The 57,671-nt window shown below is 68.7% G+C and carries 50 protein-coding genes and 1 pseudogene (1 of these 51 running past the window's edge); 31 read left to right on the top strand and 20 right to left on the bottom strand.

Annotated elements, in window-relative coordinates; translation table 11 throughout:
* Positions 1-47: the 3' portion of a heparin lyase I family protein gene (locus ACWCO2_RS18820; RefSeq protein ID WP_450129017.1), read on the top strand. The gene continues 703 nt to the left of window position 1, outside the view; 47 of the gene's 750 nt are visible here — the last part of the coding sequence; its start codon lies beyond the left edge, outside the window; the stop codon is at positions 45-47.
* Positions 48-799: 752 nt separating this feature from the next.
* On the opposite strand, the gene ACWCO2_RS18815 is transcribed toward ACWCO2_RS18820, so the two are convergent.
* Positions 800-1,264, bottom strand: a complete 465-nt coding sequence (locus ACWCO2_RS18815; protein WP_450129016.1) for a MarR family winged helix-turn-helix transcriptional regulator — start codon at positions 1,262-1,264, stop codon at positions 800-802.
* 103 nt (positions 1,265-1,367) lie between these two features.
* Here ACWCO2_RS18815 and ACWCO2_RS18810 point away from each other — a divergent pair, with 103 nt between their 5' ends.
* Complete coding sequence (locus ACWCO2_RS18810) at positions 1,368-1,760, top strand: transcriptional regulator (protein ID WP_450129015.1); 393 nt, start codon at positions 1,368-1,370, stop codon at positions 1,758-1,760.
* A gap of 97 nt (positions 1,761-1,857) precedes the next feature.
* On the opposite strand, the gene ACWCO2_RS18805 is transcribed toward ACWCO2_RS18810, so the two are convergent.
* Positions 1,858-2,514 (bottom strand): 4'-phosphopantetheinyl transferase family protein, encoded by a 657-nt coding sequence (locus ACWCO2_RS18805; protein ID WP_450129014.1) that lies wholly within the window; start codon positions 2,512-2,514, stop codon positions 1,858-1,860.
* Between the two features lie 191 nt (positions 2,515-2,705).
* Between ACWCO2_RS18805 and ACWCO2_RS18800 the strand changes: the two genes are divergently transcribed.
* Positions 2,706-3,185, top strand: coding sequence for a cupin domain-containing protein (locus ACWCO2_RS18800; protein ID WP_450129013.1), 480 nt, complete (start codon positions 2,706-2,708; stop codon positions 3,183-3,185).
* Positions 3,186-3,435: 250 nt separating this feature from the next.
* Positions 3,436-3,867 (top strand): nitroreductase family deazaflavin-dependent oxidoreductase, encoded by a 432-nt coding sequence (locus tag ACWCO2_RS18795; RefSeq protein ID WP_450129012.1) that lies wholly within the window; start codon positions 3,436-3,438, stop codon positions 3,865-3,867.
* A gap of 51 nt (positions 3,868-3,918) precedes the next feature.
* On the opposite strand, the gene ACWCO2_RS18790 is transcribed toward ACWCO2_RS18795, so the two are convergent.
* The gene (locus tag ACWCO2_RS18790) at positions 3,919-5,139 is read right to left on the bottom strand and encodes a phospholipase D-like domain-containing protein (RefSeq protein WP_450129011.1); all 1,221 of its coding nucleotides are present in this window, start codon (positions 5,137-5,139) and stop codon (positions 3,919-3,921) included.
* Positions 5,140-5,200: 61 nt separating this feature from the next.
* Positions 5,201-6,496: an MFS transporter gene (locus ACWCO2_RS18785; protein WP_450129010.1), complete on the bottom strand. Its 1,296-nt coding sequence runs from the start codon at positions 6,494-6,496 to the stop codon at positions 5,201-5,203.
* Between the two features lie 15 nt (positions 6,497-6,511).
* Here ACWCO2_RS18785 and ACWCO2_RS18780 point away from each other — a divergent pair, with 15 nt between their 5' ends.
* From ACWCO2_RS18780 to ACWCO2_RS18770, 3 genes are read left to right on the top strand one after another with little or no spacing between them, the layout of a single operon-like run.
* On the top strand, positions 6,512-7,423 hold the full coding sequence (locus ACWCO2_RS18780) for a DUF6772 family protein (RefSeq protein WP_450129009.1): 912 nt from the start codon (positions 6,512-6,514) through the stop codon (positions 7,421-7,423).
* Between the two features lie 10 nt (positions 7,424-7,433).
* Positions 7,434-7,769, top strand: a complete 336-nt coding sequence (locus ACWCO2_RS18775; RefSeq protein ID WP_450129008.1) for a hypothetical protein — start codon at positions 7,434-7,436, stop codon at positions 7,767-7,769.
* Between the two features lie 31 nt (positions 7,770-7,800).
* Entirely contained in the window at positions 7,801-8,841 is a 1,041-nt protein-coding gene (locus ACWCO2_RS18770; protein WP_450129007.1) for a LacI family DNA-binding transcriptional regulator, read from the top strand.
* Positions 8,842-8,936: 95 nt separating this feature from the next.
* Here ACWCO2_RS18770 and ACWCO2_RS18765 read toward each other — a convergent pair whose 3' ends face one another.
* Positions 8,937-9,062 carry a hypothetical protein gene (locus ACWCO2_RS18765; RefSeq protein WP_450129006.1) on the bottom strand — a complete coding sequence of 42 codons (126 nt, stop codon included), beginning with the start codon at positions 9,060-9,062 and terminating at the stop codon, positions 8,937-8,939.
* Positions 9,063-9,107: 45 nt separating this feature from the next.
* Positions 9,108-10,700 carry an FUSC family protein gene (locus ACWCO2_RS18760; RefSeq protein ID WP_450129005.1) on the bottom strand — a complete coding sequence of 531 codons (1,593 nt, stop codon included), beginning with the start codon at positions 10,698-10,700 and terminating at the stop codon, positions 9,108-9,110.
* Positions 10,701-10,742: 42 nt separating this feature from the next.
* Between ACWCO2_RS18760 and ACWCO2_RS18755 the strand changes: the two genes are divergently transcribed.
* The 4 genes from ACWCO2_RS18755 (at position 10,743) to ACWCO2_RS18740 (ending at position 19,150) form a co-directional block, all read left to right on the top strand.
* Complete coding sequence (locus ACWCO2_RS18755) at positions 10,743-11,234, top strand: MarR family winged helix-turn-helix transcriptional regulator (RefSeq protein ID WP_450129004.1); 492 nt, start codon at positions 10,743-10,745, stop codon at positions 11,232-11,234.
* Positions 11,235-11,401: 167 nt separating this feature from the next.
* A complete protein-coding gene (locus ACWCO2_RS18750) occupies positions 11,402-12,685 on the top strand; it encodes a glycosyltransferase family 87 protein (protein ID WP_450129058.1) in 1,284 nt (427 codons plus the stop codon).
* Between the two features lie 455 nt (positions 12,686-13,140).
* The gene (gltB, locus tag ACWCO2_RS18745) at positions 13,141-17,706 is read left to right on the top strand and encodes a glutamate synthase large subunit (RefSeq protein WP_450129003.1); all 4,566 of its coding nucleotides are present in this window, start codon (positions 13,141-13,143) and stop codon (positions 17,704-17,706) included.
* Entirely contained in the window at positions 17,699-19,150 is a 1,452-nt protein-coding gene (locus tag ACWCO2_RS18740) for a glutamate synthase subunit beta (RefSeq protein WP_450129002.1), read from the top strand. Before gltB ends, ACWCO2_RS18740 begins: the two co-directional genes overlap by 8 nt.
* A gap of 506 nt (positions 19,151-19,656) precedes the next feature.
* On the opposite strand, the gene ACWCO2_RS18735 is transcribed toward ACWCO2_RS18740, so the two are convergent.
* Positions 19,657-20,817, bottom strand: a complete 1,161-nt coding sequence (locus tag ACWCO2_RS18735; RefSeq protein WP_450129001.1) for a lytic transglycosylase domain-containing protein — start codon at positions 20,815-20,817, stop codon at positions 19,657-19,659.
* Between the two features lie 452 nt (positions 20,818-21,269).
* Between ACWCO2_RS18735 and ACWCO2_RS18730 the strand changes: the two genes are divergently transcribed.
* The 6 genes from ACWCO2_RS18730 (at position 21,270) to ACWCO2_RS18705 (ending at position 29,119) form a co-directional block, all read left to right on the top strand.
* A complete protein-coding gene (locus ACWCO2_RS18730) occupies positions 21,270-22,568 on the top strand; it encodes an MFS transporter (protein WP_450129000.1) in 1,299 nt (432 codons plus the stop codon).
* Positions 22,569-22,753: 185 nt separating this feature from the next.
* Positions 22,754-24,070 carry an MFS transporter gene (locus tag ACWCO2_RS18725; protein ID WP_450128999.1) on the top strand — a complete coding sequence of 439 codons (1,317 nt, stop codon included), beginning with the start codon at positions 22,754-22,756 and terminating at the stop codon, positions 24,068-24,070.
* 133 nt (positions 24,071-24,203) lie between these two features.
* Positions 24,204-25,337, top strand: a complete 1,134-nt coding sequence (locus ACWCO2_RS18720) for a thiolase family protein (protein ID WP_450128998.1) — start codon at positions 24,204-24,206, stop codon at positions 25,335-25,337.
* Between the two features lie 115 nt (positions 25,338-25,452).
* On the top strand, positions 25,453-26,598 hold the full coding sequence (locus tag ACWCO2_RS18715) for an acyl-CoA dehydrogenase family protein (protein WP_450128997.1): 1,146 nt from the start codon (positions 25,453-25,455) through the stop codon (positions 26,596-26,598).
* Positions 26,599-26,978: 380 nt separating this feature from the next.
* Positions 26,979-28,172, top strand: a complete 1,194-nt coding sequence (locus ACWCO2_RS18710) for a M14 family zinc carboxypeptidase (protein WP_450128996.1) — start codon at positions 26,979-26,981, stop codon at positions 28,170-28,172.
* 74 nt (positions 28,173-28,246) lie between these two features.
* Complete coding sequence (locus tag ACWCO2_RS18705; protein WP_450128995.1) at positions 28,247-29,119, top strand: LysR family transcriptional regulator; 873 nt, start codon at positions 28,247-28,249, stop codon at positions 29,117-29,119.
* On the opposite strand, the gene ACWCO2_RS18700 is transcribed toward ACWCO2_RS18705, so the two are convergent.
* Positions 29,031-29,984, bottom strand: a complete 954-nt coding sequence (locus ACWCO2_RS18700; protein WP_450128994.1) for a LysR family transcriptional regulator — start codon at positions 29,982-29,984, stop codon at positions 29,031-29,033. The genes ACWCO2_RS18705 and ACWCO2_RS18700 overlap by 89 nt on opposite strands.
* Before the next feature lie 234 nt (positions 29,985-30,218).
* Here ACWCO2_RS18700 and ACWCO2_RS18695 point away from each other — a divergent pair, with 234 nt between their 5' ends.
* From ACWCO2_RS18695 to ACWCO2_RS18680, 4 genes are read left to right on the top strand one after another with little or no spacing between them, the layout of a single operon-like run.
* On the top strand, positions 30,219-30,983 hold the full coding sequence (locus ACWCO2_RS18695; protein ID WP_450128993.1) for a crotonase/enoyl-CoA hydratase family protein: 765 nt from the start codon (positions 30,219-30,221) through the stop codon (positions 30,981-30,983).
* Between the two features lie 4 nt (positions 30,984-30,987).
* Positions 30,988-31,635: a PaaI family thioesterase gene (locus ACWCO2_RS18690; RefSeq protein WP_450128992.1), complete on the top strand. Its 648-nt coding sequence runs from the start codon at positions 30,988-30,990 to the stop codon at positions 31,633-31,635.
* A 33-nt stretch (positions 31,636-31,668) separates the two neighbouring features.
* Positions 31,669-33,204 (top strand): acyl-CoA synthetase, encoded by a 1,536-nt coding sequence (locus ACWCO2_RS18685; protein WP_450128991.1) that lies wholly within the window; start codon positions 31,669-31,671, stop codon positions 33,202-33,204.
* Positions 33,205-33,219: 15 nt separating this feature from the next.
* The gene (locus ACWCO2_RS18680) at positions 33,220-34,176 is read left to right on the top strand and encodes an LLM class F420-dependent oxidoreductase (protein WP_450128990.1); all 957 of its coding nucleotides are present in this window, start codon (positions 33,220-33,222) and stop codon (positions 34,174-34,176) included.
* A gap of 99 nt (positions 34,177-34,275) precedes the next feature.
* Here ACWCO2_RS18680 and ACWCO2_RS18675 read toward each other — a convergent pair whose 3' ends face one another.
* The gene (locus ACWCO2_RS18675; protein WP_450128989.1) at positions 34,276-34,968 is read right to left on the bottom strand and encodes a histidine phosphatase family protein; all 693 of its coding nucleotides are present in this window, start codon (positions 34,966-34,968) and stop codon (positions 34,276-34,278) included.
* Between the two features lie 103 nt (positions 34,969-35,071).
* On the opposite strand from ACWCO2_RS18675, the gene ACWCO2_RS18670 reads away from it, so the two are divergent.
* The 3 genes from ACWCO2_RS18670 (at position 35,072) to ACWCO2_RS18660 (ending at position 36,237) form a co-directional block, all read left to right on the top strand.
* A complete protein-coding gene (locus tag ACWCO2_RS18670) occupies positions 35,072-35,866 on the top strand; it encodes an enoyl-CoA hydratase/isomerase family protein (protein ID WP_450128988.1) in 795 nt (264 codons plus the stop codon).
* 90 nt (positions 35,867-35,956) lie between these two features.
* On the top strand, positions 35,957-36,124 hold the full coding sequence (locus tag ACWCO2_RS18665) for a hypothetical protein (RefSeq protein ID WP_450128987.1): 168 nt from the start codon (positions 35,957-35,959) through the stop codon (positions 36,122-36,124).
* Positions 36,115-36,237 (top strand): hypothetical protein, encoded by a 123-nt coding sequence (locus ACWCO2_RS18660; RefSeq protein WP_450128986.1) that lies wholly within the window; start codon positions 36,115-36,117, stop codon positions 36,235-36,237. The genes ACWCO2_RS18665 and ACWCO2_RS18660 overlap by 10 nt, the downstream gene beginning before the upstream one ends.
* Positions 36,238-36,372: 135 nt before the next feature.
* Here ACWCO2_RS18660 and ACWCO2_RS18655 read toward each other — a convergent pair whose 3' ends face one another.
* Positions 36,373-37,194, bottom strand: a complete 822-nt coding sequence (locus ACWCO2_RS18655; protein ID WP_450128985.1) for a crotonase/enoyl-CoA hydratase family protein — start codon at positions 37,192-37,194, stop codon at positions 36,373-36,375.
* Positions 37,195-37,368: 174 nt separating this feature from the next.
* Here ACWCO2_RS18655 and ACWCO2_RS18650 point away from each other — a divergent pair, with 174 nt between their 5' ends.
* The 3 genes from ACWCO2_RS18650 to ACWCO2_RS18640 are packed head-to-tail and all read left to right on the top strand — an operon-like array spanning position 37,369 to position 41,743.
* Entirely contained in the window at positions 37,369-38,298 is a 930-nt protein-coding gene (locus ACWCO2_RS18650) for an SMP-30/gluconolactonase/LRE family protein (protein ID WP_450128984.1), read from the top strand.
* On the top strand, positions 38,298-39,956 hold the full coding sequence (locus ACWCO2_RS18645) for a class I adenylate-forming enzyme family protein (RefSeq protein ID WP_450128983.1): 1,659 nt from the start codon (positions 38,298-38,300) through the stop codon (positions 39,954-39,956). Before ACWCO2_RS18650 ends, ACWCO2_RS18645 begins: the two co-directional genes overlap by 1 nt.
* A 32-nt stretch (positions 39,957-39,988) precedes the next feature.
* Positions 39,989-41,743, top strand: coding sequence for an acyclic terpene utilization AtuA family protein (locus tag ACWCO2_RS18640; protein WP_450128982.1), 1,755 nt, complete (start codon positions 39,989-39,991; stop codon positions 41,741-41,743).
* On the opposite strand, the gene ACWCO2_RS18635 is transcribed toward ACWCO2_RS18640, so the two are convergent.
* From ACWCO2_RS18635 to ACWCO2_RS18605, 7 genes are all read right to left on the bottom strand, one after another.
* A complete protein-coding gene (locus ACWCO2_RS18635) occupies positions 41,740-43,017 on the bottom strand; it encodes an MFS transporter (protein ID WP_450128981.1) in 1,278 nt (425 codons plus the stop codon). The two genes, ACWCO2_RS18640 and ACWCO2_RS18635, sit on opposite strands and share 4 nt — an antisense overlap.
* A 59-nt stretch (positions 43,018-43,076) precedes the next feature.
* A complete protein-coding gene (locus tag ACWCO2_RS18630; protein ID WP_450128980.1) occupies positions 43,077-43,694 on the bottom strand; it encodes a TetR/AcrR family transcriptional regulator in 618 nt (205 codons plus the stop codon).
* 51 nt (positions 43,695-43,745) lie between these two features.
* Entirely contained in the window at positions 43,746-44,672 is a 927-nt protein-coding gene (locus ACWCO2_RS18625) for an acyl-CoA dehydrogenase family protein (RefSeq protein WP_450128979.1), read from the bottom strand.
* The gene (locus ACWCO2_RS18620; RefSeq protein WP_450128978.1) at positions 44,669-45,757 is read right to left on the bottom strand and encodes an acyl-CoA dehydrogenase family protein; all 1,089 of its coding nucleotides are present in this window, start codon (positions 45,755-45,757) and stop codon (positions 44,669-44,671) included. The genes ACWCO2_RS18625 and ACWCO2_RS18620 overlap by 4 nt, the downstream gene beginning before the upstream one ends.
* A complete protein-coding gene (locus ACWCO2_RS18615; protein ID WP_450128977.1) occupies positions 45,754-47,826 on the bottom strand; it encodes an acetate--CoA ligase family protein in 2,073 nt (690 codons plus the stop codon). Before ACWCO2_RS18615 ends, ACWCO2_RS18620 begins: the two co-directional genes overlap by 4 nt.
* The gene (locus tag ACWCO2_RS18610; protein WP_450128976.1) at positions 47,823-48,605 is read right to left on the bottom strand and encodes an enoyl-CoA hydratase/isomerase family protein; all 783 of its coding nucleotides are present in this window, start codon (positions 48,603-48,605) and stop codon (positions 47,823-47,825) included. Before ACWCO2_RS18610 ends, ACWCO2_RS18615 begins: the two co-directional genes overlap by 4 nt.
* Positions 48,606-48,819: 214 nt before the next feature.
* Positions 48,820-49,461: a GntR family transcriptional regulator gene (locus tag ACWCO2_RS18605; protein WP_450128975.1), complete on the bottom strand. Its 642-nt coding sequence runs from the start codon at positions 49,459-49,461 to the stop codon at positions 48,820-48,822.
* 138 nt (positions 49,462-49,599) lie between these two features.
* Here ACWCO2_RS18605 and ACWCO2_RS18600 point away from each other — a divergent pair, with 138 nt between their 5' ends.
* Positions 49,600-50,868 (top strand): alpha/beta fold hydrolase, encoded by a 1,269-nt coding sequence (locus ACWCO2_RS18600; protein WP_450128974.1) that lies wholly within the window; start codon positions 49,600-49,602, stop codon positions 50,866-50,868.
* A 49-nt stretch (positions 50,869-50,917) separates the two neighbouring features.
* A complete protein-coding gene (locus tag ACWCO2_RS18595; RefSeq protein ID WP_450128973.1) occupies positions 50,918-52,153 on the top strand; it encodes a PAS domain S-box protein in 1,236 nt (411 codons plus the stop codon).
* Between the two features lie 34 nt (positions 52,154-52,187).
* On the opposite strand, the gene ACWCO2_RS18590 is transcribed toward ACWCO2_RS18595, so the two are convergent.
* Together ACWCO2_RS18590 and ACWCO2_RS18585 are read right to left on the bottom strand one after the other, a co-directional pair.
* Entirely contained in the window at positions 52,188-53,573 is a 1,386-nt protein-coding gene (locus ACWCO2_RS18590) for a dihydrolipoyl dehydrogenase family protein (protein WP_450128972.1), read from the bottom strand.
* 43 nt (positions 53,574-53,616) lie between these two features.
* Positions 53,617-53,922, bottom strand: a complete 306-nt coding sequence (locus ACWCO2_RS18585; RefSeq protein WP_450128971.1) for a hypothetical protein — start codon at positions 53,920-53,922, stop codon at positions 53,617-53,619.
* A gap of 375 nt (positions 53,923-54,297) precedes the next feature.
* On the opposite strand from ACWCO2_RS18585, the gene ACWCO2_RS18580 reads away from it, so the two are divergent.
* Positions 54,298-56,175 (top strand): 2-oxoacid:acceptor oxidoreductase subunit alpha, encoded by a 1,878-nt coding sequence (locus ACWCO2_RS18580; RefSeq protein WP_450128970.1) that lies wholly within the window; start codon positions 54,298-54,300, stop codon positions 56,173-56,175.
* Positions 56,172-57,233: a 2-oxoacid:ferredoxin oxidoreductase subunit beta gene (locus tag ACWCO2_RS18575; protein WP_450128969.1), complete on the top strand. Its 1,062-nt coding sequence runs from the start codon at positions 56,172-56,174 to the stop codon at positions 57,231-57,233. The genes ACWCO2_RS18580 and ACWCO2_RS18575 overlap by 4 nt, the downstream gene beginning before the upstream one ends.
* 198 nt (positions 57,234-57,431) lie before the next feature.
* Here ACWCO2_RS18575 and ACWCO2_RS18570 read toward each other — a convergent pair.
* Positions 57,432-57,671, bottom strand: a pseudogene (locus ACWCO2_RS18570) (IS1380 family transposase); the annotation flags it as partial.

Here is a 57,671-nt window from a genome sequence, read left to right as displayed (position 1 = left end):
TCACCAGCGCGAAGATCGGCCCCAGCTACGCCGATGTTGCACCCTAAAAAGATTGGTCCAGGGTGAGGACGGTGAACGAGAAACCCAGGTAGTCCTATTGCCGCCGGCCAGAAGGTGGTGACGTCTGTCGATTTTGCCTAAAACTGGTTCGCCACCCAACCGCATGCTTCCGTCGAAAACGCGGCCAGTTTTAGGCGAAATCGACTCGCGCTGCAAGCAGCCGCCTGCCGCATTGAACATAGGAGCAACCCATTTCCAACTGCACTCCTGCGTTGGGTCGTCCACATCTATCGATGCTGTTGGTGTGGCATGGCATCGGTCGACCCAGCGGGTATGGCAGGTGGGAAATTGGCATGGCCAGAAGCTTTTGCGGCGTAACGACTTTAACGCGAAAAGATCGGGTGCACATTGTACTGAGAATCGCCCGGGTGGGGGCCCGCCCCCGCCGCCAGACCTGAGCGGACCCCCGGTTGTTGGACGCGAATTCCGCGTCTCTTCCCGGACTTCGATTCTGAAACTAGGGCAGTCCGAGAACGCTGTCAAGACATGTTTCTTCGGCTCAAGAATGTGAATTCCGGTGAACCCATTGGCAAATCGGCGAGGGAGAACATCCATGTTGGACGATGATCTGATCTGTCATCTGTTCGCCGTTGAATCGAGGCAGCCGACCGATCGAGCGAATTGTCCAATGAGGACACCAGATGCACGCGAGGATGCACGAGTGGGACGCTGAGGCGCAACGGCAAAACCGGGTCCTCGCTGTCAGCGGGGACCCGGTGGGGGACGGTCCGAGGATCGGTCAGCTGTTGGCTTCGCGGAGCGTGCGCATCGCTTCGGCCAGCGCGGCCGAGTCGGCTTCGCCCAGGGGTGCCAGGACGTGTCGGCGCAGGACCTCGGCGGCGGACTTGCGGGAGCGCTGCGCGATGTCCAGGCCGTGGTCGGTGAGGGCCGCGTAGGTGACGCGGCGGTCGTTCGCGCACGGTTCGCGGCGGATCAGGTCGGCCTTGACCATGCGGTCGGCGACCTTGGTGAAGCCGCCGCTGCTGAGCGCGGCCTCGTGCGCGAGCTTGGTCATCGGCATCCGGTGCTCGGGGGAGCGCACCAGTCGCAGCAGGATGTCGAAGGAGGCCGGGGCGAGGTCGAACTCCTCGGTGATCGCAGCGGCCAGCTTGCCCTGGGTGACGTGGTAGCCCTCGATGACGAGACCCCACCAGGTGATGATCTCGTCGTCGTCGGTGCACGGGTCAGGGCGGGTACTGCTCAAGGCATTGCTCCTCGGGAAACGGGTGTAGCTTCGACCATTCTACCCCGAAAAGCTTCGAGCGAAAGTCTCTTGCCTGGAAGAGGCAGCCGGGCGTTGCGGATCAGTGTTCGACGGACCTGGTATCGATGATCCGACCTTCGTCGTCCAGCGGCGCCACGCGGTAGCCAACCCCCGAATACGCGTCGACATCCTCCGCGTCGAAATATGCGGGCACCACGTAATCGGGCGCAACAGCTCGACGCTCAACCTCGGTCCACCCCTCATCGGTGTGGTAGCAGGCCTGGATCGAGAGCATGGCTGGGATCGGCGGGCGCTGTCGCAGCACGTGGCGGCGCTGGAGAAGGCTGGCTACGTGCGGGTCACCAAGGGGCGGGTCGGCCGCCGCGCGAGAACCTGGCTCGCCCTGACCGGCAACGGGAAGCAGGCCTTCGCGCGCCACCTCGCGGTGCTCAACCAGATCGCCGCCGAACCGCCCCGCCCACCGGAGGAGGAATGACGCCCGGCCAGTGAGGAGAAGCAGATCAGGTGGTGCGACAGTGGCATCCACTGTGGACTGTTCTGGCCATGCCTCGGGAATGTGCCGTCTTCTCGGTTCAGCGGGAAGGGAGGGCGATGGCGGTGACGATCAGGTCGTTGTCGACCAGCCAGCCGCCGGTGAACTCCGTCAGCGCGTTGCCGTTGCGGTCCGTTCCCGACTTGAGCAGGTGGGCGGTGAACGTGCCGTCGAGGCGCAGGTCGAGGCGGGCGTCTTCGAAGCCCAGCCACTCGTGGGTGATCGGGTACCAGGTCTTGTAGACGGTTTCCTTGCAGCTGAACAGGATCCGGTCCCAGCGGAGCTCAGGACGTGCAGCGGAAAGCTCAGCCACCTGGGAGCGTTCGGATGGGAGTGACACGACGTCGAGCACACCCTTGGGGAGCGCTTCGTGCGGTTCGGCGTCGACGCCGAGCGAGTGCACCTTCGCCTGGTGCGCGACGACCGCCGCTCGATAGCCCGAGCAGTGCGTGATGCTGCCGATGGTTCCCGCGGGCCACTGCGGCGCTCTGCGCTCGTCGGCCACCAGTGGTTCCGGCGCGACGCCGATGCGGCTCAGCGCCTGGCGCGCGCACCAGCGGCCGGTCGTGAACTCCCGGCGGCGCTTGCCCACCGCGCGCGCGATGATCGCTTCTTCCTCCGGGAAGAGCTCCACGTCGGACGGGTCGGTGAAGGTCTCGACGCAGCTGACCTCGGACGGCAGCAGTCGCTCGATCACGCGCGGTCACCTGCTGCGGAATGCACCTGCCACATCACTGATCCCATTCCGCTTAAGCCCGCTGCGCGATCCGGACGGCGTCCCTGACGACACGAGGTTACGTCGACCTCGTTCGACTGTGGGGGAGAGGTTGTGCGCGGGGGTGGGAGTGGGGTTGTCTCGGGGCACCGGTTGTACGAGGAAGGACGCAGATGACCCAGCACGACGCTTTCCACCCGGACCTGTCGACGTCGGTGCCCGACGAGCAGCGCGCCTCGCTGCGCACCCGGCTGCACCACGTCCGGGCTGCCGACCTGGACAAGAACACCGCGCAGACCGAGGGCATGCGGCGGCTGGCCGCGATCAGCGGTGACCTGGTCGGTTCGGAGCGGATCTGGATGGGTGAGACCCACGTGGCCCCGTCGACGGCCTCGGACAACCACCACCACGGCGAGTCGGAAACGGCGATCCACGTGGTCAGCGGCAACCCGGAGTTCGTGTTCCACGACGGTGCCGAGGAGGTCCGGATCAAGACCGGCCCGGGCGACTACATCTTCGTCCCGCCCTACGTCCCCCACCGCGAGGAGAACCCGGACCCGGACAACCCGGCGGTGGTGGTGATCGCCCGCAGCACCCAGGAAGCGATCGTGGTCAACCTCCCCGAGCTCTACCGCCTCGACCCGGAGGGCTGACCAGCCACGATGTCTTCGACGCCACGATCGGCCTGCTCTCCGGCCGACTCGCAGCGACGCTGCGGCGCAGCCGCAGGGTCGCGCGCGGGCTCAACATCTTCAGCGGCACGGTCTTCGCCGGACTCGCCATCCGCCTCGTCGCTGTCCCGTAGCAACCTGCTGCGCGATGGTCTCGGCCGGAGGTCCGCCGATCGTGGGGACGTGCCGCGGTCCGGGAATGGGGGTTCCGGGTGGCGTGTTGCTCGTGGGCATGTCGAAGGAGAATGTTGAGCTCAGCCCCACGAGTTGGGTGCAGGAGCAGACGAAGAAGGTCCTCGAGACCGGGACCACCGAGGGCATCAAGATCCAAGGGGCGCCGATCGTGCTGATGACGTTGCGCGGCGCGAAGACCGGCAAGCTGCGCTACACCCCGGTGATGCGGGTGGAGCACGACGGCAGGTACGCGGTCGTGGCGTCCAAGGGCGGTGCCCCTGAACACCCGACCTGGTACCACAACATCAAGGCGCACCCCGAGTTCCGGCTGCAGGACGGAATCGTGACGAAGGACTTCGTCGCGCGCGAGGTCGAGGGCGCGGAGCGGGCCGAGTGGTGGGAACGGGCCGTCGCGGCATACCCGGCCTACGCCGAATACCAGGAGAAGACCGACCGGAAGATCCCGGTGTTCGTCCTCGAACTGAAGTGACCGCCAGCCCCGGAGGCCCGGCAATGCGGGTCTCCGGGCAAGCACTCAACCTCACTCGGTCGGTTCAGCCACGCTGAACATTCGGTCGAAGGCGGTCGAGTACGCCTCGACCATGGCGGGCTGGTGCAGGGTGAGGGTGGACTCGTCGTTGCGGCGCAGCGACGTGTGCGTCCAGTTCTGGCTACCGGTGCTCACCCAGCCGGCGGCAGCGCCGTTGCGGCCGTGATCGACCACGACGTACTTGGAGTGGACCTTGCCGGGCAGGGTGGCGTCGCCCTTCAGCGTGCGGACCTCGATGGCGGGCGTGGTATCGAGCAGCGCCTGCCCCTTCGGCTCAACACCGCCGTGGACGATCCGGACCTCGCAACCGTCGTTGGACAGGCGGACGAGCTGTGCCATCGCGGCCAGCCGGCTGTCGTCGATCTCGGACATCCCCACACCGATCCGGGTGGTCGGCGTGCAGTGGACACCTGCCAGCTGCTCTACGACGGGGTCGCCCTCGGGCACCGGTGAGAAGTACACGTCGACCGGGCCGCCGGGCATGCCGGTGTGGATGATTCCCGCCGTGGCGGACGTGCGCTCCTCCGCGGCGAGTTCGGTGAAGTACTGGTCGTACACGCGGTAGAGCTGCGGGTTGCCGTGCAGGACGACGGCGTTGTTCCAGTAGGTCTTCGAGTTGACGTCGGTGAGGTTGGCCGAGGACTGCATCACCACGTTCTGCTGTCCAGCCGTCTCGGAGAACAGCGCGAACTTGTTGTGGTTCCCCTTGGTGCCCAGGCAGGAGGAGGTGTTGCCCTCCGGCGAGACGTTGCTGCACACGTGCAGCCAGGAGGACTGATCCTCATCGGTGCCGAGCTCCTCCCGGATGGCCTGCGCCGGAGGTTTGTCGACCTGCCAGCCGTCGAGCACCATCTGGATCTGGACCCCGCGACGGTGGGCGTCGCCGAGCACCTCGGCGAAGTCGGCTCCCGCCTTGCCGCTCACCACGAAGTGGCCGATCCGGATCCGGGATCCGGCCGGTGCCTGCTTGATGAGCGAGCAGAGCCGGCTCATGATCGCCGTCGGTTCACCGTTCGCGGGTTCGTTGAACACGGCCGCGGTTCGCACGGGTGTTTCCTGGGCGTTCGAGCAAGCCTTCATCGGATCGACGTCCACAGTGGACGAAGGCGCGGTAAGCTCGTCCGGGGTTGCCGCAGCGGCGGAGAAGCCGCCGATTCCAGTGGCTGCGACGGCTAATCCGGTGGACAGACACAACATCTTGATGCGCAACACGCGTACTCCTTGGTGGGTGCGGTTTCGGGGCGGGAAGGGACACCCCTGAATCAATGCGGTCTCATCTGCGAATAGCGACTTCGGAGCGCTGTCCGCGCAAGTGCTCCGGCTCCACGAACAGCAGAGCGCCGAGCGTGGAGAGCAGGCAGAGCGCCACGCACAGCAGGACGATGCTCCAGTACCCGGCGGTCCACTCGCTCAGCTGCGCCCCGACGAGTGGCAGGCAGCCGCCGACCACCGCGCCGACCAGTTCGCGGCTGAAGGTGACTCCGATGTAGCGGTACCGCACGTCGAAGAGCTCGGAGAGCATCGTCGCCTGGGAGGCGAGGGTGAGGTCGTTGCAGAGCGTGAACACGAGGACGAAGGCCGCCCACACCAGCACCGGGGTGCCGGTGTCGAGCATGACGAAGAACGGGTAGAACATCACCGCGCCGGCCACTGAACCGGCGATCATCACCGGACGTCGGCCGAACCGGTCGCACAGCCAGCCCGCGGTGGGCACGGTCACCAGCTTGACCAGATTGGCGATGACGATGCCGCCGAGCCCGATCCACGTCGGTGCGCCGACGTTGTTGGCCAGGTAGGTCAGCGCGTAGACCGACGGCAGGTAGCTGATGACGTTCGGCGCGACGCTGATGAGCATGCCGGTGAGGACCTGGCGGCGGGAGGTCGTCAGCAGGTCGCGCAGCGGAGTGCGGGAGACGCGGTCGTCTTGCTTGGCTTCGTCGAATTCGGGGCTGTCGGAGATCTTCAGGCGGATGAGCAGGCCGGCGACCCCGATGAGGCAGCTGATCAGGAAGGGAATCCGCCAGCCGAAGGCGAGGAACTGCGCCTCGGACATGACCGCGGAGGTCAGGGCGAAGACGCCCGTGGCGATCAGCGCGCCGACCGCGTTGCCGAGCGTCGGGGCGCTCGCGTTCAGGCCGCGCGAGCGGCGGTCAGCGTGCTCGGGCGAGAGCAGCATCGCGCCGGCATACTCGCCGCCCGCGCCGATGCCCTGCAGGACGCGTAGGGCGATGAGCAGGGCGGGCGCGGCGACGCCGATGCTCGCGTAGCTGGGCAGGCAGCCGATCAGCGTTGACGAGGCCGCCATCAGCAACAGCGTCAGGAACAGCATCGTCCGGCGCCCGATGCGGTCGCCCATGATGCCGATGAGCACGCCCCCGACCGGACGCGCGAGGAATCCGACCGCGAAGGTCGCCAGCGAGGACAACGTGGCGGCGAAGCCGTCGCCCGCTGGGAAGAACACGACCGGGAACACGAGCGCGGCCGCGGTCCCGTAGAGGGAGAAGTCGTACCACTCCAGAGCTGTGCCGATCGTCGAAGCGACCGTCGCTCGGCTTATTCGTCGTGTCATCGATGACCTCGCTTGTTGCCCGGGCACGACGTGGAGCTGTCCAAGTTCAACCCGCTCCCTCGCGTCGTCTGCTTCGACAAGTTCGACTCGAGCACGCACGGGTGGACGGAGCTGCTCGGCAACTACGACGGCACCGGAGATCTCGACACCGTCGACGACCACATGTGGGACTTCCGCCCGCCGCAGCTGTCCACGTGCTCGTTCTTCGACGTCGGCACGCACGGCACCTTGAGCGGTAACTACGCGCTCAAGCTCGCCACCCGCCCGCACAAGGGGCACACCGCGGTCGCCATCCGCCGGCTGACGATGGCCGGTCGGGGACTGGTGCAGATCGAGACCCACTTCGCGTTCAAGGCCGAGGCGAACGTCGGCGCGCCGCGGCAGGCAGCGCAAGGGGTGAGCTGGGACGGCAACCGCCACCCCTCGGAGGCGGAGTTCGGCGCGTTCACCGTGGCGACCGACATCTGCTCGGACGGGGGGGTGCGCTACCACAACGTCGCGCGCTACCAGAACACCGACCTGGACAACGAGATGACGAACCGGTGGATGTATCCCACCGTGCCCGAGCCGACCCCGCGGGATCACTTCGAGGGCAAGTTCGCGCTGCCCTACGCCAGCGACTTCACCGCACCGGACCCGAACGACTGGCGCTACTTCGGCGAGCCCCTCGAGCTGTGCGTCAACGAGGTGCCGACCAAGATCAACTGGCACTACCTGCGCTGGCAGATCGACACCGAATCCAGGACCAACGTCGAGCTGCAGATCAACGACCGGGTCATGGACATGCGCGACGTCCCGGTCCCGGTGTACCCGGATCGGTACCGGACGCTGGACAACCTGCTGAACTTCTACTTCTCGGTGCGAACCCACGCCGACGTCCGGAACTTCCTGTTCCTGGACTCGGTCCTCATCTCGGCGGACTGGTGACATGCTCACGATGCGATCGACGACGACGGCGGTTCTGGAGCGCAAGGCGAAGGTGCGCACGTCGTTCACCACGGAACCCTACGAACTGCCTTGGGCGAGCGAAGCGCGCTTCTTCGTGCACGCGCTCGAATTCGACGGCGCCGATACGGGTTTGGAGTTCACCACGCAGATCTCGCCGGACGGCCTGCACTGGTGCGACCTCGACGACGTCGAGCACCGGGTGGACTCGGTCGGCGTCACCAGCTGGCTGGTCACCGGGTTCGGGCAGTGGCTGCGGCTAAGCTGTCGCGTAGTCGGCCCGGAGCCCGCTGCGACGGTGCGGATCTACCTGGTCGGCAAGAGCTGATCAGCGGACACCGTTAGGCGTTGGGGAGTTCATGGTTCGTTCGCGTCGCGTGACGCTGCAGGACGTTGCTGACGAGGTCGGTCTGTCGGTCAACACGATCTCGCGGGCGCTGGCGGGCAAGAGCCAGGTCAGCGAACGGACCCGCAACGCCATCCGAGCCGAGGCCGACCGGCTCGGCTATGTCCCGAACAGCCACGCCCGTTCGCTCGTGTCCGGCCGCACGATGGTCATCGGCCTGGTCATCACCAACCCGTCCAACCCGTTCTACGCCGCGCTGATCTCGGCCGTGGAGCAGCGCTGCCGCAAGTCCGGCTATTCGGTGCTGCTGGTGGTCACCGAGGAGTCGGAGGAGAACGAGGAGGGCGCGGTCCAGCAACTGATGACCTACGGCGTCGACGGGGTCATCGGGATTCCGGTGCAGGACAAGGGGGACAGCTGGTCCCGGCTGGCGACCGCGAAGATTCCCGTGGTCTTCGTCAGCCGGGACATCCCCGAGTTCGGCTTCGACTTCGTGGGCATCGACGCCGGGGCCGGCGTCGCGGACGCGGTCGAGCGGTTCTCCGCAGGAATCGACCGGGCGTGGCTGTTCGAGGAAGACCTGCGGATCAGCACGACGGAGGCGCGGATCGCCGGGTTCCGACGCGCGCTGGACTCCGCGGACATCGACCAACAGCGCTCGCTGGTGATCAAGGTGCAGACCCGGCGCACGGCGGGCGCAAGCCTGCCGTGGCGACCGGACGACGCCCACCAGATGGCGGCGAACCTGATCACCGCGCAGAACCACCCGGACCTCATCGTCGCGGGCAATGACTACTTCGCGCTGGGCATCCTCAAAGCCCTGCGGGAATGCGGCCTGACCGTGCCGGACGACGTGCTGGTCGTCGGCTACGGCGACCACCCGTTCGCGGCGTACCTGGAACCGGCCTTGACCACGCTCCGGCTGCCCGCCGAGGAAGTGGGCGCGACCGCCGTGGATTACCTCTTCGAGCGCATCGCCGATCCGGCAGGCCGGCGGAAGACCCAGTTGCTCCGCCCCGAGCTGATGGAGCGCGATTCAACCCGGCGTCCGTGACCCGCTCAGGTCCGCCGGGTTGTTCGACGACTGTCACCGGGCTGATCAATTAGCCAGTGGCGTCCCCAGGCGGGCGGGGCTTCGTCGGTGGGAGCTCACTCGGACTGGCTCTGCGGGGCCCTCGGGGAGGCGATCCGGTCGAAGTGGTCGGCGAGCCGACGTCGGCTGGCGGTGTCGCCGAAGCCGCGGCGCAGCAGCGGAGCGAAGGCGTCGCGCAGCACGAGCCGGGTGATCAGGCGTTGCGCATTGACGGAAACGTGTTCAGGTCACTTCGCGGCGGCGGTGTCCTGCTTGCGAGCAACGGTGGCGGCGAGGAGTTCGTAGGCCTGGTGCTCGGTGTCGAGGACTTCCCGGGTGCGGGGGTTTCGGTGCCAGATCTCGCCGTCGGCGACCGCGTGGGCGTTCCGGAGGGTGAAGACCGCGCGCGTGAGGCGGGCGCGGGCGTCGTCCACAGTGGACTCCTCCGCCTCGTACAGGTGCTGTTGGGCTTCGCGGCATTCGGCGAGGGCCGCGTTCAGGCGGCGGTTGGACTGGCGGTTGATCAGGGTCAGGCTCACCGCCGCTGCGATCAACGCGCCGAGGACCGTCGTGGAGATGCGCTCGACGATCAGCTCGTTGTGCGTCGTCGGGTTGCTCAGCGAGGCCAGGCCGAGGGCCAGGGGAGTGACGAACACCAGGCCCAGCGCGTAGTTGGACTGGACGAACAGCTCGGCGATCAGTTGGCAGACGACCACCAGGACCATGATCGCCAGCGGGCTTGGGTGGAAGCCGAACATGGCGAACGCGACCACCGCCCCGGCGAGGGTGCCGGTCATGCGCTGGACCGTGCGGTGCCAGGTGGCCGTGGCGTTGGTCGACTGCAGGACCGCGCTGGCCGACACGACCGCCCAGTAGGCGTGGTCGAGGCCCACCGCGATGGTGATCAGCCCGGCGAGCAGGCAGGCGATCAGCATCCGTCCGGCGTTCGGCAGGAACGGGGAGATCCGGGACCGCAGTGTCGGTTGGGACTGCGATCGGGGGGTGTGCAGTTTCGACTGGAACTGCGGCTCCGGGATCCGGCTGCGGTGGAGCTTGCGGGCGAGGTCTCGGAGGTGGTCCGCCTCGGCGGGGTGGTGGAGCAGGTGCTCGGCGTCGGCCAGGTGTGCGCGGAGAGAAGCGACGGCGCGCCCGTTGCCGCGCAGGGTCGTTGACGCCCGGTGCACCGCGAGGTGCGCGCGGTGGCGGGTGGCCGGGTTCGGTGTTTCGAGGTGATCGGCGACCGCGACGAGCGCGCGAGCAGTGGCGATGCGGTGCGGGCCGGTCGGGTGCAGGAGGTTGCCGAGCAGGCTCAACGCCACGGAGAACGCAGCGGATACCGCCATGACACCCATGTGCGGGCCGATGGCCGACAAGTCGTGGGCGGAGTAGGCGGCGGCGCCGGCCGCGAAGACGAACATCAGGCCGCCGGGTGGGCCGAAGCCCAGCACGTCGGAGGCCAGCTTGCCCAGCGTCGCGATCGCCGTGAGCACCAGGACCCCGATGAGTTCGTTGCCGGTGGCGGCGGCGATCATCGATGCTGTGGCCACGCTCACGACCAGGCCCAGCGCGATGAGCGGGAGCAGGCGCGCCCGCCGGGACCAGGTGTCGATCCGGCAGTACAACGAGGTGAACGCGCCGAACGCGGCGAAGGGCACCAGATCCAGGCGTCCGATCGTCGCCAGCAGGGCGATCGGGGCGCCGAACGACAGCCCGATCCTCAGCGCTGGGACCGTCACACCCCCGACAACTCGGGTGAACCGCAGTGCGTCGCGGACGCGCAGGGTTCGGCGCAGGCGGGATAAGGCGGATTCGGGCTCGGCGTGGTCGGGGAGAACGTTCACTAGTAAAATATTACCAGATGGTTTACTCGTGAAGGAGTCACGTTGGACGACGCGGTCGGACGGATCTGCGCGCAGTGGCGCGAGCAGCGGCCGGACCTCGACGTGTCCCCGGTCGACGTGATCGGCCGGGTGCGACGGCTCGGTGCGCTGACCAACCACCTCACCGACGCGGCGTTCGCCGAGGTGGGCGTGTCGCGGATGGAGTTCGAGGTGCTCAGCGCGCTGCGCCGGGCCGGGGGAGGGCTGCGGCCCAGCCAGCTCACCAAGGAGACGCTGTCCTCCGGGGCGGCCACCACCAAGCGCCTCGCCCGGCTGGAGGCAGAAGGGCTGATCAGTCGCACCGCCTCCCAGCGCGACCGCCGGGAGATCGACGTGCACCTCACCGAGCGCGGTCGGGAACTGATCGACTGGCTGTTCCCGGAGCAGCTCGAGCGGGAGCGGCAGATGCTCGAGCCGTTGGACGACGACGAGCGCGAGCAGTTGACGGCGCTGCTGATCAAGCTGCTGGGATCGCTCGACGGGAAGGTGTGGTGACCGGCGGTTCCCGGCGAGCCGTCTCCTGGGGCGAACGTTCGGTGCGATAGAGTTTTCCGGTTCTGCAACGGGAATTTCCCGCGACCTGGCGAACGCGGCGTGATCGACCGATCACGCATCGGTGATCGACGTCGGTCGCCCGATCGAGAGGACCCAGTTTGGCCACGGTGCAGTTCAAGTCCGGCCATCCTGCGCTTGACCTCGGTGAACTTCCAGACCGCCTGCGCGACTTCGTGACGCGGCGTTCGCGCGCCATCATCGCGGTGTCGGTGCCGCTGCTGGTCGTGTCCTTCGTGCTGCTGCTCGTCATGCGCAGAGCCGGGCTGGACCACAACTCGGCCATCGACTACCAGGTCTACCGGTGGGCGGTGCACACCTGGCTGTCCGGCGGCGACATCATGAACAGCGCCCCGACGGTCAGCATCGGGCGCGTCCTGCCCTGGGTGTACCCGCCGTTCGCGCTGATACCGCTGCTGCCGTTCGCGCTGCTGCCGTTCGTCGCCGGGTTGGCCGCGCTGTACGTGGTCGACATGCTCGCCATCGGCGCGGCGCTGTACCTGGTCACGCGGCACCTATGGCCGGCCGTCGAGCGGCGCGGCGCGTTCGCCGTGGCGATTGCGGTGCTGCCCTGGACGCTGTTCCTGGAGCCGGTCTACGCCTCGTTCGGGCTCGGCCAGATCAACATCGCGCTGATGGGTCTGGTCATCGTCGACTGCCTGACGCCAAATCCGCGCTGGCCGCGCGGTCTGCTGATCGGCATCGCCGCGGCGATCAAGCTGACGCCTGCCGCTTTCCTGCTGTTCCTCCTGTTCCGCAAGGAGTTCCGCGCTGCGGTGACCGCCGTGGTGACTGCCGCTTTTGGCACCTTGGTGGGTTTCGCGCTGAACTACCAGGCTTCGGTGGAGTACTGGTTCGGCAAGGGCCCGGCGCACGGCGTGAGCGGATCCGCCTTCCACACCAACCAGTCGATCATGGGTGGACTGGCCCGCCTGGAGCTGGCGCCGTCGGTGCAGAACGGGCTGTGGCTGCTGCTTTCGCTGGCTTGCGCGGCGGTGGTGGCCTACGCGGTTCGCCGCACCGAACCGGCGCTGGCGGTGGTGGCCAACGGGCTGCTCGCGCTGCTGGTCTCGCCGACGTCGTGGTCGGACCACTGGGTGTGGTGCGCCCCTGCTCTGCTGGTGATGCTCGGCTACTCCGTTCGGCTGCGCAGCGTTGGCTGGTTCGCCATCACCGTGCTGAGCTCGGTGACCGTGCTGGCGGCCGTGTTCAAATCGTTGCCCGCCGGTCCGCCGTGGACTCCGCTGGAGCACTTCTTCGGCAATCCGTACCTGTTGCTCGGATTGCTGCTGTTGGCACTGCTCGGTCTGTTCGTCCGGAATCGCACGATCGCGAGCGCTCCCGAGGATCCCTCGGCGCTCGTCGGTGACGAGGTCCGGCCGGAGTCCCGCTGAGGTCTTGAGCTTCCGGAAAGCGGCTGGATCACCAGCCGTTTTCCGGAATGCGAAGCCATTGGGCAATCGGGTGAATTCGCCTCGACGGCCTGTGAAAATGCCCGTTCTGAAACGAATCCGAGGCCGCCGCGCGACGCTTCGCCGTTGCCGCAAGCAGATCGTGAACAACGCCACTTGTGGCGCTCGGCAGTCGCGTATGGATAGTGTCGTAGTGCAGAATCCCCTGCACTCGCAGGGATGTGACAGCGTCGTCCCAGCTCCTGGGAGTCGCGAAACTTTCGCTTAATTTCGCGTTACTTGACGGTAGCCTTCAGCGCACTCGAAATGTAGAGTTCCTCAAACTGACCAAGAGTGCAATGGCGCATCCTTTTGTCAGTGCCCCCAAAGGTTCTTGCGGCTCCGCCGTGGGTCAGTCATGCCCGGATGCGGATCGCGGCCTGGCGACGGGAGGTACGATGCCCCTTTCTCACCATGCAAGAAGCTTGGCGCAACGCAGCGCCGCCGCCGATGGTCTTTACGACCCGGCCAACGAACACGACGCGTGCGGTGTTGCTTTCGTCGCCGACCTGCAGGGTCGGCAGAGCCACGAACTCGTGGAAAAAGCGCTGACCACGCTGCGCAACCTGGAACACCGCGGCGCCAAGGGCGCCGACCCGGACACCGGTGACGGTGTCGGTCTGCTGACCCAGGTCCCGGACGCGTTCTTTCGCGCCGAAGTGCCCTTCGACCTGCCCGAACGCGGTGGTTACGCGGTCGGCACGGCGTTCCTGCCCGCCGAGCCCGAAGCCGCGGCGCAGGCAGCTGAGACCATCGAGCGGATCGTGGCCGAAGAGGGCTTGCGACTGCTCGGCTGGCGCGACCTGCCGGTCGCACCCGACTGCGCCGGCACCTCGGCGCGCGAGACGATGCCGAGCTTCCGGCAGCTCTTCGTCGCGCCGGTTTCCCTCGTCGACGGCGCCGATGATCCGCTTCGCCTGGAACGGCTCGCGTTCTGCGTGCGCAAGCGGGCCGAGCACGAAGTCGAGGTCTACTTCCCGAGCCTGTCGGCACGCACCATCGTCTACAAGGGGATGCTGACCGAGGCCCAGCTCGGCGCGTTCTACCCGGACCTCGGTGACGAGCGGTTCGCCAGCGCGATCGGCCTGGTGCACAGCCGGTTCTCCACGAACACGTTCCCGTCGTGGCCGCTGGCGCATCCGTACCGGTTCATCGCGCACAACGGCGAGATCAACACGCTCAGGGGAAACCGCAACTGGATGCGGACCCGCGAGAGCATGCTGGCCACCGACCTGATTCCCGGTGACCTGCAGCGGTTGTACCCGATCGCCACCCCGGACGGCAGCGACTCGGCGACCTTCGACGAGGTGCTGGAACTGCTGCACCTGGGCGGACGCAGCCTGCCGCACGCGGTGCTGATGATGATCCCGGAGGCGTGGGAGAACCACGCCGAGATGGACCCGGCCCGCCGGGCGTTCTACGAGTTCCACAACTACCTGATGGAACCCTGGGACGGCCCGGCGCTGGTCGCGTTCACCGACGGCACCCAGATCGGCGCGGTGCTCGACCGCAACGGTCTGCGCCCGGGGCGCTACTGGGTGACCGAGGACGGACTGGTCGTGCTGGCCAGCGAGGTCGGCGTGCTGGAGGTCGAGCCGGACAAGGTCGTCCGCAAGGGCCGCCTGCAGCCGGGCCGGATGTTCCTGGTCGACACCGTAGCCGGCCGCATCATCGACGACGACGAGATCAAGGGCGAGCTCGCCGCCGAGTACCCGTACCAGGAGTGGCTGGACGAGGGCGTGGTGCGCCTGGCGGACCTGCCGGACCGCGAGCGGGAACTGCCCTCGCACGACTCGCTGGTGCACCGCCAGCAGGTCTTCGGCTACACGCAGGAAGAACTCGGCGTGCTGCTCAAGCCGATGGCCACCAACGGCGCCGAACCCATCGGTTCGATGGGCAACGACGTGCCCTTCGCCGCGTTCTCCGAACGCCCGCGGCAGCTGTTCGACTACTTCACCCAGCTGTTCGCGCAGGTCACCAACCCGCCGCTGGACGCGATCCGGGAAGAGCTGGTCACCTCGCTGGGCACGCACGTCGGGCCGGAGCACAACCTGCTCGACCACGACCCGGCGGCTTGCCGGAACCTGGCACTGCCGTTCCCGGTGCTGGACAACGACCAGCTCGCCAAGATCGTGCACCTCGACGACGACGGTGACCGGCCGGGCCTGAAACCCGCGGTGGTGTCGATGACCTACCACGTCGCGGGTGGTGGCGAAGCGCTGCGCAACCGGCTCGACGAGATCTGCGAGGAGGTTTCGGCCGCCGTCGTGGATGGTGCGCACGTGCTGGTGCTCTCCGACCGCACCGCGGACGCCGAGCACGCGCCGATCCCGTCGCTGCTGGCCACGGGTGCGGTGCACCACCACCTGGTGCGGGAGAAGAACCGCACCCAGGTGGGCTTGATCGTCGAAGCCGGTGACGTCCGTGAAGTGCACCATGTCGCTCTTCTCATCGGTTACGGGGCCGCTGCCGTTAACCCGTATGTGGCGATGGCCACCGTTGAAGATCTCGTCGGTACCGGCGTGATCCAGGGCGTGGACGCCAAGCAGGCCACCGACAACCTGATCAAGGCGCTGGGCAAGGGCGTTCGCAAGACGATGTCCAAGATGGGAGTGTCCACCGTGGCCTCCTACACCGGTGCGCAGATCTTCGAGGCGATCGGGCTCGGCGAAGAGGTCGTGCAGCAGTGCTTCACCGGCACGACTTCGCGCCTCGGCGGCGTCGGATTCGACGTGCTGGCGCAGGAAGTCGCCGACCGGCACCGGCGCGCCTACCCGTCCGACGGGGTGCGGGCGCCGCACCGGACGCTGCAGGTCGGCGGCGAGCACCAGTGGCGGCGCGAAGGTGAGCCGCACCTGTTCAACCCGACCACGGTGTTCAAGCTCCAGCACTCCACCCGCAGCGGTCGCTACGAGGTGTTCAAGGAGTACACCAAGGCGGTCGACGACCAGTCCCGCGAGCTGATGACCCTGCGCGGGTTGTTCAAGTTCCGCGAGGGCGCGCGCAAGCCGGTGCCGATCGAGCAGGTCGAACCGGTGTCGTCCATCGTCAAGCGGTTCGCCACCGGCGCCATCTCCTACGGGTCGATCTCGCAGGAGATGCACGAGGTGCTGGCGATCGCGATGAACCGGTTGGGCGGCAAGTCCAACACCGGTGAGGGCGGCGAGGACGCCGAGCGGTTCACCCCGGACGCCAACGGCGATTCGCGGCGCTCGGCGATCAAGCAGGTCGCTTCCGGCCGGTTCGGCGTGACCAGCGAGTACCTGGTCAACTCCGACGATGTCCAGATCAAGATGGCGCAGGGTGCCAAGCCCGGCGAAGGTGGCCAGCTGCCCGGGCACAAGGTGTACCCGTGGGTGGCCAAGACCCGGCACTCGACGCCGGGTGTGGGGCTGATTTCGCCGCCGCCGCACCACGACATCTACTCGATCGAAGATCTGGCGCAGCTGATCCACGACCTGAAGAACGCCAACCCCAGGGCGCGGATCCACGTCAAGCTGGTGTCCGAAGTGGGCGTTGGCACGGTCGCGGCGGGTGTGTCGAAGGCGCACGCGGACGTGGTGCTGATCTCCGGTCACGACGGCGGAACTGGCGCTTCGCCGCTGTCGTCCATCAAGCACGCTGGTGGTCCCTGGGAGCTCGGGCTGGCCGAGACGCAGCAGACGCTGCTGGCCAACGACCTGCGCGACCGGATCGTGGTGCAGACCGACGGGCAGCTCAAGACCGGGCGCGACGTGGTGATCGCGGCGCTGCTCGGCGCCGAGGAGTACGGCTTCGCCACCGCTCCGCTGGTGGTCTCGGGCTGCATCATGATGCGGGTCTGCCACCTCGACACCTGCCCGGTGGGCGTGGCCACGCAGAACCCGCAGCTGCGCGCGAAGTTCACCGGCAAGGCCGAGCACGTGGTGAACTTCTTCGAGTTCGTCGCCCAGGAAGTCCGGGAATACCTGGCAGCACTGGGTTTCCGGAGCCTCGACGAAGCGATCGGGCAGGCCGACTTGCTGGACACCTCGGAGGCCGTGCGGCACTGGAAGACCCAGGGCCTGGACCTCACGCCGATCACGCACGTGCCGGAACTGCCGGAGGGCACCGCGCGTCACCAGGTCGTCGAGCAGGACCACGGGCTGGAGAAGGCACTGGACAACACGCTGATCCAGCTGTGCGAAGGCGCGCTGAAGGAATGCCGGCCGGTTCGGCTGGACATCCCGGTGCGCAACGTCAACCGCACCGTCGGCACCATGCTCGGCTCCGAACTGACCCGGCGGTGGGGCGGCGAAGGCCTGCCGGACGACACCATCGACGTGACGTTCACCGGCTCGGCCGGGCAGTCCTTCGGGGCGTTCGTTCCGCGCGGCATCACCATGCGATTGCTGGGCGATGCCAACGACTACGTCGGCAAGGGTCTCTCCGGTGGCCGGATCGTGGTCCGGCCGGACACCTCGGCGCCGTTCGCGGCCGAGCAGAACATCATCGCCGGCAACGTGCTGCTCTACGGCGCGACCAGCGGTGAGCTGTTCGTGCGCGGTGTGGTCGGCGAGCGGTTCGCGGTGCGCAACTCCGGCGCCGTCGCGGTCGTGGAAGGCATCGGTGACCACGGTTGCGAGTACATGACCGGCGGTCGTGTGGTGATCCTCGGGCGGACCGGGCGCAACTTCGCGGCCGGCATGTCCGGCGGCATAGCCTACGTGCTCGACCACGATCCCGCGCGGATCAACCCGGAGATGGTCGACTTGGACCCGCTGGACGACATCGACCGCGAGTTCCTGCACGACCGGATCCGACGGCACTACGAGCAGACCGAATCGGCGGTGGCCCGCCAGCTGCTGGTCGACTGGGACACCTCGGTCGAGCGGTTCGGCAAGGTCATGCCGCGCGACTTCAAGCGGGTGCTCGCGGCGCGCAGCGCTGCCGAACGCGACGGCCGCGACGTCAACGAGGCGATCATGGAGGCGGCTCATGGCTGATCCCAAGGGATTCATGACGACGCCGCGGGAAACGCCGCAGCGTCGCCCGGTGGACGTGCGCATCAAGGACTGGCGCGAGGTCTACCTGGAGTTCGAGCAGCCGAAGTTGCAGAAGCAGGCCGGTCGCTGCATGGACTGCGGCATCCCGTTCTGCCACCAGGGCTGCCCGCTGGGCAACCTGATCCCGGAGTGGAACGACCTGGTCTGGCGCGACGACTGGCAGGAAGCCGCCGAGCGCCTGCACGCCACCAACAACTTCCCGGAGTTCACCGGGACGTTGTGCCCCGCCCCGTGCGAGGCGGCGTGCGTGGTCGGCATCAACAGCGACCCGGTGAGCATCAAGCAGGTCGAGATCAGCATCGTCGACAAGGCTTGGGACGCCGGGTGGATCCGTCCGCAGCTGCCGCGTGCGGCGACCGGCAAGAAGGTCGCTGTGATCGGCTCCGGGCCGGCCGGGCTCGCTGCGGCTCAGCAGCTGACCCGGGTGGGGCACAGCGTGGTGGTCTACGAGCGGGCTGACCGCGTCGGCGGACTGCTGCGCTACGGCATCCCCGAGTTCAAGATGGAGAAGCAGCGGCTGGACCGCCGTCTCGGACAAATGCGCGCCGAGGGCGTGGAGTTCCGCACCGGCGTGAACGTCGGCGTGGACATCACGGTGGAACAGCTGCACGCCGACTACGACGCGGTGGTGCTCGCGGGCGGCTCGACCCAGGCCCGCGACCTGCCGGTCCCGGGGCGTTCCCTGGACGGCGTGCACCAGGCGATGGAGTACCTGCCGCTGGCCAACAAGGTGCAGGAAGGCGACCTCCAGCGCTCGCCGATCCATGCCGAGGGCAAGCACGTGGTGGTCATCGGCGGCGGCGACACCGGAGCGGACTGCGTCGGCACGGCCCACCGCCAGGGCGCGGCATCGGTGACGCAACTGGAGATCATGCCGGTCCCGCCGAACTCGCGCCCGGACGCGAACCCGTGGCCGACCTACCCGATGATCTACCGGGTCTCCTCAGCCCACGAGGAAGGCGGCGAACGCCTCTTCTCGGTGAGCACCCAGGAAATGCTCGGCGACGATTCGGGCCACGTCCGAGCCCTCCGCCTGGTGGAGGTCCGCCGCACGGACCCCGGCTTCGAACCGGTCCCGGGCACGGAACGTGAGATCCCGGCTCAGCTGGTCCTCCTCGCGATGGGCTTCACCGGCCCAGAACGAGAAGGCCTCCTGACCGACCTCGGCGTGGACCTCGACCCCCGCGGCAACGTGGCCCGGGACGAGAACTTCATGACCACAGTGGACGGATTCTTCGCAGCAGGAGACATCGGCCGAGGCCAGTCCCTGATCGTCTGGGCAATCGCCGAAGGCCGCTCAGCAGCCGCCGGCGTGGACGCCTACCTGGCGAACCGGAACGTCCTCCCAACCCCAATCGCCCCAACAGACCGCCCCATCGGGTAACCGGTCCGTGGTGAAGGGCGCCTTCGAGTCGGCTCGATGGCGTCCTTTCACGTCGGGGGAGGTTGAGGAGGTGGGGGTTGGTCGCTTCGGTTCGCCAGTAGTGGGCGGGTTTTCGACGAGGTGGCGGCTGGTCAGGTCCAGGAGGCCCGAGGTGCGGTGCTCCGAGCACGGCCGCCGCTGCTCCGCAGCGCAGCCGCACGCCGGATGGCTTCGCCGCTGCACGTAGTCTGCGTCGTTCCGGCGCGTCGCCGGTGCGCACGATGGCGAGCTCGTGGCCGTCCCACACGATGTCCGTGCAGCCGTCCGGGAGGACCCGCAGTTCCCGGCCCCATCCGGCGGAGCCCTGCCAACGACGCCCGACGGCAGTGGAAACGTGCGGGGCCGGCGGCGACTCCCAGTAGCTGGACGTGGGGCAACCGGGCATGCCGACCGCGGCTGCCCAACTGCGCAGCGGAACTCCCATCGGCCCAGTATCACCCAGGATCGCTGCCGACCGACCGCGAACGCTACGCGGGAGGTGGGGCGGTCGGCGTGGGCTCCGGGGTTGTGGAGTTGGGCGGTAGTGGTGGCTGCTCCGCGCTTGGCGGGGGTTCGCTCGGGGGCGGTTCTTCCGTCGAGGGCGGAGGTTCTGAGGGCGGTGGTGGCTGCTCCGACGACGGTGGCGGCGGTGTGCTGCTCGGCGGTGGGTTGTTGTTGCCCGGCGGGGGCGGGTTCTGGCCCTGCGGCGGGGGAGCGGGCGCAGGGGCCGGTGGGCGGGACGGAGCCGGGCCTGGCCCTGCTCCGGCGGCGGGGGGCGCGTTGGGTGGAGGTGGGGCGTCGGGCGGGAAGCCCGGTGCGAAGGCGAGGAGCGAAGTGTCCTGCGGGATGCTCGTGTCGTTGGGGGTCGGCATGACGCCGCGGGCGTACGCGTCTGCCCAGGAGAGCACGTTGCGGACGTAGGTCTCCGAGTGGTTGTAGCGGAAGATCGCCGCAGCCAGCTGGGTTCGGTCGCGCAGGTTGCCGCCGCCGCTGCAGAGGTACCGGCCCGAAGCCAGGGTTGCGTCGAAGACGTTGTGCGGGTCGCGGGCGCCGTCCGCGTTTCCGTCGGCCGCGTGGTTTCGCCAGGTGGACGGGATGAACTGCATCGGGCCGACCGCGCGGTCCCACACCACGTCGCCGTCCAGGGTTCCGCCGTCGGTGTCGCTGATCGCCGCGATTCCCGGCCCGCCGTTCAGTCGGGGCCCCAGGATCGGCGACAGGGTCTTGCCGTTGGTGTCCACCCGGCCGGAGCGCGCGTGGTGGGACTCGATGCGGCCGATCCCGGCCAGCACCGACCAGTGCAGACCGCAGCCCGGAGTGGTGCTGGCCAACGTCCGGTCGGCGCGCTGGTAGGCCGCCAAGACCGTGCCCGGGATGCCGAGCTGGCCGGTCGGCCCCAGGTCCGCGGGTTCGGCGCGGTCGGCCAGGTGCTGCTCGGTGCGGACCTCGTCCAGGAATTCCGGGCTGAGCTCCTCCTCGGCGGGAAGCTCGCCGTTGATCGCCATGTCCGGCGGCAGTTGCGGTGCTGCGCGGGCGTGTTCGACGTCCTGTATCAGGGCATCGCCGCTCAACGCCAGCGCTGGGATCAGCGCCACGAGCAGACCGGTCGTCACTGCGGTGAACCGCTCACCGCGGTTGAACTGGCCCAAACCCGGTCACCTCCACGTAACTCGGCGCTTGAGCTTGCCCGATGGTGATCTCGTTGTGAACCACCAGAAGTGGTCGAGAAGACGAACATTGGGAGGCCGCGAGGTTGTGCCGAAGGGGCGCATAGATATCGGCTGATCGGCCCACGGATCCTGATCGCCGGGTGGGCGCGATGCTGTGCCATCAACATCACGACTTTCGTCGAGCGGGTTCCTCTCGATCGGTGGCCGAACACGGTCGATGGGACCATTGTTCTGCGAAATAAGTTGGAACGAAGCCATTTTCGGTCAGGGGTGATGTCCATAGTGGTGGGCTATCGGCGCGTTAGCACCTAGCTCTTTGACGGTGTGGTCGGGGTCTCGTTCGATTGGCGGGCGGTGGTTCGCCGCTTATCGTCCGATTGCCCGATATCCGCACTGCGATCACCGCTCCGACTCCCGCCGAAGGGCCGCGCATGTCCGTCGAGAGAGTGCACGAAGCTGCGCCCGGCACCGCCGCGCCGGTCTACCGGCCGGTGATGGCCTGGGTGATCACTGGCATGCTGGTGCTGTTCATCGTGGTCAACTGGGCCGACAAGACGGTGTTCGGCATCGCCGCCCAACCGCTGAAGGAGGAGCTCGGGCTGACCTCCGCGCAGGTCGGCTTCATCGGCAGCGCCTTCTTCTTCCTGTTCAGCGTCACCGGGTTGACCGTCGCGTTCATCGGCAACCGGGTGCGCACCAAATGGATGCTGTTCACGCTGGCCGCGCTGTGGTCGTTGACGATGGTGCCGGTGCTGGTGTCGGCCAGCTTCGCCACCTTGCTGATCAGCCGGATCGGGCTCGGCGCGGCCGAAGGGCCGTCGGGTGCGCTGGCCACCGCCGGGGCGTTCGAGTGGTTCCCGAAGGAGAAGCGCAGCTTCCCGTCGGCGTGGCTTTCCTCCGGCGCGTCGATCGCCAAGATCGCCATCGCCCCGCTGCTGGCGCTGATCGTCGCGGTGTGGGGCTGGCGGGCGTCGTTCATCGTGCTGGCGCTGGCCGGAGTGGTGTGGGCGCTGGGCTGGGCGTTGATCGGACGGCAGGGGCCGTTCGCGGCGCCGATGGATCGTCAGGCGGAGTCCGCACCTGCGGTGCAGCGGGTGCCGTTCCGGCAGATCGCGTTGTCCCGCACCTTCGTCGGCTGCGTCATCGGCACCTTCACCATGTACGGGCTGGTGTCGGTGATCCTGACCTGGCTGCCGTCCTACTTCGAGGTGGGGCTGGGCATCGACCGGTTGCAGGCCGGGGCGATGTTCGGCCTGCCGAGCATCTCGGGCATGACCGCGATGCTGGTGGTCTCGTGGTTCAGCGACCGCCGCGTGGCGGCCGGTTCGAGCTCCCGGGTGCAGCGAGGCCTGGTCCCCGCGGTCGGGTTGCTGATCGGCGGTCTGCTGCTCGCGCTGCTGCCGTACCTCGCATCGCCGGCGCTCGCGATCACCGCGGTGGTGCTCGGATACGGCATCGGGACGGTCGCGTTGCCGCTGGCGAACGCGGCAGTGTCGCAGATCTGCCCGCCCGCGCAGCAGGCAGGGACGCTGGGCGTCTTCCTCGCGCTGCAGTCGGCCTCCGGGCTGTTCGCCCCGGCCCTGACCGGCTGGCTGGTGGACGTCGCACCGACGCCGGGTGCGGGATTCGCCTTGGCGTTCCAGGTATTCGGCCTGGCCGTCGTGGTCGGCGGCATCGCCACCGCGCTGCTGGTCAACCCCGAGCGCGACGCCCGCCGCATCCTCGGCTGACGCGGTTCGTGAGCGGCGATGGCCGTAACAACCACTATCGCCGCTCACGATGGCTTGCGCATCGATAGCGGTTGCCTATCCGTGCGTTCAGATCGGCGTCTTTGACCGCGTGATGGGGGTCTCGTTGAATGGCCGGTGCCGGTGGGCACCGTCGCCGAACCGGCCACTCCGAAGGGAGGGTCCGCATGACCGCTGGCAACCTGGACCGCGCTGTGGCCGCTTCCGCGGCGCCACCGGTCTTCCGCCCGGCGATGGCCTGGACCATCACCGCGATGCTGGTGCTGTTCATGATCGTCAACTGGGCGGACAAGGCCGTGCTGGGCATAGTCGCCCAGCCGCTGAAGGCCGATCTCGGGCTCAGCAGCGCTGAGATCGGTTTCATCGGCAGCGCGTTTTTCTTCCTCTACAGCATCAGTGGTGTCGCGGTCGGGTTCCTGGCCAACAAGGTCAAGACGAAGTGGGTGCTGCTGGGACTCGCTGTGCTGTGGTCGTTGACCCAGGTTCCGGTGCTGCTGTCGGCCACCGGGGCGGCGCTGCTGGTCAGCCGCATCGCGCTGGGCGCGGCGGAAGGTCCGGCGACCGCGATGGCCAACGCCGGGACCTTCGAGTGGTTTCCGAAGGAGAAGCGCAGTCTTCCCTCGGCGTGGCTGTCCTCCGGCGCTTCGATCGCCAAGATCGCGGTGGCCCCGGTGCTGACGTTGGTCGTGGTGGCCTGGGGTTGGCGAGCGGCGTTCGTGACGTTGGCGCTGGTTGGCGCGGTCTGGTGCGTCGCCTGGCTGCTGATCGGCCGCGAAGGTCCCTATGCGGTACCGCGCGGCAAGGCCGCCGAGCAGCAGCCCGACACCGGGATCCGCGTGCCGTTCCGCAAGATCGCGCTCAGCCCCAGCTTCATCGGCGGCGCGATCGGCACCTTCATGGTGTACGGGCTGGTGTCGGTGGTGCTGACCTGGCTGCCGTCCTACTTCGAGGTGGGGCTCGGGTTCAGCCGGGTGCAGGCGGGCAGCATGTTCGGGCTGCCCAGCATCACCGGCATGATCGGCATGATCGGGGCCGGCTGGCTGACCGATCGGATGGTCTCGCGCGGCTCCAGCGCCCGCGTCCAGCGCGGCCTGGTCCCGGCTGTCTCGCTGTTGATCGGCGGTGGACTGCTGGCCGCGTTGCCCTACATCGGCGGTGGTTGGGCAGCGGTCGCCGTCGTGGTGGTGGCCTACGGGTTCATGGTGGTGCCCGTGCCGGTGATGAACTCGGTGGTGTCGCAGATCAGCCCGACCCGCCAGCAGCCCGGCGCGCTCGGCTTCTTCCTCGCGCTGCAAACGCTTTCCGGGCTGTTCGCACCGGCGCTGACCGGTGCTCTGGTGGACGTCGCGCCGACTCCCGGTGCCGGGTACGCGCAGGCCTTCCAGCTGTTCGGCGTGGCGGTTTTCGTCGGAGGCGTCGTGATGGCGCTGCTGGTCGACCCTGATCGCGATGCCCGCCGGATCTTCGGCGGTGTGCGCAGTTGATGGGTCTTGTTGCCGACCTGAGCTTTCGCAGTGAGAGTGCTACGGGAGGAGCGATGAAGAGGGAACTGTCGCTCTTGTGCAATGTGGACCAACTGGAGATCAATTTTCGATCGATAGAAGGAAGCAGAAGTAGATGAGGGACGCAGTCATCGTCGAAGCCGTGCGCACTCCGGTTGGCAAGCGCAACGGCGCGCTGTCCGGGATCCACCCGGCGGACCTGTCCGCGCGCGTGCTCAACGACCTGGTGGAGCGCGCCGGGGTCGAACCGGTCGACGTCGACGACGTGGTGTGGGGCTACGTGAGCCAGGCGGGGGAGCAGGCGGGCAACATCGCGCGGACCTCCGTGCTGGCGGCGGGCTGGCCGGAATCGGTGCCCGCCACCTCGGTGGACCGGCAGTGCGGTTCAAGTCAGCAGGCGGTGCACGCGGCTGCCGCCGGGGTCATCGCGGGCTACTACGACATCGCGGTGGCCGGTGGGGTGGAGTCGATGAGCCGGGTGCCGATGGGCTTCGCCCGCAAGGGCGTGGACAAGGTGTTGCCCGACTCGGTGCTGGACCGCTACGGCGTGAAGGGCTTCAACCAGGGCATCGGTGCGGAGATGGTGGCGGAGAAGTGGGGCTTTTCCCGCCAGCAGGTCGATGAGTACTCGCTGTCCTCGCACACGAAAGCCGCTGCGGCGATCGACTCCGGGGCGCTGGACGGACAGCTGGTGAAGCTGCCGGAGTTGCAAGCCGATGAGGGCGTTCGGCGCGGTGGAAGCCTGGAGTCGTTGGGCAAGCTCAAGACGGCGTTCGGCGAGGACGGTGTGATCACCGCGGGCAACGCCTCGCAGATCTCCGACGGCAGCGGCGCGCTGCTCATCACCACCAGCGACATCGCCCGCGAACGCGGGCTGCGGCCGATGGCCAGGGTGCACACGGCAGTGCTGGCCGGGGATGACCCGGTGATGATGCTGTCCGCCCCTTGGCCCGCCACGCACAAGGCGCTGCGCAGGGCAGGGCTCGACATCGACGACATCGGCGCATTCGAGATCAACGAGGCGTTCGCGCCGGTGCCGCTGGCTTGGCTTGTCGAGACGGGTGCGGACCCGGCACGTCTGAGCCCGCTGGGCGGAGCGATCGCGGTCGGCCATCCGCTAGGCGGATCCGGCGCGGTGCTGATGACCCGCCTGGTGCACCACATGCGCGCCAACGGAATCCGCTACGGCCTCCAGACGATGTGCGAAGGCGGAGGCATGGCCAACGCCACCATCCTCGAATTGCTGTGAGCTCGGGGCGGTTCCGTCGTCGTGACGCGATTTCGATTGAAATCGCGCGAGAGGTCGCCGTGCGCTCGGGCGGTTCAGGGCGTGGGTTCTGAAGGCAGCGGATGAGGAGTGGTGGATGCGGAGCAGTGCTTATGGGGCGGAACACGAGGCGTTTCGCGAGGTGGTGAGGGATTTCCTGGTGAAGGAGGTCGTGCCGCACTTCGCCGAGTGGGAGCGGGCCGGGTTGGTGCCTCGCGAGCTGTTCCACAAGGCTGGGGCGGTCGGGATGCTCGGGTTGCAGGTGCCCGAGGAGCACGGCGGTGGTGGGACGAGCAGCTTCAAGTTCAACGCCGTCATCACCGAGGAGACCGCCCGCGCCGGGGTTGCGCTCGGCGGATTCAAGGTGCACACCGACGTCGTCGTGCCGTACTTCATCTCGCTTTGCGACGAGGCGCAGGCGAAGCGCTGGTTGCCCGGATTGGCCAGCGGTGAGCTGATGAGCGCCATCGCCATGACCGAGCCCGGCACCGGATCCGACCTGGCGGGCATGGCGACCACCGCCACCCGCGGGGGCGACCACTACATGCTCAACGGCGCCAAGACGTTCATCACCGGCGGTCACAACGCGGACCTGGTGATCGTCGTTGCCCGCACCGGGCAGGGCGAGAACCGCAGGGACGGGCTGTCGCTGCTGGTCGTGGAGCGCGGCATGGCCGGCTTCAGCCGGGGCCGCAACCTCGAAAAGCTGGGACTCAGGGCGCAGGACACCGCGGAGCTGTTCTTCGACGACGTGCGCATTCCGGCGGAGAACTTGCTCGGCGAGGAAGGCCGCGCCTTCCAGTACCTGAGCGCGAACCTCCCGCAGGAGTGGCTGGGCATCGCGGTGTCCGGCCAGGCCGCGGCGGAAGCCGCGCTGCGCACGACGTTGGACTACGTGCGCGAGCGCGAGGTCTTCGGCAAGCCGGTGGGCAGCTTCCAGAACACCAAGTTCGAGCTGGCTGGCTGCGCGGTGCAGATCGAGGCCGGGCGGGCGCTGCTGGACCGCGCGCTGGACGAGCAGGAGGCGGGGGCGTTGACCGCGGCCGACGCGGCGAAGGTCAAGGTGTACTGCACCGAACTCCAGTCCACAGTGGTTGATCGCTGCCTGCAGCTGCACGGCGGCTACGGCTACATGCTCGAGTACCCGATCGCCCGCATGTACGCCGACGCCCGCGTCACCCGCATCTTCGGCGGAACCACCGAGGTCATGAAGACGATCATCGCCAAGGACCTTGGCCTCTGAAGCGATTCCAGGCGCTCCTCGTCGGTTCTCCGGTGAGGAGCGCCTACTCGTGCGTCCGGCCCGCGGCAAGCTCCCGAGCGCAACGGGATCTCTCGTTCGGACTGAAAATGCCTTCGTTCTGGGCAATTGACTCGCTGTTGACGGGAACTTAATGTCCTCAGCTGTGCTCCCGGCCGACCGGGTGGTCCTCGCCTTCCGGGAGTGCGGTCAAGACGATCCGCGCCAGGACGTTCATCGCCCAGCTTCCTCGGTAGTGCGACGTGCCTGGAACGCGGCGGGATCGGTGCGCCGGATTCCAGGCCTCGCAGCAGATTGCAACTAGTGAACGGAGATGTGCAACTGTGAGTCGAATTCCCCGTTGGAGAACCTCATTCGCCCTCGTGGCCGCCAGTTCCGCGGTGCTGGCAGGGCTCGCCGCACCCGTGCAGGCGGCCCCGCCGGACGGGCCGGACCAGGGACCGTGCAAGATCTTCGACGATCCGCAGTGGAACGGGTGGACCAGCCACGCCGAGCTCGGCAAGACGCTGCAGGACATCGAGCGCACCTCGCAGGGCCGAGTCGGGGTGAAGCAGGTCGGCACGACCAAGCAGGGCCGCGAGTTGTGGGCCGCGCGCGTTGGGACCGGCAAGCGCGTGCTGATGGTGCAGAGCGCGATCCACGGCAACGAGCGGACCGGCACCGAGGCGCTGCTCGGCATCCTGAAGGACCTCAGCACCAGCCGGGATGCCGCGACCGAGCAGCTGCTGTCGCAGATCACGCTGGTGGCGATGCCGATGGTGAACCCCGACGGCGGGGAGCTCAACCGGCGGATGAACGTCAACGCCTGGGACCAGGTGGTGGCCGACCACCCGCAGCTGGCCGGGGCGCCCACGGCCTGGTACCACAGCCCCAACGGCGACGGGATCGACCTGCCCGGCTTCGACCTCAACCGGGACTTCAACCCCGACCTGAACTACGTGCCGCAGCCCGGGGACCTGCCCGGTGCGCAGACCGACGCCGGGTTCTTCCTGTCCCCGGAGTCGCAGGCCATCCGCGACACCTACCTGTCGCTACGCCAGGAGTTCGGCGCGGTCGACGCTGTGGTGGACCTGCACCACATGGGTCCGTGCGGGCGCACCACGGGCGGGCCGCAGGACGGCAAGCTCATCTCGGTCTCGCTGGACTACCCGCCGCTCGGCGTCAACGACGGTGCGGCCTACCAGGCGAAGTACCCGCTGCTCGACCAGGACAAGTCCCGCCGCTACGCGCTGTCGGTGGCTCGCGGCATTCAAGCCGCCTACGGTTCCCAGTCGCCGTTGGCCGGTGTGGGGCGGTACTTCCACCCCGACGATCGCGAGTACGCAGGCCAGGGGCGTTCGGCGTTCGCTCTCAACGGTTCGGCCACCGTGCTGTTCGAGGTCCGCGGTCAGCAGGACGACCTCGGGCAGAAGCAGCACGGCATGCTCATCCAGTCGGTGCGGACCGGCGTCGAGTCGCTGATCGCTGCGATGGCCTCGGGTGAGGTCGACCGCGTCAGCGGTGACGAGTTCTACGCGCTGCCCGACTATGGCTGGGACACCACGGCGACGGACTGAGCCGTGCCGGGGTCGTGAGTGGGAAAACCGGTTGGAGGCGGTTTTCCCACTCACGACGCGCGTAGGCTGCGCGGGTGGAGTTGCACCAGGTCGAATACTTCCTGGCCGTCGTCGATCACAACGGCATCAACGCTGCGGCGAGCGCGTTGCAGCTGGCGCAGCCCACGGTTTCGCAGGCCATTCGCAGTCTGGAGCGCGACCTCGGCGTCGAGCTGTTCCACCGGATCGGGCGCGGCATGGTGCTGGCCTCTGCCGGGCAGGCATTCGTCGGTCCGGCCCGGCAGATCCTGCGCGACGTCGTCACCGCAGAGGGCACGCTGGTCGATGCTGCCGGGTTGCCGCGAGGACGCCTGGACATCCACGTCGCGGCTGCGCTGGCGGTGCATCCGGTGGCTCAGCTCGTCGGCCGGTTCCGGCAGCGCTACCCGAACGTTTCGCTGCGGCTGGCCGAGCTGCGCGACGAGGAGGCCGGTGCTTCGCTGATCCGCGAGGGGCACTGCGAGATCGTGTTCACCTACCTGCCCGTTCCAGCCTCGGAACTGCAGGTGGAGAAACTGGGGCGGCACGACTACTGGCTGGTTTTCCCGCCGGGCACGGACGTTTCGGTGAAGGATCCGCTGCCGCTGGCCGAACTTCCGGACCTGCCGCTGGTGATCGTGCCCAAGAGCAGCGGTCGCACCGCCATCGAGAAGGCGCTCAGCGCAGCCCGCAAGCGCACCCGGCCGTCGGCGGTCGTGCAGCACCGCGAATCGATGCTGCCGTTCGTGCTGGCTGGGGTCGGGGGCACCGTGCTCGCCCGGCCGATGGCCGAGCAGGCCGCCGCGCGAGGGGCGATTGTGCGGGCGGTCGATCCGCCGATCAGTCTCGGCTACGGGGTGCTCTACGACCCTGCGGTGCTGTCGCCGGCCGGGCGGGCGTTGCTGCGGATGGCTCGGGCTCCGCGCTGACCCCGGCGACGGCCAGGAACGCCTCCGCGGCGGGGGACATCGGTCCCGGCCGGTGCACGAATCCGATGCTGCGCCGCAGTTCCGGTGTGGTGGAACGCAGGACCACGCCGTGCAGTTCGCGCTCGGCCAGGCTGCGGGGGAGGAAGGTGGCGCCCGCGCCGTGCGCGACCAGGTCCCAGATCGCCTGCCGGTTGGCCGATTCCACCGCGACGGTCAGCGTCGAGGTGTCGAGCACGGCGTCGATCAGGCTGAGCGTGTCGCCGAGCTCCAGGACCAGCGGGATGCCGGCCACCGCGGAGAGCGGCACCGGATCGGGCAGCTGCTCGGCCAGCCCCGGCGGCAGGACCAGCACGATCTCCTGGGTGCGGAGCTCGCGGGTGCGCAGCGAGGAGCCGCGGGGTCCGGTGCTGCGAGGCGGAAGCGTGGTCAGGCCGAGCTCGGCGTGCCCGCGCCGCACCTCGTCGACCACGCGAGAAGAGCTGCCGGGGCCGATGACGTTGAGCAGCACGCCGGGGTGACGCTGGTGGAACTCGCCGGCCAGCTCGGGCAGCGGGTACGCGGCCAGCGTCGCCAGCGCGGCGATGTCGAGCTGTCCGCTGTCGAGCGCGAGCACTCCGCGTGCGGCGCTGCGAGCTCGCTCGACGTCGCGGAGGATGCGGCGCGCGGGCGTCGCGAACGCCTCGCCGTCGGGGGTGAGCACCAGCTGGCGCCCGGCGCGGCGGAACAACTCCACCCCGAGCTGCCGCTCCAAACTCCGGATGGCCTGCGACAGGGAAGGCTGCGCGATGTACAGCGACTGCGCGGCCTTGGTGACGCTCCCGTGGTCGATCATCGCAACGAAGTACTCCACCAGCCGCAGATCCACCCCGGAAGAATACGAACCCAACCCACCCCTGACGACCCCTCACCAGTCCGGGTGTCACCCCCGGTGCGGTCGATTTCGCGCGAAATTGACACGTCCCCAGGTGACGGAGCATTGATCCGGGCTATGGGTGTGCGCGGGGTTTGGTCTGGGTCATACCGGCCAGTCGGTCTGGACCTGGGTTGCTCCGAGGGCGATACTGGGACGACCTTGGCTCGAGACCGGAGGAGATGCAGCGTGGGTGAGAGCGTCCTGACCGAGATCGCCGACGGCGTCGCCGTCATCACGATCAACCGGCCCGAGGCCCGCAACGCGGTGGACCGCTCGGTCGCCGAAGGCCTGGCCGCAGCGATCGACGAACTCGAAGAGCGCTCCGACGCGGTCATCGGCATCCTCACCGGCGCGGGCGGCACCTTCTGCGCGGGCATGGACCTCAAAGCCTTCACCCGCGGCGAGCGCCCCTCCATCCCGGGCCGAGGATTCGGCGGCGTCACCGAGCGGCCGCCGTCGAAACCGCTGCTCGCCGCCGTCGAGGGCTGGGCTCTGGCCGGAGGCTGCGAACTGGCGCTCAGCTGCGACCTGATCGTCGCGTCGCGCGAGGCCAAGTTCGGGTTGCCCGAGGTCAAGCGCGGGCTGGTCGCCGCCGCCGGTGGTCTGCTGCGGCTGCCCAAGACCTTGCCCTACCAGCTGGCCATGGAGGTCGCGCTGACCGGCGATCCGCTTACCGCCGAGGTCGCCCACGCGCACGGGCTGATCAACAAGCTCACCGAGCCGGGCGAGGCGCTGAACGGCGCACGGGAGCTGGCCGCGCGGGTGGCGGCGAACGGGCCGCTGGCGGTCCGCGCCACCAAGCAGATCGTCTCCGGCGCGGTGCGGTGGACCGACGCCGAGGCCTTCGCCGAGCAGCTCGAGATCTCCGCTCCGGTGTTCACCTCCGCCGACGCCCAGGAAGGGGCCCTCGCGTTCGCCGAGAAGCGCAAGCCGGTCTGGCGGGGTGAGTGAACCGGTGGCCACTGAAGACGACCAGGCGCAGCGCCGTCGGGCCGTGCGAGAGCTCGGTGCCGCGCTGCGCGAACTGAACGACGCCGCGGTGTCCACCGAGGTCGACACCGCGACCCTGACCGAGCTCGCCGAGCAGGTCCGCGCACTGGTCCCGCCGCTGGCCGCAGCCCGCCGCGAACGCGGCGAACCGGCCACTGTGGACGGTGGGCAGCGCTCGCGCCGGATGTACAACCCGGCGGCCGGTCCGGGGAACCCGATCGCACCGCCGATGCGCGTGGAGATCGTCGACGGCGCGGCGATCGGCCGCTGCACGCTCGGCCTGGCCTACGAGGGGCCGCCCAGCTACGGGCACGGCGGCATCAGCGCTCTGCTGCTGGACCAGATCCTCGGCCACGCGCACGCGACGCGCGGCAAGCACGGCATGACGGTCAAGCTCGCGCTGCGCTACCGGCGTCCGGTCCCGCTGCAGACGCCGCTGCGCATCGTCGGCCGGCTGGAGAACGTCGACGGGCGGTGGACCGAGTCGATCGCCACGATCAGCACCGAGGACGACCCCGACACCGTGCTGGTGGAGGCCGAGGGCGTCTTCGTGGTGCCCAGCGCCGAGCAGTCCAAGCGGCTGTTCGGGGAGTTGGAGCGCCTCTCGACGTGATCGGCGGGTGCCGATGGTTCAAGGAGGAGCCGCATGTACCCAGGAGTCCACGCCGCTACGCACCCCGACCGGCCTGCGCTGATCATGGCCGGATCCGGCCAGCGCCTGACCTACCGCGAACTCGACGAGCGGTCGCTGAGGCTGGCGAACCAGCTGCGCGCCGCGGGCCTGGGCAAGGGCGATGTGGTCGCGCTGCTCAGCGACAACTCCCCGCAGGCCTTCGAGGTCTACTGGGCCGCGCTACGCTCCGGCTTGTACGTGTGCGCGGTCAACAGCCACCTGCAACCCGAAGAAGTTGCCTACATCGTCAACGATTCCGGAGCCCGCGCGCTGCTGGTGTCCGCCGGGCTCGCCGAATTGGCCGAGGCGGTCGCAGAGCGAGTACCCGACGTCGGGTTGCGGCTGGCTTTCGGCGGTGCGGTACCAGGTTTCGATGACTACGAGCAGGCGCTGGCCGCAGCTTCGACGGAAGTCCCCGCTTCGCAGCCGTGCGGCGCGGACCTGCTGTACTCCTCGGGGACCACCGGGCGCCCCAAGGGGATCAAACCCAACCTGCCCGATCGCCAGGTGCACGAACCTGGCAACGTGCTGGTCGACCTGCTGCGCGCGTTCTACGGGTTCACCGAGGACACCGTCTACCTGTCCCCGGCGCCGGTCTACCACGCGGCACCCCTGCGCTACTGCGCCTCGGTGCAGGCGAACGGCGGGACCGTGGTGATGATGGAGCGCTTCGACCCGGAAGGCGCGTTGCGGGCGATCGAGAACTACGGCGTCACGCACAGCCAGTGGGTTCCGACGATGTTCGTCCGAATGCTCAAGCTGGATGAGCAGATCCGGCAGCGCTACGACCTGAGCAGCCACCAGATGGCGGTGCACGCCGCCGCGCCGTGTCCGGTGGAAGTCAAGCGGGCGATGATCGAGTGGTGGGGCCCGATCCTGCAGGAGTACTACGCGGCGACCGAGGGCATCGGCATGACGCTGATCGATTCCGCGCAGTGGCTGGACAAACCGGGCTCGGTCGGCCGCTCGGTGCTCGGCGATGTGCACGTCTGCGACGAGGACGGCCACGAGCTGCCCAGCGGCGAGGTTGGCACCGTCTACTTCGGACGGGACGAGGTTGCCTTCGAGTACCTGGGAGATCCGGACAAGACCCGGTCGATCAAACATTCCGGGCACGCGAACTGGGCCACCGTCGGCGATCTGGGCTACCTCGACGACGACGGCTTCCTGTTCCTCACCGACCGCAAGGAATTCATGATCATCTCTGGCGGGGTGAACATCTACCCGCAGGAAGTCGAGAACGTGCTGGTGCTGCACCCGGCGATCCTCGACGTCGCGGTGTTCGGGGTACCCGATCCCGAGATGGGCGAGGCGGTCAAAGCCGTCGTGCAACCGGCACCCGGTGTGGAACCGGGCCCGGACCTGGAGCGGGAGATCCTCGACTACGCCAGGCAGCGCGTCGCGCACTACAAGGTGCCGCGCAGCGTCGACTTCACGAGCGAGCTACCGCGCACTCCCACCGGCAAGCTGGTCAAGGGAAAGCTCAAGGCGCGCTACGCGTCTTCGTGATCGAGAGGACTGTTCGTGCAACGACGTTGGGGCATCACGGTGCCGTTCCAAGGCATTCCGCTGGCCGAGCAGCGCGAGCTGATCATCGAACTACCGGACCTGGGTTACACGGACGTGTGGTCGTCGGAGTCGAACGGCGCCGACGCGTTCACCCCGCTCGCGCTGGCCAGCGCCTGGGCACCGCAGCTGCGGCTGGGAACCGCGATCGTCCCGGTCTACACCCGAGGCCCGGCGACGCTGGCGATGAGCGCCGCATCGCTGGCCGCGGCTGCCCCGGGGCGGTTCGCGCTGGGCATCGGCACCTCGTCCAACGTGATAGTGGAGCGCTGGAACGACATCCCGTTCGAGGAGCCCTACAAGCGCGTGCGTGACACGCTGCGATTCCTGCGCAAGGCGCTGAGCGGGGAGAAGGTAACCGAGACCTACGAGACCTTCCAGGTCAAGGGCTTCACCGCCGGTCTGGTCGCTGAGCCGGCGCCGCCGCTGCTGGTCGCCGCCTTGCGGCCGGGGATGTTGTGGTTGGCAGGCCGGGAAGGCGACGGCGCGATCATCAACTGGCTCTCGCCCGACGACGTGCGCGCGGTAGTCCCGCACGTGCACGAGGGCGGCGAGGGCAAGGAGATCGTTGCCCGGATCTTCGCGATGCCCGATACCGACGCCGACACAGCTCGCGGCATCGCGCGACGGCAGATCGCGGCGTACATGAACGTGCCGGTGTACCGGGCTTTCCACGAATGGCTGGGTCGCGAGGAGCTCGCGCCGATGTGGCAGGCGTGGGACGCCGGTGACCGCAAGGCGGCGCTGGAGGCGATCCCGGACAGCGTGGTCGATGACCTGATGGTGCACGGCCCGGCCGAGCACTGCCGGGAACGGATCCAGCAGTACGTGGACAACGGGGTCACCACCCCGACGATCGCGCTCCTGCCGCAGGGAAACCCGGCGGACGCGGTCCGCGCGCTGGGCCTGAAGTAGCAGGGGAGGACTCCAATTTTAGGGAGATTCGGGAGGAGCCCCAGCGCAGCGCAAGGTGGTTTCCCAATTTTAGGGAAATTCGGAGACCCCCACGACGGCTCAGCTCAGCGCGGCGGCCTGTGCGGAGAGGTCGGAGCCGAGATGAGCGGAGTCGTTGAAGCTGCGGACGATCCAGTGGTCCGCGGCGACCACGATCCGGGAGATCGAGCCGTTGTCGGCGCCCAGGAAGGCCAGCGGGCGGGATCTGGTGGCCAGCGCCAGCACCTGGCCGATGATGCCGCCATGGGTGAACACCGCGATCCGCTGGTCCGGGTGCGCCGCGGCCAGCCGCTCGATCGAGCCGCGGACACGGTTGCTCAGCGCCTCGACCGACTCCGCGCCGGGGATGACGTCCCAGCGCTGCTCGGCGTACATCCGGTGGATGACCGGGTCGTTCGCGGCGACCTTCTGCCGGAACAGCCCGCCTTCCCACTCGCCGAGGTGCACCTCCCGCAGATCCGGTTCGACCTGCGGGGTCAGGCCGGTGCGCGCGGCCAGCGGCGCGGCGGTCTGGACGGTGCGGATCAGCGTGGTCACGTAGATCGCGTCCAGGTCCGCGTCGGCCAGCCGCTGCGCGACGCGCTCGGCGTGCTCCCGGCCCTGCGGGGCCAGTTCCGGGTCGCCCTGCCCGTCGACCAGTGGGAACGGCCGATCGGGGCGGGCCGGGGCCGATTCGCCGTGCCGGATCAGCAGGATGTCGGTGGCCCCGCTCGGGACCGAGAACCGGGACTGCCGGTACTCCACGTCGGACATGTTGGCTCGCTTCCCTGGGCAACTGGTCCGCCTGGACCCTTCCAGCGAGCCAAGAGGTTTTCAAGTCGCCGCGACCGGTCAACGGTCGGCACCGAGACGATGGGTGAGCACAGTGGACAGTGATGCGATCCAGGTGGCGCACGAAGGCCCCGTCCTGACGGTCACGATCAACCGGCCCAAGCGCAAGAACGCCCTGGACCTCGCGGCCTGGCGTGGACTGCACGAGGCGATCGCGAAAGCAGCGACGGACGACGACGTGCGGTGCTTGGTGATCACGGGAGCGGGCGGCGACTTCTGCGCAGGCGCGGACCTGAGCGGGGATCGCGGCCCGCAGCACCCGCTGAACCGAATGCACGGCATCAACGAGATCGCACTGGCCCTGCACGAGTTGCCGAAACCGTCGGTGGCGAAGGTGCGAGGCGTCGCGGTCGGCGCCGGATGGAACCTGGCACTGGGCTGCGACCTGGCGGTCTGCACCCCGGACGCCCGCTTCTCGCAGATCTTCGGCAAGCGAGGCCTGTCGCTGGACTTCGGCGGATCCTGGCTCCTGCAACGAATCGTCGGCCTGCAACAGGCCAAACGCCTGGCACTGCTCGCCGAGATCATCGGTGCCGACGAAGCCCGCGAACTCGGCATGGTCACCGCAGTACGGGAGGACTCCGACATCGACGAGTACGTCGCCGACCTGGCTACCCGCCTTGCGCAAGGCCCGCCGATCGCGCTCGCGCAGAGCAAGCAAATGCTGCACACCGTCGGCAACCAGAGCTTCCGAGAGGCTCTGGAAAGCGAAGCCCGAGCCCAGACCATCAACTTCGCGACCGCAGACAGCCAGGCCGCCAAGGAAGCGTTCATCAACAAGACCGACCCCGAGTTCACCGGTGACTGGGCGCTGCGATGACCCGCGAGCAGACCACCTACGAGGTCTCCGAGGGGCATCGCCACGATCACGCTGAACCGGCCGGACAAGCTCAACGCGTTCACCCACGTGATGCGCGACGAGCTGATCAGCGCGTTCGATGCCGCCGCCGATGGCGAGGTCCGCTGGGCGGCGGGGCAGATCGACGGCGGTGGCACGGTGGCGTTGCACATCGCCGAGTCGCGCAAGCCGGTGATCGCGGCGTTCAACGATCCGGCGGTCGGAGTGGCGTGGCGATGATGCTGCCCGCGGACATCCGGCTGGCCGCCGAGTCGGCGGAGTTCCCCATGAAGTTCAGCACCGAGTACCCGGACTTCATCCCACCCTGGCCACAACGCCTCAATTCGCCCTGATCGAGTGGATTCGACCGCGGTGAAAGGCACCTTCGAGCAATCAACACTGCTGCGCGAAGCGCTTCCTCGGCGGTCGGGTGACGGGCGGGCTTGTCCGAAGGCGCCCGTCACCGGGACACGATCGGTGGAGGTGGGTCAGGTGGGGTCGGTGAAGTGCGGGGTGCGCTTGTCGAGGTTGGCCTTGACCGCTTCGGTCTGGTTGGGGCTGCCGATGAGGGCTTGGATCGCTTCCTGTTCGGCGGCGAAGCCCTCGGTGAGGCTGGTGCGGCCTGCCATGTCGAGCAGGTGCTTGGAGTGGCGGATTGCTTCTGGGCTCTTGGTGGCGATTTCGCGGGCCAGGTCGAGGGCTGCGGACAGGGGGTCAGGTTCGACTCGGGTGGCCAGGCCGAGGTTGGCCGCTTCCGTGCCGGTGACGATTCGGCCGGTGAAGGTGAGTTCCTTGGCCACATCTCGGCCTACTAGTTCCGGGAGGATCTGGGTACCGGTCATGTCCGGGGCGAGGCCCCACTTGATCTCCATCACCGACAGGCGTGCATCGGCTGCTACCAGGCGGATGTCGGCGCCCAGTGCTACCTGGAGGCCGCCGCCGAAGGCGACTCCGTGCACCGCGGCGATCACTGGGACCGGGATCGTCGCCCAGACGTGGGCCGCCTGCTGGCCGCGGGACTTGGCCGGGCCGACCGGTTCGGTGGTCGCCGCGGGGCGTTCGGAGGATTGGCCGCCGTCGGCCATCTTCGCGAAGTTGCCGAAGTCCAGTCCGGCGCAGAAGGCCCGGCCTTCGCCGGAGAGGACCACGGCCCGCACCGTGCGGTTTTCGCGCAGTCGTAGACCGGTGGCCACGAGTGCTTCGAACATCGCCTGGTCCAGTGCGTTGAGCTTGTCCGGCCGGCTCATCCGCACGTCCGCCACGCCGTCGGTGATGGTGCAGCTGACCCGCTGCTCGGCCGTTGTGGTCACGGAACCTCCAGAGATCGGAACGTGCGGTGCACCAGGGTTTTTCGAACGCTATGGCGGCTTCTCGCGCGGCGTCAAGGACGTCCCTTGTGTTCGCCGCGCGATCGAGCCTAGTGTCACCGAACAGGTTCCCGCAGCTCGCAAAATCCACTGTGGACAATCCGGAGAAGGAGCACCATGACCGAGATGCGGCAGATCGCTTCGGGACTGCAGTTCCCGGAGGGGCCGGTGGTGCTCGCCGACGGCTCCGTGCTGCTGGTGGAGATCAAGCGCGGCACCCTGTCGAAGGTCGCTCCCGATGGTGAGGTGTCGGTGGTCGCCGACTGCGGCGGTGGCCCGAACGGGGCGGCGATCGGCCCGGACGGCGCGGTGTACGTCTGCAACAACGGCGGCTTCGAGTGGCTGAACATCCGTGGCCGCGACGTCCCGGGCATGCAGCCGTACGACTACATCGGCGGCCGGATCCAGCGCGTCACGATGGACGGCACCGTCACCGACCTCTACACCGAGGTCGACGGCCGCGGGCTGCGCGGCCCCAATGACATCGTCTTCGACGCCGAAGGCGGCTTCTACTTCACCGACCTGGGCAAACGACGACCTCGCGACACCGACCGCGGCGGGCTCTACTACGCCACCCCCGACGGCAGCCGCATCGAGGAGATCGCCTACCCGCTGACCGAGGCCAACGGCGTCGGGCTGTCCCCGGACGGCGAGCGGGTCTACGTCGCGGAAACCTCCACCGGCCGCGTCTGGTACTGGGACGTCGAAGGCCCAGGACGCTTGCGCCGCACCGGGAACGGACCCGCCGGCGCCGCGCTCCTGCACGGATTCCCCGGCTACCAGCTGCTGGACTCGCTCGCGGTGGATTCCGAGGGCAACGTGTGCGTGGCGACGCTGATCACCGGCGGCATCAGCGTGCTCAGCCCGGACGGCGAGCTCAAGGACGTGCTCACACCGCCTCGCCACGACGCGCACGTCACCAACATCTGCTTCGGCGGTCCGGACCTGCGCACCGCCTACATCACCTCGTCCGGCTGGGGAATCCTCTACGCAGTGGAGTGGCACTGCCCCGGACTGGAGCTCAACCACGCGCCGAGGAGGGGCTGATGCCGGAGGACCAGCGGCAGCGATTGCTGACCGAACTCATCGGACCGGGCGGCGATTTCGAAGTCGTCACGCAGGACGTCGGCGGCATCCCGATGCGCGTCTACACCGGAGGACCGGCGACCCTGCGCGACGTGGTGCTGTTCAGCAGCGGCTACGGCGAACGCGACTTCCTGGTCTACGAGGACTTCCGGTGCAGCTACGCCGAGCACTTCCGGCTGGTGGTCGGGCTCGCTCGCTGTCTGCGCGAGGAGTACGGGCTGACCAGCGGTGATCGGGTCGCCATCGCGATGCGCAACTTCCCGGAGTGGCCGGTGGTCTTCTTCGCGATCCAGGCCGCGGGATTGGTCGCTGTCCCGCTCAACGCCTGGTGGACCGGCGTCGAACTGCACTACGGGCTGACCGACTCCGGTGCGAAGCTGGTGTTCGCCGACGCCGAGCGGACGGCGCTGATCGACCGCGAGATCCCGACAGTGGAGATCCGCGGCGGAACACCGGCGCCCGGCGTGCGCGCTTGGGCGGAGCTGGTGGCGTCGCTGCCGGAGCAAGCCGAGCTGCCGGACGTGGACATCAGCCCGGACGATGACGCGACGATCATGTACACCTCCGGCACCACGGGTCGTCCCAAGGGCGCGGTCGCCACGCACCGCAACCACTGCACGAACGTGCTCAACACGGTCGTGAACCGGCGGGTGCACGCCGCACTGGCCAACGGCGGGGTGTTCCCACCGCTGGGCGATCCGGATGCGCCGCAACCCGGTGTCTTGCTGACGTTCCCGCTGTTCCACATCGCCGGGCTCACCGCGCTGTGCTTCGGCACGCTGGCCGGGGCGAAGCTGGCCACCATGTATCGGTGGGACCGGGAGGTCGCGGCGCGGTTGATCCTCGACGAAGGTCTGACCACTGCGGCCGGGGTGCCGACCATGATGCGCGATCTCGTCGAGCAGGGCGAGGCGGTGCGCCGGCTGGAGGGCGTCAACATGGGCGGTGCGCCGGTCCCGCCGGACCTCGTGCGCCGCATCGACGGCCTGGGCACGGGCGTCGCGCCGGCCAACGGCTACGGCCTGACCGAGACGACTTCGGCGGTGGTGAACAACGCGGGCAGCTACTACCTCGCCCGCGCGGACAGCGTCGGCCGGTGCGTCCCAGGCGCGGACCTGCGCGTCGTGGACCCGGCGACCAGCGACGAAGTGGCCGACGGTGAGATCGGCGAACTCTGGTTCCGCGGGCCGAACATCGTGCGCGGCTACTGGAACAACCCGCAGGCCACCGCGGAATCGTTCGTCGACGGCTGGTTTCGCACCGGCGACCTCGGCTACGTCGAGGACGGCTGGGTGCACGTGGTCGACCGGCTCAAGGACGTTGTGATCCGAGGCGGCGAGAACGTCTACTGCGCGGAGGTCGAGGCGGCGCTGTTCGAGCACCCGGCGGTGCTCGACTGCGCGGTCATCGGCCTGCCGCACCCGAAGCTGGGGGAGGAGGTGGCGGCCGTGGTGAACCTGCGAACCCCGGTTGAGCCGGCGGAGCTGCAGGAACACGTCGCCGCGCGGCTGGCGGCGTTCAAGGTCCCGGCCCACGTGGTGGTCCGCCGAGACCCGCTGCCGCGCACCCCGACCGGCAAGGTGCTCAAGCGCCAGCTGCGTGACCACATCGGTGCGTGACCGAGAACGCCAACTCGAGGTGGAGGCGAGAGATGACGCGGGCGATCCGAATCGGAGGGTTCTCCGGCTACCTGGGTGACCGGCACAGCGCGTTGGACGAGGCGATGGCCGGCGATCCGTGCGATGTGCTGATCGGCGACTACCTCGCCGAGTTCACCCTCGCCATGCTGGCGGCCCGGCACCGCAGCGACCCGTCGAAGGGCTACGTCGAGTACTTCCTCGACCAGCTCCGCCCGCATCTCACCGCTCTGGCCGAGCGCGGCACCCGGGTGGTGGTCAACGCTGGCGGGTTCAACCCGGCCGGGTTGGCCGACGCGGTGCGCGCGATGATCGCCGAGAGCGGGGCGGCGCTGCGGGTCGCACACGTCGAAGGCGACAACGTGCTGTCCACATTGGACGATCTGCTGGCTGCCGGGCACACGATGCCGAGCCTGGACAGCGGAGCGCTCCTGGAGGACTGGGGTTACCGGTCCATCGCCGCCAACGCCTACCTCGGCGGATGGGGGATCGCCGCGGCCCTGCGCGAAGGGGCGGACGTCGTGGTGTGCGGTCGGGTCACCGACGCATCGCTGACTGCCGGCCCAGCCGCGTGGTGGCACGGCTGGAACCCCGACGACTGGGACGAGCTGGCCGCTGCGGTGGTGGCCGGGCACGTCATCGAATGCGGTCCGCACGCGGTGGGCGGGAACTTCTCCGGGTTCACCCAGGTGCCTGGGATGGTCGCGCCGGGCTTCCCGATCGCCGAGATCGCCGCCGACGGCACCACCGTGATCACCAAGCACGCACGCGACGGCGGCGCGGTCACCACCGACACCGTGACCGCCCAGCTGGTCTACGAGATCCAGGGCCCGCACTACCTCAACCCGGACGTGACCGCGCACCTGGACACCGTGCGGCTGCGGCAGCTCGCGCCGGACCGGGTGGAGATCTCCGGGACCACCGGCTCCCCGCCGCCCCCGACCACCAAGGTCGCGGTATTCGCCCCGATCGGCCACCAGATCGTCATCAGCGTCTACGCCACCGGCCTGGACATCGCGGAGAAGGTCGAGCTGATCCGCGCCCAAGCCGAAGCGCTGCTGGCCGGGGTGGACGCCGAACTCGACGTGAGCGCGCTCGGCACCGCCGCCGAGGATCCCGAACGCCAGTGGGACGCCACCGTCCAGGTCCGCATCATGGCCACCGCCACCGACCGGGAACCGCTGACGCGACTGGCCGAGGGGATCGGCGAGCTGTTCCTGTCCAGCATCCCCGGCTTCTACACCGACAACGCGGCCCGTCAGTCCACATCGCCGAAACCGCGCATCGATTACTGGCCGTCGTTGTTGGCGATCGACGCGGTCCCGCACGAGGCGGTGCTCGACGACGGCACCCGGATCCCGATCGTCCCGCCTCCGGCCACCGAACAGCCGAGCCAACCGCAGCACCCGGAACCAGGCCCGGTGGCACTCGGCGAAACCCGCCGCGTCCCGCTCGGCCGCCTCGCCCACGCGCGCAGCGGCGACAAGGGCGGCAACAGCAACGTCGGCCTGTGGGTGGCCGATCCGAAGGCCTGGCCGTGGCTGCGCGACCTGCTCAGCACCGACGAGCTGCGACGGCTGATGCCCGAGGCGAAGGACCTCGAAGTCGTCCGGCACGAGTTCCCGCACCTGCGGGCGGTGCACTTCGTCCTGCGCGGACTGCTGGGCACCGGTGGTTCGAGCAACCTGCGCGTCGACCCGATCGGCAAGGCGGTCGGCGAGTTCCTCCGCGCCCGCCACGTCGACGTCCCGGTGGAACTGCTGGACTAGTCGAGCGGGTGCGCGATCTCGTCGGCGGGCAACCGTCCCAGCACGATGGCCACCACCGCGGCGATCAGCGGGACGATTCCGGCCACGACGAACGTCGCGTGCGTGCCGATCGCTTCGGAGATCGGTCCGGCCACGGCCATCGACAGCGGTAGGAACGCGATGGACACGAAGAAGTCCAGGCTGGTGATCCGGCCGAGCAGCTGCGGCGGCACCCGGCGTTGCAGCAGCGTGCCCCACAGCACCATAGGGCTGGAGAACAGCGCACCGCCGAAGAACGCCGCCACGGTGACGACCCAGATCTCGGTGGCGCCAGCGACCGCGAGCAGCGGAAGACCGGCCACACCCCACAACCCCAGCAAGGTGGTGAGGTAGCGGCGGGGCATGCGCAGGGAACCCATCACCAGCGACCCGACCGCGCCACCGATTCCCCACGTGGCCAGCACCAGCGCGTGCTCCCCGGCGCCGCCGCCGAGGCGGTCCTTGATGAGGAACGGCAGCACGACCTGCAACGGCCCCATCGTCACCATCACCATGAGCGAGGCGAAGGCAAGCGAAGCGACCAACCACCGCGTGGCCAGCATGTACTGGAATCCCTCGGCGATGTCGGCGAAGACACCGCGAGTCGGCCCCTCGACACTGCGCACCGGGGTGCGGGGGACGGTCCAGAACGTGCACCAGGCCGCGAACGCCAGAACCGCGCCCACCGCCATCGCCGCGCCAGGTGCGAAGGCCGTGATGATGAGGCTGCCGAGCGCGGGACCAGCGGCCTGCTGGATGCTCGGCCGTACCATGCCCTCGAACCCGTTGGCCGCCATGAGCTCGTCCTCGGCCAGCAGCGCGGGCAGCCAGGCGGAGTAGGCGGGGAAGTAGAACGCCACCGCGGTTCCGCCGAGGAAGGCGATCGCGACCAGGTGCCACAGCTGCATCTGATCGGTCAACGACAGCGTGGCCGCGATGGTGAGCAGCACGAAGTGAACGCCCTGCACGACGAGCAGGATCGTCTTCTGCGCCACCCGGTCCGCGACCGCCCCGCCGAGCAGCATGGGCAGCAGCGCGCCCAGCGACGCCGCGGCTGCGACGAACGAGAGCTGGCTGGCGCCGCCACCGATCCGCACGACTTCCCAAACTTGCCCGACGGTCCACAACCCGGTGGTGAACAGCGTGAAGCACAGCGCGGCGGAGAGCCTGCGGTAGGCGCTGCGCCGGAACGGCAGGAGCACGCGGGGAACCCGGCGCACGGGTCTTGCGGATTCCGTTCCCAGGTCTTCGATCACGGCAGGAACGCTAGGACTTCCACAGCACTGGAGGTCAACGCATAGGCGAAATCCCGGTGTCAGGCGCAGACGATGCGCAGCGCGATGGTGACGTAGCGGTCGGCGAGTTCGGCCGGGTCGGTGTCGCCGTCCGGGTCGTACCACTGGGGGATCGCGTTGCACGCGGCCTGGATCGCGCGGCGCGCTTCGGCGGGGTGCTCGCAGCGGAACTGTCCGCGCCGCGCGCCGTCGTCGATGATGTCCTGGAACAGCCGCGTCGCGGATTCCCGCAGCTCGGCGAGCCGTTGTGCGTGCGCCGGATCCAGGTTGCGGGCGTCCCGAGCGGCGATGGTGCTCTCCACCCGCCGCCGCACCCGGTAGTCCACGGTGGCGCGCACGAGCGCGCGCAACCGCTCGGCCGGATCGTCACCGCAGGCGTGCAGCGCCGCGTCGCAGGTGCGCACGTAGTCGTTGACGCTGTCCTCCATCAGCCCGGCGAACAGCTCCTGCTTGCTGGAGTGCCAGTAGTACAGCGCGGAGAGGCTCAACCCGGCGCGCTTGGCGATGTCCCGGATGGACGCGCCGTGGTAGCCGCGTTCGGCGAAGATCTCCCGCGCCGCAACGGAGAGCGCATCGCCGCCCTGACCGCGTGGGATCGCTGGGCCGGTGTGGGACGAGGATTCCGATGCCGTCGTCACGGAAACTAGGATACGGCTTGAACCCGGCCGCAACCCCCTGAATTCCACCGCTCAGGCGGTGAGTTGGTCCCAGAGCGCTGATTCGTCGGAGGCGAGCGCCGTTCGTCCCAGGCGTGTCGACCAGTTCCGCTCGGTGCCGCATTCGTCCCGCCACGCCCACAACTTGCGGGTGACGTGGTGCAGCGGGTGTTCCCGCGTCACGCCCATCGCGCCGTGCAACTGGTGCGCCGTCCGCGCGATGCTGGTGGCCGTTCTCGCTGCGGTGATCTTCGCTGCCGCCGTCGCGACCAGTGCTCGCTCGGAATTCTGCGCGTGCACAGCGCGGGACACGGCAGCTTCGGTGGCGACGAGGTGAACGCGCATTTCCGCCAGCGAATTGGCCACGGCCTTGAGCGCGACGAGCGGACGGCCGAACTGCTCGCGTCGGGTGACGTGTTCGCGCGTGTGCTCGTACGCCCCGCGTGCTGCGCCGAGCAGCGCAGCGGAGTTGAGCAGCGCCAAGCGAGCGAGCACGTCCTCGTATGAAGGCGCGTTCGGCAGGGGAGTCGTCGCTCCGGACAGCCGCAGCGCGTCGCGGGGTTCGCCTGCCAGGTTCTCGCCGTGCTCGACTTCGCCGCGCTCGACGAGGAAAGCGGGATCCCGTTCCGGGCACACCACGATGTGGCTGGCGTAGCGCGCCCACGGCACGGCAGCCGCATCGGTGGTGGCGACGACCAGGGGAGCGGTTTCCAGTTCTGAGCCGAGGATCCAGCGCGAAACCGACATCTCCACCAACGGCGCGCTCACCCCGTGCGCCGCCGTCGCAGCCACGAGCTCGGTCAGGTCGTGCAGGCTTCCGCCGACCCCGCCGCGCGACTCGTCCACACCGACCTGCGGCCAGCCCAGTTCCACCATCGTCGACCACACCGGGTGCAGCCCGGTTGCCTGCGGATCGACTCCGGACAGCACGTCGGCGGCGACTTCGGTGATCAAGCTCAACGTCGTGCCTCCTGCTTGGCGAGGATGGACAGCAGCACCTCGGAGGAACCACCGCGGATGCTGAACCCCGGCGAGGCGAGGATCGCTTCGCCCAGCGCGCTCTCCGGTGAGATGACCCCGGATTCGCTTGCCCGCCGAGCGCATTCGAGGACGTCCCGCTCGAATGCGGTGCCGAGGAACTTCAGGGTGGCGGCAGCCTGAACCGGTGCTTCGCCGGCGTCCAGTGATTCCGCGATCTGCACGCACAACGCGCGGAGCGTGGCCAACCGCGCGACCAGCTCACCGACTTCCGCTGCCAGGCCCTCGTCAGCGATGTCCAGCAGTTCGGCCAGCACCGGGTAGGTGGACAGCACTCGCTCCGGTCCGCCGCGTTCGTAGGAGAGCTGCTCGGTGACCTGCTGCCAGCCGTTGCCGACCGCGCCGATCACCCGGTGCTCCGGGACGAAGACGTCCTCGAAGACCACCTCGTTGAAGTGGTGCGACCCGGCCATGTCCACGATCGGCGACACCGACACCCCGGGCGCACTCATGTCCAGCACGAACTCGGTCAGCCCCGCGTGCTTGACCTCGGACTTCTCGCTGCGCGCCAACAGGTAGGCGTGGGTGGCGCGGTGCGCGTGGCTGGTCCAGATCTTGCGGCCGTCGATCCGCCAGCCATCCGGCACGCGGTTCGCGGTGGTGCGGACCGCGGCGAGATCCGAGCCCGCGTCCGGTTCGCTCATGCCCAGGCAGAACACGAACTCCCCGGCGACGATGCCCGGCAGGATCTCCTGCTGCAGCTCAGCGGTTCCGTGCCGCAGGATCGACGGTCCGATCTGCCGGTCGCCGATCCAGTGCGCGGCCACCGGAGCACCCGCGCGCAGGAGTTCCTCGGTGAGCACCAGACGCGCCAGGTTGGACCGCTCGCCGCCGCCGACCGAGCGCGGCCAGGTCATGCCCAGCCAGCCGCGTTCGGCCAGTTCCCGGCTGAAGTCCAGGTCGAACGACCGCAACCAGGCGTCCGGCCTCGGCCGGTACCGGCCCGCCTCCCGCCACTCGCGGCACAGCTCCCGCACCTCTTGGCGCAGTTCGGCCAACGGATTCACGGCGCCTCCTTCCGCGCGACCAGATCAGCGGCAACTGCGCCGGTCTGGTGGACCACGAGCGGGTTGATCTCGAGTTCGCCCAGTTCCTCGCCGAGTTCGACGGCAGCTTGCGAGATCGACGCGATCGCCGCAGCAGCTGCATCGACATCGCAGCGCGGGCGACCGCGGAACCCGTCCAGCAGCGGCCATCCGCGCAGCTCTCGCAGGAGCGTGACCGCGTGTTCGGCGTCGACCGGTCCGAGTGCCGACACGACGTCCGGGTGGAGTTCGGCCGTGGTCCCGCCCATTCCGACAGTCACCACCGGCGGATAGCCGTGCTCGCTGCCCTGCACGCCGACCAGCAGCTCCACGCCTGGCGGAACCAGTTCCTGGACCAGTACACCGTCGATGCGCGCATGCGGAGCGTTCGCCGCGACGGCGTTGAGCATGTCGCGCGCCGCGCTGTCCGCACGTTCCGCGGAGACGCCGACGAGAACGCCGCCGACGTCGCTTTTGTGCGCCAGATCAGGGGACTGGACCTTCAGCACGACCTCGTCGCCGAACTCCCGCGCGACCACAGCGGCATCGGAGGGATCGACGACCACACGCCCGCGCGGCCTGCCGACCTGCAGCGCGTCGAGGAGCTGCGCGCCCTCAGCCTCTGCGAGCTCAGGGCGGTCGAGGAAACGTGCCAGACCACGGGGTGCTGCCGGTTCAGTCCGGCTATGTCCGTGAGGTACCAGGTGCGCGATGAGCCGCAGCGCGGCGGTGGTCGTGCCCAGCACCGAGATCCCGTTGCGGCGCAACATCGAACCGGCTTCTGCGATCTGCTCGTGCGAGTAGAACCACGCCACCACGAACGGTTTGGTGCTGCGCTTGGCAGCCCGCAGGATCGACTCGGCGACCTCCGACGCTGCCGCACCGCCGATGGTGGTCAGCACCACGAGCACGGCATCCACCTCATCGGACGCGGCAACCGCGTCGCACACCGCGCCGAACTGTCCGGCGTCGTCGATGACCTGAGCGGTGACGTCCACCGGGTTGACCGCGCTGCCGAACGCCGGGATGAGCGGCGTCAGCACGGCCTGAGTCGCCGAGTCCAACTCCGGCAGCACCAGCCCGGCAGGTTCGGCCTGGTCAGCGGCCAACCCGCCGGCCCCACCGGAACTGGTGATCACCCCGATTCGCCGGCCGCGCGGCCGGGGCTCTGCGGTTAGCGCCACCGCTGTGTCCAGCAGTTCGTCCAGGTCGTCCACTTGGATCGCACCGGATTCGCGGGTCGCCAGGTCGAACGCGGTGCCCGCGCGGACCAGCGCACCGGTGTGCGAGGCGACAGCCCGTTCACCTGCGGCGGAACGCCCAGAACGCAGGACGACGACGGGTTTGCCGAGCGCAGCGGCCTGCGCGGTGAGCCGCTGCCACCGAGCTCCGCCGGGCAGTTCTTCCAGGTAGCACGCGAGCACGCGGACGTTCGGGTCGGCGACCAGCAGTTCGGCCGCGTCGGTCGCGGTGATGTCGGCCTGGTTGCCGACGCTGATCCAGGCGGTGAGCCCGATCCCGCGATCCCCGGCCATGCCCAGGAAGCTGCCGCCCAGCGCCCCGCTCTGCCCGACGTAGGCGATCCCGGAGTCCGGCGCCTGCTCCCCGTCCGCGGCGGCGGTGAACGTGGCTGCCAAACCGGTCGGACGGTAGAGCAGTCCCTGGCAGTTCGGCCCGATGACCCGCAGGTCGTAGCGCCGGGCCACCTCGACCAGCTGCTCCTGCAACGCGCGCCCTTCCGTGCCGACCTCGGCGAACCCCGAGGACAGCACGACTGCGCAGGACGCGCCCGCACGCCCGGCCTCCTCGACCACCGCGAGTACCCGCGCGGCCGGGACCATCACGAGCACCAGGTCCACCGGCCCGGGCAGCTCCAGCAGCGACGGGTAGCAGGGCAGGCCGTGCACCTGCTGGTGGTTCGGGTTCACCGGGTAGACCGGACCGTCGAAATCGCGCAGGTAGCGGGTCAACCGGCCGGCCATCGCGGAACGCTCGGAAGCCCCGACGACCGCCACCGCGCGCGGGTGCAGCACCCCGTCCACGGTGGTCACCGACCGTGGAACTTCGGGGTGCGCTTCTCCTTGAACGCGCGCATCGCCTCCGCCGAGTCCTCAGTGGACTGAACGACGGCCATGTGCGACGAGATCAGGTCGAGCGAGGTCCGCAGATCGGTGCGCGCCGACTGGTAAACGGTCCGCTTGATCGCCCGGATGGCCACGGGCGGACCGTCCGCGAGACGCCGTGCGAAGGCGTAGGTCTGCTCCATCAACTCGTCGTCGGGGAAGCTGCGGCTGGCGATGCCGAGCTCCACCGCGGTGGCGGCGTCCACGAAATCACCGGTCCACAGCAGTTCCAGCGCCTTGGCGGTGCCGACCAGCCGCGGCAGGAAGTAGCAACCGCCATCGCCAGGCACCAGACCGATGCGGACGTAACCCTCGGACATCCGCGCGGACTCGCCGACGAACCGGATGTCGCACATCAGCGCCATGTCCATGCCCGCACCCACGGCGACGCCGTTGACCGCGGCGACGACCGGCTTGTCGAAGTCCTCCAACGCCAACGCGACCTGGTGGATCCGCTCGGTCAGGATCGTCTTGTGGTCCAGCACGGCCTTCTCGCCGGCGGTGAAGTCGTCCAGGTCGACGCCAGAGCAGAACGCATCACCAGCACCGGTGAGCACCAGCACCCGCACCTCGGGATCGAACCGAGCGGACCGGATGGCCGCAGCCCACTGGTCGATCATCTCCATGGTGAAGGCGTTCTTCCGCCCTGGCCGGTTGAGCAGGATCGTCCCGATCCCATCCTTGACCTGGTACTCGAGGTCCGCCATGTCCACCCCTCCGACCTAGAAGAAATCCAGCCGAGTCTGGCATGCCACCTCTTCCCAGTCCATACAAAATTGAATGCAATATCCCTGACTCGCTCCGGCTCCGAAACCTCCGCCAGGGCCCGCGGCGGAGTCCCAGCTTGAGTCCCGACCGGGGGTAACCCACGCGATTTCAGACATCCAATTTCCATTGAAATCGTGGGAGGTTCGCCGGGTGTCAGCTCGGTCGGGGGAGGGTTGCGGCGAGTTGGGCCGGGGTGGCGTCGCGGTGGGAATCCATGATGCCGATGGCCTTTTCGGTGTGGCCGCGGCGCAGGGCGTTGATCAGCTGGCGGTGTTCGCGGACTATCCGGCGCCGTGCCGTCTCGTCGTAGAGGTACACCGAGCGGTACGCCTCGGTCATCTTCCAGATCCGCTCGATCTCGTCGACGACCAGTCGCAGCCCTGAAGCTCGGAAGATCACGAAGTGGAAGTCGTGGTTGAGCTCGGTCATCCGCAGTACGTCGACCTCGTCGGCCGCCTGTGCGATCTGGTCGTTGAGCTCGCTCAGCTCGACGATCTGCGCCGTGCTCAACCGCGGCAGCTCGCGGAGCACGACCGCTTCCAGCGCCCCGCGCATCAGGTAGGCCTGCCGCAGTTCCTCCGACGACAAGCGGGTCACGGTGTAACCGACGTTCGGCTGGTGGCGGACCACGCCTTCGGCCTCGAGTGCCTTCAAGGCCTCGCGGACCGGGACCCGGCTGACGCCCAGCCGTTCGGCGAGAGCTTCTTGCCGCAGCGGCTGCCCGGGCAACAACTCCTGGCTGCGCATCATCTGCCGGATCTGCTCGACGGCGCGACCCACCGAAGTCCCCGCCATGCCCTCACACCCCGCGCTCTGTTCAATCGGTGACCGAGAGGGTAACGCACCGTGGTTGATCGACTTTCTACGTCGTGATCGGCGATGGTGGTTCTTACGATCATCAGCGCTCACGACGTCCACTTTGGAGGAGTTGACATGTCCGTCACCTACCGCCGTCCGGGGTTGGTTGCTCGGGACCACGTGTTCCGGGTTCCGCTGCGCCACGACGACCCGGGTTCCGAGGAGATCGAGGTGTTCGGGAGGGAGGTGGTCGCGCCCGCCAAGCAGGATCAGCAGCTGCCGTGGCTGGTCTACCTCCAGGGCGGGCCGGGCGGTAAGGCGGAACGGCCGCTGAGCACCAGCGCGTGGCTGGGTCGCGCGCTGCAGGACTACCGGGTGCTGCTGCTCGACCAGCGCGGCACCGGGCGCAGCACGCCGGCGAACCGCCAGAGCCTGGCCGGGCTGACCCCGGCGGAGCAGGCCGAACACCTCAGCCTGTTGCGCGCCGACTCGATCGTTCGCGACGCTGAAGCGGTCCGCGCGCAGCTGATCGGCGACGAGCCGTGGTCGGTTCTGGGGCAGAGCTTCGGCGGGTTCTGCGCGCTGACCTATCTGTCGCTCGCGCCGCGGGGCTTGCGGCAGGTGCTGATCACCGGCGGCATCCCGACCCTGACCGGCCACGCCGACGACGTCTACCGCGCGGCCTACCCGCGCACGCTGAGCAAGAACGACGACTACTTCGCGCGCTACCCGCAGGACGCCCAGATCGCGCGGCGGATCGTCGAGCACCTCGCCGAGCACGAGGTGATCATGCCGGCGGGGGAGCTGTTGACTCCGGAGCGGTTCCAGACCTCGGGCATCCAGTTCGGCCAGGCCTCGCAGTTCGACGCGCTGCACTACCTGCTGGAAGAGGCGTTCATCGGCGACGCGCTCTCCGACACGTTCTTGCGCGGGGTGGACGCGGCGGTCTCCTTCGCCACGCGGCCGCTCTACGCGGTGCTGCACGAGTCCATCTACTGCCAGGGCACCGCGTCGCAGTGGTCGGCGCACCGGGTGCGCGAGGAGTTCCCCGAGTTCGACTGGACCACCGCCGACCGGGTCAACTTCACCGGTGAGATGATCTACCCCTGGCTGTTCGAGCAGGACCCGTCGCTGGTGCCGTTGCGCGAGGCTGCCGACCTGCTCGCCGCCAAGAGCAACTGGCCCGCGCTCTACGACCTCGACCAGCTGGCCCGCAACGAGGTCCCGGTGGCCGCGGCCGTCTACCACGACGACATGTTCGTCGACCGCGACCACGCGCTGGCCTCCGCGGAGCAGGTGCGGGGAGCTCGGGTGTGGGTAACCAACGAATACGAGCACGACGGAGTGAAAGCCTCACCTGCGGTGTTGGACAGGCTGCTGGCCTTGAACATCGGCGACGTCTGACTCACCACTCGCTGCATGGGGCAGGTCCTCCGGCTATGGTTCGGTTCTCATGTCCCCACCCGAGCCGAGCGGCGCTGCCGGTCTGCCCTGGCAGCTCGTCTTCGACCAAGCTGCCGCGGCGATGGCCATCCTCGACTTGCAGGGCCGCTACCTGCACGTCAACGCCGCGTTGTGCAGATTGCTCGGTTACCGGCCCGAGGAGCTGGAGGGGCTGGACTATCGCGAGGTCACGCACCCGGACGACATCGAGGACGAAGGGCTGGTGGAGTCCGAGAAGATCATCGAGAAGCGCTACGTCCGCTCCGACGGGAGCCTGATCTGGGCGCTGGTGGCCCGCTCGTTCATCCGCGACGCCCGCGGGAACCCGATCTGCTTCCTGGCCCAGATACAGGACATCACCCAGCGCCGGGAGGCCGAGCTGCTGTGGCAGCGCAGCTTCGCCAATGCGCCGATCGGGATGGCGCTGCTGGACCTGAAGGGTTCTTGGACGGCGGTCAACGACACGCTCTGCACCATGCTCGGCTACTCGCGCGAGGAGATCCTGTCGATGTCGTCGTTCGCCGACATCACCTACGAGGACGACGAGGCGGAGGGCGCCGCCGCGCTGCAGGACATGGCTTTGGGCCTGGTCGACTCGGTGAACCTGGAGAAGCGCTACCGGCACAAGGACGGCCGCCCGATCTGGGTGCTGATCCGGGCGACCACGGTGCCCGGCGCCGACGGATCACCGGCGTACGTGGTCAGCCAGTACGAGGACATCGGCGAGCAGCGACTAATGGACGCCCACCTGGCCCACCTGGCGCTGCACGACCCGCTGACCGGGCTGGCTAACCGCGCCCTGCTCGCCGACCGCCTGGACCACGGGCTCCAGCAGCTCGCGCGCGGCAACGGGGTGCTGGCGGTGGTGCTGGCCGACCTCGACCAGCTCAAACCGGCCAACGACCGCTACGGCCACGCGGTCGGCGACCAGCTGCTGATCGCCGCCGCGCGCGAGATCCAGCTGGCGGTGCGTGCCGGCGACACGGTCGCGCGCATCGGCGGCGACGAGTTCGTGGTGGTCAGCCTGCTACCAGACGAGGCAGCCGCTGAGGCGCTCCGCGATCGCGTGGCGGCGCACATGAACACCGACATCGTGGTGCACGGAATGCCCGCCACCCTGCGCGCCAGCGTCGGCTACACGGTCACCTCGGACCCGTCGATCGCCCCGGACGCCCTGCTGCACATGGCGGACCGGGACATGTACGCCAGCAAGCGCCGCCGCCGCGAAGCCCGCGGCGGCCGCTGAACCTGATATCTACAGTTTCAATTGAAACTGTGGCCTAGACGTCGAGGTCGGCGAGGGCGGATTCGATGGCTCGGTGGAAGGTCGGGTAGGCGAAGATCATCCTGCGGAGGCTCGACACTGGGACCTCGGCGTGCACGGCCACCGCGAGCGCGCCCATGATCTCGCCGCCGTAGGGCCCGGCGACGGTCGCGCCGACGAGAACACCGCGCTCGGCGTCGGCGACGAGTTTGATGATCCCGCCGTTGTCGACCTTGTGGATGAACCCGCGCGTGGAGTCCTGGATCCGCGTGGTCGCGGTGCGCACGTTGATTCCGGCATCGCGCGCCCGGGCTTCGGTCAGTCCGACGGTCGCGACTTCGGGATCGGTGAATATCACCGAGGGCATCGCCCGGTAGTCGGCGGTCTCGCCGTCCTGGCCGAGGATGTCGGCCGCTGCGATGCGTGCCTGGTACATCGAGGTGTGGGTGAACGCGCCGCGACCGGTGACGTCGCCGATCGCCCAGATCCCCTCAGCGGCGCGCATGCGCTCGTCGACCGGGATGGTGCGCGATTTCTCGTCCAGTCCGACCGAGCTGACGCCCAGCGCGCGCAGATCGGTGCGGCGGCCGGTGGCCACCAGAAGCTGTTGCGCGGTGAGCTGTTCGCCGCCGGCCAGCTCCACCTCGAACTGGTCGTCGTGCTTGACGCGCTCCACGCCGTTGCCGGTGTGCACCTGTATTCCTTCGGCGCGCAGCACTTCGGTGATCAGCTCGGATGCTTCGGGTTCGGCGACTGCCAGCAGTCGGGGCCGCGCCTCGATCACCGTGACGGCAGTGCCGAACCGGGCGAAGACCTGCGCGAGCTCCAGACCGACCGGCCCGCCGCCGAGCACCAGCAGCGATTCCGGAGCCTCGCGGGCCGGTACCGCGTCCCGGTTGGTCCAATATGGACTCCCGGCCAATCCGTCGATCGGCGGCACCGCGGGATCGGTGCCGGGGTTGAGCACGATGCCGCGCCGCGCGCTGAATACTTGGTCGCCGACGGTCACTTCGCCTGGCGCGGTGATCTGTCCGAACCCTCGCACCAGGCGACCGCCGGTGCGTTCGAAGCGCTGCGCGGCGATCTCGTCGTCCCAGTCGTTGGTGGCCTCGTCGCGGATCCGGTCGGCCACCGGCGTCCAGTCCGCGCGCACGTCGGCCTGCCCGGCGAGCTGGGGAACCCTGCGCGCTTCGGCCAGCGCATCGGTGGCGCGCACCATCATCTTCGTCGGCACGCAGGCGAAGTACGGGCATTCACCGCCCACCAGGCGGGACTCCACCGCGACCACCGACAGCCCCGCCCGGGCCAGCCGGGACGCGACTTCCTCGCCGCCCGGTCCCATGCCGATCACCACGACGTCGACCTCGTCGACCACCGCACCCACCCCGTTCCCGTTCGTCACCGTCTCGTTCCAGGGCACCACCTCGGTGCCCGGCGCGCACCTCTTAGAGCCTGTCTGACGCGCTCGTTCTGCGTGGCGGAACCTCAGCGTCCGCCTGGACTGCGGGTGCCCAACTTGATGTATGCCAATACACGGCAGTGGGGCCGTCCTCCGGATAGCCGACCGGGAACAGGATGTGGGGCCGCTCGCTGGACGGGCGCTCCAGGATCTTCGTCAGGAAGCCCATCGGGTTCGGCGTGTGGGGCAATGTCGCCAGCCCCATGGTGTGCAGGGCGGTGATGAACATGCCGCAGGCGATGCCGACGCTCTCGTTGACGTAGTAGTGCTTCTGCCGGCCGGTGTCGTCCACCCGGTACTTCTGGGCGAAGGGCTGTGATGTAAGCGGACGACCGGCGCCGCAGGTATAGGCCGCTTCGGCGAACGTGTTCCCGAATCATGGGAAATTCGGGAATACGCGGTGGGCGGCCGCTCGGATATGGGGCACGTCACATTTTCCGCCGGCTGTCTGTCGTGGTCGAGTGTCGGGTACGTCGATACAGGCGGCACCACCTGCGCGCCGATGCGGAACTCGATCGTTTCGATGAAGATCCGTTGCTCGAGGTGAACGTGCGGATGCGTGCGGAAGGTGATCGGTTCGAGTCGGGCTGTGATCGGAATAAAGAACGGGGCTGTATCGTTTGCCACAGAATGGACGTTGCCTGCAGGTGAAGGGGAACGGATCAAGTTGAGCACCGCGAACGGGCACCGGACCAACGGTGCCCAGAAGCTGAACCGGGTGGTCATCCGGTTCGCCGGAGACTCCGGCGACGGCATGCAGCTGACGGGTGACAGGTTCACCTCTGAAGCCGCGGCCTTCGGCAACGACCTGGCGACGCTGCCGAACTTCCCCGCCGAGATCCGCGCCCCTGCCGGAACTCTGCCGGGCGTCTCCAGCTTCCAGCTGCACTTCGCCGACTACGACATCCTCACCCCGGGCGACCGACCGGACGTGCTGGTGGCGATGAACCCGGCGGCGCTCAAGGCGAACCTGGGCGATCTGCCGCACGGCGGCATCCTGATCGTCAACACCGACGAGTTCAGCAAGCGCAACCTGACCAAGGTCGGCTACGACGGCAACCCGCTCGAAGGCGACGACCTGGACCGCTACCAGGTGCACCAGGTGGCGATGGGGACGCTGACCCAGGGCGCGCTGGAAGGCACCGGGCTCGGTAAGAAGGACGCCGATCGCTGCAAGAACATGTTCGCCCTCGGGCTGCTGTCGTGGATGTACCACCGGCCCACCGAGGGCACCGAGCGGTTCCTGCGCGAGAAGTTCGCCACGAAGCCGCAGATCGCCGAGGCCAACGTGCTGGCCTTTCGCGCGGGCTGGAACTACGGCGAGACCACCGAGTCCTTCGCGGTGACCTACGAGGTCGCGCCTGCCGCGCTGCCTGCCGGGACCTACCGGCAGATCACCGGAAACACCGCGCTGGCCTACGGAATCGTCGCCGCCGGGCAGTGCAGCGAGCTGCCGGTGTTCCTCGGTACTTACCCGATCACGCCCGCCTCGGACGTGCTGCACGAACTGGCCAAGCACAAGAACTTCGGCGTCACGACCTTCCAGGCGGAGGACGAGATCGCCGGTGTCGGCGCAGCGCTCGGCGCTTCGTTCGGCGGTGCGCTGGGTGTGACGACCACGTCCGGGCCCGGGTTGGCGTTGAAGTCGGAGACCATCGGTCTGGCGGTGACGCTTGAACTTCCGCTGCTGGTGTGCGACATCCAGCGCGGCGGCCCGTCCACCGGCCTGCCGACCAAGACCGAGCAGGCGGACCTGCTGCAGGCGCTGCACGGCCGCAACGGTGAATCGCCGGTGCCGGTGATCGCCCCGTGCTCGCCCGCGGACTGCTTCGACGCGGCGCTGGACGCGGTGCGCATCGCGCTGACCTACCGGACGCCCGTGTTGCTGCTGTCCGACGGCGCGATCGCCAACGGTTCGGAGCCGTGGCTGGTACCGGACGTCGAACAGCTGCCCGACCTGCGCGTGGAGTTCGCAACCGAGCCCAACGCGCCGGACGGTTCCGGCGAGTTCTGGCCCTACGTGCGCGATCCCGAGACGCTGGCCCGCGAGTGGGCCGTGCCTGGCACGCCGGGGCTGGAGCACCGGGTCGGCGGCCTGGAGAAGGCCGAGGGCAAGGGCAACATCTCCTACGACCCGGACAACCATGACAGGATGGTCCGGCTGCGCCAGGCCAAGGTCGACGGCGTGCCGGTCCCGGACATCACCGTCGACGACCCGTCTGGTGACGCCCGCGTGCTGGTGCTGGGCTGGGGTTCGTCGTACGGGCCGATCGGCGCGGCCTGCCGCCGGGTGCGCGCGCAGGGGATGTCCATCGCGCAGGCCCACCTGCGCCACCTCAATCCGATGCCGGGCAACCTTGGCGACGTGCTGCGCAGCTACGACAAGGTGATCGTCCCGGAGATGAACCTCGGGCAGCTGGCGATGCTGCTGCGCGCCCGCTACCTGGTCGACGTGCAGTCCTACACCAAGGTCGCGGGACTGCCGTTCCGAGCCGAGGAGCTGCAGAACGTGCTCACCGATGTTGTGCAGGGGGTGTCCGCGTGACGACCACCGATCTGGGAATCCCGAGCCTGGGCGGGTTGGCCGGAGTGCCGGCCGCCGACGAACCGCAGAAGGCCAAGGACTTCAAGTCGGACCAGGAAGTCCGCTGGTGCCCGGGCTGCGGCGACTACGTCGTGCTCAACGCGGTGCAGAGCTTCCTGCCGTCGCTGGGGCTCAAGCGCGAGAACATCGTGTTCATCTCGGGCATCGGGTGCTCGTCCCGGTTCCCGTACTACATGAACACCTACGGGATGCACTCCATCCACGGCCGCGCCCCGGCGATCGCCACCGGCCTGGCGACCAGCCGACCGGACCTGTCGGTGTGGGTGGTGACCGGTGACGGCGACGCGCTGTCCATCGGCGGCAACCACCTGATCCACGCCCTGCGCCGCAACGTGAACCTCAAGATCCTGCTGTTCAACAACCGGATCTACGGCCTGACCAAGGGTCAGTACTCGCCGACCAGCGAGGTCGGCAAGGTCACCAAGTCCACGCCGGCGGGCTCCTTGGACCACCCGTTCAACCCGGTGTCGCTGGCGCTGGGCGCGGAGGCGTCGTTCGTGGCGCGAGTGATCGACTCGGACCGCGCGAGCGTGACGGAAACCCTGAAGGCGGCGGCCGAACACCGCGGCAGCGCCCTGGTGGAGATCTACCAGAACTGCCCGATCTTCAACGACGGCGCGTTCGACGTGTTGAAGGACAACGACGAGAAGCAACGCCGAATCGTCTCGCTGAAGCACGGTGAGCCGATCACCTTCGGTCCGGAGGACGAGCGCTACGGCGTGGTCTCCGGCGCGGACGGCTTCCGCGTCTCCAAACTGTCCGAAGTGGACGAATCCGAAGTGGTGGTCCACGACGCGAACCGCGAGGACCCGTCCTACGCCTTCGCCCTGTCCCGCCTCGGCGGCCAGGACCTGAGCCCAGCGGTAACGGGCATCTTCCGCGCAGTCCAACGACCCACCTACGACGACCTGGCCAGAACCCAGGTCGCGGAGGCCCAGCAGTCCAAGCCGGTCAACCTCCAGCGCCTCCTCCACGGCAACGACACCTGGACCATCTGATTTCGCAACCCGCGGTGAAGGGCACCTTTGAGTCATCCAGCCCGGATCTACCGAGCTGGTTTTGGCGCGGGGTTGTTGATCAAGATCTGGGGATGTTGATCAACAACGCTGGTGGTGGGTGTGCGGGGTCTGCCGGCCTGGTGGTCCGGCTTATCCACTGTGGTTTCCGGTCGGTGCCCTCGGGCGGGATGGTCAGGGTCAGGCCGCAGCCGGTGGGGAGTGGGTGGCGGTGAACAGGCTGGTGAACGCCTCGGCCCAGGCCCAGCCGGCTGGGAGGTGGAGCACGATGCGGCGGGCGGAGCGGGCGATGCGGGCCGGGATCGTGACGAGGTGCCGGCGCAGGGTGGCGGTGCGGGCTTTGGCGTGAAACCGCGACGCGAGAGTCCCTGCGGCGCGCATCAGGTTGTGGGTCAGGGCGGCCAGGGACAGCCAGGCGCC

Source organism: Saccharopolyspora sp. NPDC002376, from assembly GCF_053593195.1.
Note: the sequence above shows the minus strand (reverse complement) of the source record. Positions and strands in the feature narration are given on the sequence as shown.

What these genes read in the sequence shown, in the direction of transcription:
- ACWCO2_RS18800 (WP_450129013.1), top strand. Translation starts at nt 2,706, where the DNA reads ATGACCCAGCACGACGCTTTCCACCCGGACCTGTCGACGTCGGTGCCC.
- ACWCO2_RS18795 (WP_450129012.1), top strand. Translation starts at nt 3,436, where the DNA reads ATGTCGAAGGAGAATGTTGAGCTCAGCCCCACGAGTTGGGTGCAGGAG.
- ACWCO2_RS18785 (WP_450129010.1), bottom strand. Translation starts at nt 6,496, where the DNA reads ATGACACGACGAATAAGCCGAGCGACGGTCGCTTCGACGATCGGCACA.
- ACWCO2_RS18775 (WP_450129008.1), top strand. Translation starts at nt 7,434, where the DNA reads ATGCGATCGACGACGACGGCGGTTCTGGAGCGCAAGGCGAAGGTGCGC.
- ACWCO2_RS18770 (WP_450129007.1), top strand. Translation starts at nt 7,801, where the DNA reads ATGGTTCGTTCGCGTCGCGTGACGCTGCAGGACGTTGCTGACGAGGTC.
- gltB (WP_450129003.1), top strand. Translation starts at nt 13,141, where the DNA reads ATGCCCCTTTCTCACCATGCAAGAAGCTTGGCGCAACGCAGCGCCGCC.
- ACWCO2_RS18740 (WP_450129002.1), top strand. Translation starts at nt 17,699, where the DNA reads ATGGCTGATCCCAAGGGATTCATGACGACGCCGCGGGAAACGCCGCAG.
- ACWCO2_RS18730 (WP_450129000.1), top strand. Translation starts at nt 21,270, where the DNA reads ATGTCCGTCGAGAGAGTGCACGAAGCTGCGCCCGGCACCGCCGCGCCG.
- ACWCO2_RS18725 (WP_450128999.1), top strand. Translation starts at nt 22,754, where the DNA reads ATGACCGCTGGCAACCTGGACCGCGCTGTGGCCGCTTCCGCGGCGCCA.
- ACWCO2_RS18720 (WP_450128998.1), top strand. Translation starts at nt 24,204, where the DNA reads ATGAGGGACGCAGTCATCGTCGAAGCCGTGCGCACTCCGGTTGGCAAG.
- ACWCO2_RS18715 (WP_450128997.1), top strand. Translation starts at nt 25,453, where the DNA reads ATGCGGAGCAGTGCTTATGGGGCGGAACACGAGGCGTTTCGCGAGGTG.
- ACWCO2_RS18685 (WP_450128991.1), top strand. Translation starts at nt 31,669, where the DNA reads ATGTACCCAGGAGTCCACGCCGCTACGCACCCCGACCGGCCTGCGCTG.
- ACWCO2_RS18675 (WP_450128989.1), bottom strand. Translation starts at nt 34,968, where the DNA reads ATGTCCGACGTGGAGTACCGGCAGTCCCGGTTCTCGGTCCCGAGCGGG.
- ACWCO2_RS18665 (WP_450128987.1), top strand. Translation starts at nt 35,957, where the DNA reads ATGCGCGACGAGCTGATCAGCGCGTTCGATGCCGCCGCCGATGGCGAG.
- ACWCO2_RS18650 (WP_450128984.1), top strand. Translation starts at nt 37,369, where the DNA reads ATGACCGAGATGCGGCAGATCGCTTCGGGACTGCAGTTCCCGGAGGGG.
- ACWCO2_RS18645 (WP_450128983.1), top strand. Translation starts at nt 38,298, where the DNA reads ATGCCGGAGGACCAGCGGCAGCGATTGCTGACCGAACTCATCGGACCG.
- ACWCO2_RS18640 (WP_450128982.1), top strand. Translation starts at nt 39,989, where the DNA reads ATGACGCGGGCGATCCGAATCGGAGGGTTCTCCGGCTACCTGGGTGAC.
- ACWCO2_RS18610 (WP_450128976.1), bottom strand. Translation starts at nt 48,605, where the DNA reads ATGGCGGACCTCGAGTACCAGGTCAAGGATGGGATCGGGACGATCCTG.
- ACWCO2_RS18605 (WP_450128975.1), bottom strand. Translation starts at nt 49,461, where the DNA reads ATGGCGGGGACTTCGGTGGGTCGCGCCGTCGAGCAGATCCGGCAGATG.
- ACWCO2_RS18600 (WP_450128974.1), top strand. Translation starts at nt 49,600, where the DNA reads ATGTCCGTCACCTACCGCCGTCCGGGGTTGGTTGCTCGGGACCACGTG.
- ACWCO2_RS18595 (WP_450128973.1), top strand. Translation starts at nt 50,918, where the DNA reads ATGTCCCCACCCGAGCCGAGCGGCGCTGCCGGTCTGCCCTGGCAGCTC.